Raw genomic sequence first — 55,950 nt, 5'->3', positions numbered from 1 at the left:
AAGATCGTCGTTCCACCACGCAATGGGGGACATGCCCAGTTTGGCTTTCAAGTTTTAGCTCCGGTCTCTTGTTCACCCTCCCCCTTGTGGGGAGGGTCGCTGCGAAGCAGCGGGGTGGGGGGTGCGGCGCCAGACCCCCACCCGGACCTGCGGTCCGACCTCCTCACAAGGGGGAGGTAGGGGGCAGCGCTGACTTAGCATCAATCGCCGATTGTCTGCATCTGCCGCTTTTCGTCATAGGCTTTGCGCGCTGCGTTGACCTGCGGCCGTGCGGAGACTTCCGGCACCGCGACATCCCACCAATGGCCGCCGGCATCGGTGGAAATCAGCGGGTCGGTGTCGATGACCAACACGGTGGTGCGGTCGTTGGTTTTCGACTTTTGCAGCGCGGTCTCCAGGCCGGTGATCGACGGCACCTTCTCGGCAATAGCGCCCATGCTCGCCGCATGCGCGGCGAAGTCGATGTCGGGCAGGATCTCGTGGCGCGCGTCCTTCAGGAGGTTGTTGAAGTTGGCGCCGCCGGTGGCCATCTGCAGCCGGTTGATGCAGCCATAACCCCTGTTGTCGAGCACCACGATGGTCAGCTTCAGGCCAAGCATCACCGACGTGGCGATTTCGGAATTCATCATGAGGTAGGAGCCGTCCCCGACCATGACGACGACCTCCTGGTCGGGCTTGGCCATCTTGGCGCCGAGCCCGCCGGCAATCTCGTAGCCCATGGTCGAGAAGCCATATTCGCCATGGTACGAGCCGGGCGCGCCTGCCTGCCAGAGCTTGTGCAACTCGCCCGGCAGGCCGCCCGACGCGTTCAGCAAGGTCACGCCGGACCCCAGCGCGCGCTGCACGGCGCCGATCACCTGCGCGTCCGACGGGAAGGCGGCGTTGGTCGACGCCGTCACCTTGGAGGCTTCGGCCTGCCAAGCCTTCTTGCCTTGGGTCGCATTGTCGGTCCATGTCGCCGGTGCTTTCCAGTTCCCCAGCGCAGCACCGAGTTCGGCGAGCCCTTCGGCCGCATCGGCGACCAGCGGCAGCGCGCGGTGCTTGCCGGCGTCGAAAGGCTGCACGTTGAGCCCGATGATGGTCTTGCCGGAGTTCTTGAACAGCGCCCACGAGCCGGTGGTGAAATCCTGCAGGCGGGTGCCGATGGCGAGCACGACATCGGCTTCTTCCGCCAGCCGGTTGGCCGCGGACGTGCCGGTGACGCCGACCGCCGCCATGTTGAGCGGATGTGTGTCGGGCAGCGAGGACTTGCCGCCTTGCGTCTCGCAGACCGGAATGCCGGCGCTCTCGGCGAATTTCGCCAGTTCGTCCGAAGCCTGCGCATACAGCACGCCGCCGCCGGCGATGATCAGCGGTTTTTTCGCACCCTTCAGCGCGGTGACCGCCGCCGCCAATTCATGCCGGTCCGGACGCGGCCGGCGCTGGTGCCAGACGCGCTCGGCGAAAAAGCTCTCGGGATAGTCATAGGCCTCGGCCTGCACGTCCTGGCAGAGCGACAGCGTCACCGGGCCGCATTCCGCCGGATCGGTCAGCACCTGCATGGTCCGCGCCAATGCCGGGATGATCTGCTCGGGACGGGTGATGCGGTCGAAATAGCGCGACACCGGACGGAAGCAGTCATTGACCGTCGCGGTGCCGTCGGAAAAGTCCTCGGCCTGCTGCAGCACCGGATCGGGGATGCGGTTGGCGAAGACATCGCCCGGCAAAAACAGGACGGGCAACCTGTTTACGTGGGCGAGCGCCGCCGCCGTCACCATGTTGAGCGCACCGGGGCCGATCGAAGAGGTCGCGGCCATGAAGCGGCGGCGGAAATTGGCCTTGCCATAGGCGATCGCCGCATGCGCCATCGCCTGCTCATTGTGGGCGCGGAAGGTCGGCAATTCGTCGCGCAGCTGGTACAGCGCCTCGCCGATGCCGGCGACATTGCCGTGACCGAAGATCGCCCACACACCGCCGAAGATGGGCACTCGTCTGCCGTCGATCTCGGTCATCTGCTTGCTCAGAAAGCGGGTCAGCGCCTGCGCCATCGTCAGGCGGATTGTCTTGCTCATGGTGTTTTCCTCCGCAGTCCTCTTGCCGCGCCTTTATGCTGCTTTACGGCCACGCGCGGCAAGCCACGCTTCGGTCAACTGTTCGAAGCGCGCGGCCATGTCGGCGATAGCCTCGTCATCCGTCATCTTGCCTGCCAGCCATTGTTCGGCGGCGTGGACGAAGATGGTGCGGCCGACGGCAAAGCCCTTGACGATCGGCGCCTTGGCGGTGGCGGCAAAGGCCGCTTCCAGTTCGTCCTGCGGCGCTTCGAGACCCAGCAGCACGACGCCACGACACCAGGGATCGTGCTTCAGGATCACCGCTTCGATCTTGGCCCAGGCGCCGGCCGACGCCTGCGGCTCGAGCTTCCACCAGTCCGGCTTGATGCCAAGCGCATAGAGTTCTTCCAGGGCGCGCGGGATGGTCGTTTCGTCGAGCTTGCCGTGCTTGCCGGCGATGATCTCGGCCAGAAGCTCCCGGCCGACCTTCCGCGCGGCTTCGAACAGCGAGCGCAGCTTCTGCTGCTGCTCTTCCTTGAGCGCTGCCGGATCGTCGGGGTGATAGAAGCACAGGCATTTGATGCAGTGGTCGACCGGCCATTCCACCAGTTGCGAGCCGATGTCCTGCGAGAACTCGAAGCGCAGCGGCCGCGAGCCCGGCAGTTCGACGGGACGGCCGAGCCAGGCAAAGGGGTGGCGGGCGAATTCGAACATCGCTTCGCGGCCATGCTTCTCGTCGATCAGCATGCCATAGCCGTCGCGGCCGGCGGCGACTTTCGCCGCAGCCTTGACCGCCAGCACCTTGAAGTCGCGGATGCGCGCCGGATCGGCGCCGGTCTTTGCCGCGACGTCCTCAAGCTGCACACGGTGGTCGCAGGCGAGCGCCATCATCGAGGGGATATCGCGGCGGCGGGTCGTCGCCCAATGGATGTGGTTGATCGCCTCGTCCTTGCGCAACGCTAAGTGCTTGCTGCCGTTCTTGAGGAAGAACTGCAATTCCTCGAAGGTCGGATATTCCGGCGCGCAGAGCAGCCGCGATACGGCGAAAGCGCCGCAGGCATTGGCCCAGGTCGCCGCCGTTGCCAGGTTTTCGCCACCGAGCCAGCCGCGCAGGAAACCGGACATGAAGGCATCGCCGGCGCCCAGCACATTATAGATCTCGATCGGAAAGCCCTTGCCGACGATACCGTCTTCCAGATCGTCGCTGACCGGCCCGTCATAGACGATGCAGCCCATGGCGCCGCGCTTCAGTACGATGGTTGCCTTGGACAGCGCGCGGATCGTCTTCAGCGCGCTCAGGCAATCGTCGGCGCCCGAGGCGATCATGATCTCTTCCTCGGTGCCGACGATGAGGTCGCAATCGGGCAGCACCGTCTTCAGCTGGGCCGAGACGCGGTCGGATTTGACATAGCGCTCAAAACCCTCGGCATGGCCTGCGAGTCCCCAGAGGTTGGGGCGGTAGTCGATGTCGAACACCACCTTGCCGCCCCTGGCCTTGATGATGCGGATCGCCTTGCGCTGGGCGGCGTCGCTGTTGGGTCGGGAAAAATGCGTGCCGGTGACGACGATGGAACGGGCCGAGGCAATGAAAGCCTCGTCGATATCTTCTTCGGCGAGCGCCATGTCGGCGCAGTCGCTGCGATAAAAGATCATCGGCGAGACCCCTTCGCTCTCGACCGAAAGCAGCACCAGAGCCGTCAGCCGTTCCTTGTCGGTCTTCAGCCCGTCGACATTGACGCCTTCGCGCCGCAGCTGCTCGCGGATGAAGCGGCCCATCTGCTCGTCGCCGACACGGGTGAGCAGCGCCGAGCGCAGGCCTAGTCTCGCCGTGCCAACCGAGATGTTGGCCGGGCAGCCGCCGACCGATTTGGCAAAGGAGGTGATGTCCTCCAGCCGCGAGCCGATCTGCTGGCCGTAAAGGTCGACGGAAGCGCGACCGATGGTGATTACATCGAGCGTCGCCTGTTTGGCGTCCACGGCTTCGCTCATTGGAACCTCCCGTCGGTCTTGTTGTCTTGAGCAACGTAGTTGGGGGACACGCGCGAGCGGCAGCGTGGCGCCGGGAATATGAAATAATAATTCCAATCCATAGTCAATATGGAATGAGCATTCCTTCCGGGAATTCGAGCGCCCGGCGCCGGCCTAGGCTTTGCGCTTCTTGCCCGTGCTGCGCCGCTTCTCGCCGACGCCGACGGTGAGCGCCATGGCCAGCGCCATGGTGGCCGACAGCGAGCGGAAGCCGGCAAAATCGGCCTCGGCAACCTCGAACCAGACCTTGGCGAACTGCGCTAGTGGCGAAAACGAACTGTCGGTGATGGCGATGATCGGCACGCCCTGTTCGGAAATGGTGCGGGCCTCCTCGATGGTGGCCGGCGCATAGGGCGAGAAACTGATGGCAATGACGGCGTCCGCCGGGGTGGCGAAGGCGACCATCTCGGCATTGAGGCCGGCGGCGGATTCGATCAGCTGGTTGCGGATCTTCAGCTTGCCCAAGGCATAGGCAATGTAGCTCGCCACCGGGTAGGAGCGGCGCTTGGCCAGGACATAGATGGTCTCGGCCTTGGCCAGCAGCGAGATCGCGTCTTCCAGATGCGCCTCGTCCAGCGTTCGCGAAATATCGTTGAGCGAAGTGCTGGCGGCGGCGACGAAGCCGTCGAAGATGGCTCGGTGTCCAGCACCCGCATCGGCCTTGGCGCGCAGCGCCTGCAGGCGTTCGTCATAAGAGGAATTGCGCTCGCGCAGCCGCTCGCGAAACACCTGCTGCAGGCTGGTGAAGCCGTCAAAGCCTAGTTGCTGGGCAAAGCGGATCAAGGTGGACGGCTGCACGCCCGCCGAAGCGGCGATGCTGGCGGCGGTGCCGAAGGCGATGTCATCGGGATTGTCGAGCGCATAGGCGGCGATCTGGGCGATGCGCTTGGGCAAGGTTTCACGGCGATCGAGGATCGTGGCGCGCAGCGTCTCGAAGTCGCGAGGTACCCGTTCGTCCATCGTCGCCCCGTCCAAGCTCACTTAAAGCGCGTCGCGGTGAAACGGATTCGTGCGATGCGCTTTAAGTCTTTGTTTTGATGCATGCCGTTGTCCCAGAACCGCGGCACACTTCTGGGCGACATGCATTAGAGCATGATGCCGAAAAGTGTGCAGCGGTTTTCGGACGACATCATGCTCTCTTTAACTCAAGTGACGTCCTCTCTGCCCCATCATAGCGAGCCTGCGCAAGAAGGCCATAAAAAATGAGGCAGACATTCCATTCGGAGAAGAAATGGACTAATTCATCCATCGATCGCTTCAGGTATTGGGAGAAAGAAATGGTCGGCGTTGGTCTTATCGGCACGGGTTTCATGGGCAAATGCCACGCCATTGCGTGGAGCGCCGTCGGTGCCGTCTTTCCCGATGTCGCCAAGCCGAAGCTGGTCCATCTCGGCGAGGTCAACGAGGAGCTGGCCAAGCGCAAGGCCGGTGAGTTCGGCTTCGCCAAGGCGTCGGGCGACTGGCGTGCCGTCGTCAACGACCCCGAGGTCGATATCGTCTCGCTGACCACGCCCAATCAGTTCCATCCGGAGATGGCCATCGCTATTCTCGAAGCCGGCAAGCATCTGTGGTGCGAGAAGCCGATGGCGCCGAGCTTTGCCGAAGCAGCGGCGATGGCGGCCGCGGCGAAGAAGTCCGGCAAGGTCGCAGCGCTTGGCTACAACTACATACAGAGCCCGGCCATCCGCCACATCGGCGCGCTGCTCGAGGAAAAGATCATCGGCGAGGTCAACCATCTGCGCATCGAGATGGACGAGGACTTCATGGCCGATCCGGAAGCGCTGTTCTTCTGGAAGCATGAGGCCGCATCCGGCTATGGCGCGCTCGACGATTTCGCCGTGCATCCGCTGTCGCTGGTGTCGACGCTGTTCGGCCGCGTCGCAAAAGTCATCTGCGACATGGCCAAACCCTATGTCGACCGCAAGCTGGCCAGCGGCGGCCGCCGTGCGGTGGAGACCTACGACATCGCCAGCGTTTTGATGCATCTGGAAAACGGCATTGCCGGCACGCTGCTGGTCAACCGCTCGGCCTGGGGCCGCAAGGGCCGCATCGCCATACAGATTTTCGGCTCCAAGGGATCGATCCTGTTCGACCAGGAGCGGATGAACGAAATCCAGCTCTACGTCACCGCCGATCGCCCGACCGAACAGGGCTACCGCACCATATTGGTGGCGCCGCACCACAAGCCTTACGACGCCTTCCTCCCGGCGCCGGGCCATGGGCTAGGTTTCAACGACCTCAAGATCATCGAGTGCCACGAATTGCTGACGCGGCTTGCCGGCAAGCCGGCACGGGTCATCGAATTTGCCGAAGGGCTGGAGATCGAGCGCACCGTGCACGCGATGGCGAGGTCGTTCGAGGAAAAGCGCTGGGTGGATGTGCGGTAAGATCCGCTTCAGCCGCCAGCGACAGCGTTCGCCTCCCAGCCACTGACCCAGACCTGCCGCAGGCGATCGCCTTCGCCCTTGAAGCGCAGCCCGGTCGCCCGGCAATCCGCGATGCGGTCGCTGCGGAAATTGCGGATGGCCTGGCGCAATTCGCACCAGGCGACGATGTTGGCGGTTTCTGAATAGTAGATCAGCGCGATCGGACGGATCAGCCGCTCGGAGGCGCGGCCGATTTCGTCGCGATAGGACAGGTCGAGCTTTTCCTCGTCGCGGATGGCGCGGCGCACAAGCGCCAGATCGATGGTGCCGATTGCCGGTGCTGCGAACCCCCAGACATGCAGCGCGTTGGCGTCGAACGCCTGGCGCAACGGCGGCGGCACGGCGCTGGCGATCTTGGCGCTGACGCGCTTGGCCGCCTGCTTGAGTTCGCTGTCTCCCGTGCGCTCCAGCAGGGCGAGCGACAGGACGATCGCTTCCATCTCCTCGATCGAAAACATCAGCGGCGGCAGGTCGAAGCCGGGCCGCAATATGTAGCCGATACCGCGCCCGCCTTCGATCGGCACGCGCATTGCCTGCAGTGCGGCGATGTCGCGATAGATCGAACGCATCGTGACTTCCAGCTGCCCGGCGATCATGGCTGCCGTCACCGGCTGCCGCGCCAGCCGCAGGATCTGGATAATCTCGAACAGCCGCGACGCCTTGCGCATTTCCTCTCCCTGATGAACGCTACTGACACATCCCCGTCAGTTGGGGTGATTTATTGGACTGCCTATCGGGTTGAAAATCAACGAATTCCTCAACGGCACCCCAGCAGGAAGCGACAGGCAACTGACATGAGCTACGCGGAAAATCTCTGGCTGTTCTTTATCCTGCTGTCCGGCATCATCATCGTACCCGGGATGGACATGCTGTTCGTGCTTGCCAATGCGCTCACCGGCGGCCGCGACCGGGGCCTCGCCGCCACCGCCGGCATCATGGTCGGCGGCATCGTGCACACGCTGAACGGCGCCATCGGCGTCGGCCTGCTGATGCATTTCGTACCGATCCTGTACAAGCCGCTGCTGATAGCAGGCGCCGCCTACATGGCCTTCATCGGTATTTCGCTGATGCGCAGTTCCATCACCGTCGGCCATGACGGGCTCGTCGGCAGCCGCACGGCCTGGAAGGCCTTTCGCCAGGGACTGGTGACCTGCCTGATCAACCCGAAGGCCTATCTCTTCATATTTGCCGTCTATCCGCAGTTCCTGAAGCCGGATTACGGCCCGATCTGGATGCAGGCGACGGTCATGGGCCTGCTGACGGTGGCGACTCAGGCCGCGATCTATGGCGGGCTCGCCATCACCGCCGGCCGCAGCCGCAATCTGCTGGTGGCCAACCCGCGGGCGACCGCTTTTGCGGGCCGCGCGGCCGGACTGCTGCTGTTTGCGGTCTCGGTGTTCACGGCTTGGGAGGGGCTGAGGATGGCGTGATCCCGATCAAGCGATGACGCCGCGTTTCTTCGTCTCGGCGCTGCGCTTGCGGATCACTATCCCGGTCTTTGTCGTCGAGGGCGGCAGCAACCGCGTCCCCGAGATCGACGACGTCATGACCGTCCCACGTTCGCGCCCAAGACGACGAGAAGCTCGTCCAGTTGCTCGAACGTCTCGCCCATCGCATCCGCCGCCCCGGTACCGGCCGCGTCGAGAGCCTCCTTCGAGGGATAGAGTTCGTGCATGACCAGCAGCGTCTTGCCACCCTTTTCCTCGAAGGTCAGCGTGGTGACGGGTCCACCGTCACCACCTTCCTCATTGGTCCAGACGAGGCGTGAGTGCGGTGTCACTTCGATATACCTGCCGAAGAATTCGTGAAGGTCCGAGGCGTCGTGGCCGAACACCAGGCGGTACGTGCCTCCTGTACGAGCATCCATCTCGCAGGAACGCAGGAACATGCCCATCGACTTCGGCACCCACCACTGCTTGAACAGCTCGGGCTTGGTCCACGCCTCGAACACGATGCGCGCCGGACCGTTGACTGTTCGCGTGACGACCAGCTCGCGCTCGGACTTCCGTTCGACCGTCGTGCGGTTGTTCGTGGGCTCACTCTCGGTTCTTTGGCGCATCGGCTTTCTCCTTCCGTTTCAATTCCTCGACAACCTTGTCCAACTCGTTGAAGCGTGCGTCCCAGAGCAGGCGGTGCCGCTCGATCCAGGCCGCCTCTTCCTCCAGTCCGCGCAGGCCGAGCTTGCAGGTCCGCACGCGGCCAACCTTCTGCGTGGTGACGAGCCCCGCCTGCTCCAGGACGCCGACGTGCTTCTTCATGCCCGTGAGGGTCATGTGGAACTTTCCGGCAAGCTCGGTGATCGAAGCATCTGCGCGTCCGAGCTGCTCCAGAACGCCACGCCGGGTGGCGTCCGAGAGCGCGGCGAACGAGGAGTCCAAGTCGGCATACTGAACCATATGGTTCAGTATCTAGCAGACCGGTGGCCGGGGTGCAAGGGGAGCCGCAGCGTCCTTCCCGCGCATCGCCTCGTATCAGGCGGCGCCCGGCCGGTTCTCCATCATGGCGCGGCGGGCTGAGCGGCGCCATTCTACGGCGCCGGCGAGGCCGTGCAGCACCGTCTCGGTGGTCGCCCAGTCGATGCAGCCATCTGTGATGCTCTGGCCATAGACGAGCGGCTTGCCGGGCACGACATCCTGACGGCCGGCAACGAGATTGCTCTCGATCATGAGGCCGATGATGCGTTCGTCGCCCGCCGCGACCTGACCGGCGACATCCGCCGCCACCTTGGGCTGGTTCTCCGGCTTCTTGGCCGAGTTGGCGTGGCTGACGTCGATCATCAGCCGGGGTGCAACGCCGATGCGGGCGAGTTCGGCCGAGGCTGCCTCGACGCTCGCCGCATCGTAATTCGGCTGAACGCCGCCGCGCAGGATGACGTGGCAGTCCTCATTGCCGGTAGTAGTCGCAATGCCGCTGCGTCCGCCCTTGGTCACCGCCATGAAATGATGCGGCTGGGCGGCGGATTTCACCGCCTCGGCGGCGATCCTGAGATTGCCGTCGGTGCCGTTCTTGAAGCCGACCGGGCAGGACAGGCCGGAAGCCAGTTCGCGGTGGATCTGGCTCTCGGTGGTGCGCGCGCCGATGGCGCCCCAGGCGACGAGATCGGCAATGTATTGCGGCGTCGTCATGTCGAGAAATTCGGTGGCCGAGGGCAGGCCGAGATTGTTGACCGCCGACAGCACGTTGCGCGCCATCCGCAGCCCCTTGTCGATGTTGAAGCTGCCGTCGAGATCGGGATCGTTGATAAGGCCCTTCCAGCCGACGGTCGTGCGCGGCTTTTCGAAATAGACCCGCATGACGATCTCCAACCGGTCGGACAGGGTCTCGCGCAGCGCCACTAGCCGGCTGGCATAGTCAACGGCCGCGACCGGGTCGTGGATCGAACACGGGCCGACGATGACAAGCAGCCGGTCGTCGGTGCCGTTCAAGATGGCATGGGTGGCGTTGCGTGATGCGCTCACGGTGCGCGTTGCCGTCAGCGTGCGCGGGATCTCCCGCATCACCTCGTCCGGCGTACTCAATTCTCGGATTTCCTTGACCCGAAGATCGTCTGTGGTGGTCAACACGGCTTTCTGCTCCTGTTTTTAGGAGACCTGCCGGCTGATACAAAAAAGCCGCCAGGTCTGGCGGCTGTTCGGACTTGTTGCTGCAATCTTCAGATCGAGCGCAATCCTCCCGCCGCCAGCGAGCTGCTAAAGTACCAATACGAGGCGGTCAGGTTGATCATCAGGCGTCATATAGTCGATGCCGAGGCGCTTGTCACGTGGGGTATGCGGAGAAAATTCGGGATGGGCCGAATCCTCGCGATTTCGTCATCCCTGGGCGGAGCAGGAGCGAAGCTCCGTCGCGGAGACCCTGGGATCCATTCCGTGACCTGGGCCGTGGAGTGCGGCGGAGCAGAATTCTGGACCGTAGCAGCGCTCTGAAGTCGCGGCATGGATCCTCGGGTCTGCGCTGCGTCGCTACGCTCCTTGCTCCGCCCGTGGATGACGAAGTGCCGGCGGTTTCGCCAATCGCCAACACGTATAACGCGGAGCGGCTCATGCCGTCCAGGGATCGAAGAGTTCGGTAGTGTCTCAGTTTGAAATTCAGTCCGCGCCGTCCGGCGTAATCAGTGAAATTGTTTTGGTTTCAACGGTCACAGTTTTGATGATCTCAGAGACCACGATTGCCTTGGTGATTTTAGCCGTTTTGGGCCTCTCCATAACGGTGCTATGGGTGGCCGCAGCGTGAAGTCTTGACCAGAAGAACCTCTCGTAAGGTTCATATTTTTTGAACTCTGCAGGGTCTAACCGGTAATTCCACAACCGACCTGTGATCGCTGCTATCCAATCGGCAGCCTGAATATTTTGATTGAGATAGCTTTCAACCTGAAAGGGAGGACTTGCAAGCCAACGGGTTGGGTCAGAACCAAACATGGTTTTTGTCGCAGCTTCCAGAAGCTCTTTTCTGGCCGAATGTTCATCAACGACGACCACAAAATTTTGTTTTAAGGCCGCGCAGTAAGAGTCTATCTGCCTCAGGGCGTGAGACAGAATCGTTTTGTAGAGGCCGTTCGCGTTTAGATCGTTCCGGTCGCGAATTTTCTCGCGGCCATAATAAAAAATTTTGCCTTGATTGGTCCTTACCTGGTTGATGATACGAAAGGCTGTTTTCCGAATTTCTGGATATTTTTCAATCGATCTGGCGGTGAAGAGATTGGTACCCTTCTTTTCCCATTCGTAAGCGTGCTTCCCAGACGCGGCGATATCGCCGCCCAAAAGGTGAGCTTTCTGTTTGAGGAAATATGTTGCGAATGATCGAACAGATTGTTCTGGGAGCAAAATTCCAGCTAGCCCAAAAACGGGACTGGTATTGTAATTGGGATGGTCGCATCCGTAAAATGGACCGACATGACCAAATTCATCGAGATACGCAAAAATCATCTAAATACGCAGAAGCCCACGCTGTTCAAGCGTGGGCCCCGGATTGAGCGCGGTTTTTTGGACCGCATCTCCGTTACAGAAAATAGCTGACGTGCCTTTTGGTTGCAAGATAACGTGATAAAAAAGGTTAAAAATTTTATTCATTGGAGTTTCCAAGGGAAATTTTGTTTGAAAATCAATCGTCCGTTTGTGATTGCGTTTGCTTCCGGTATGGCCCCCGAGGCCCCGGTTTGGGTGCAATTGCGTCCATCATGCGGCAAAGATCATCCATTGACCAGAGTGTTTTCGACACGCCAGCGGCCATTGCCGGCGTCATTTTCAGCGTCTTGTGCATCTTAATGAAGTTGTACCAAACCGTGTAGATCGCGACCATGTGGACATGGTTTTCGAACTTCTTGGAGAACGCATTGGTAAGGCGCGTGAAGCGGCGGTTTGCCATGCGCATGGTGAGGTTGGCGCGCTCGATATGCGACGTGCTGACATGCATCGGATCGGGATTGCCTTCAATCCGCGTCTTGGTCGCGCCGGTGCAAACGGCGGGGCTGTAGCGGCGCTCTGGCGAGGTCTTCTTGCCTTCCGGCTCGCCGTACTGCTTGATGAGCATCGCATAGTCGATATCCGCTCCAAAGGCTTCCTCGACCGCATTGAGATAGGCGCGGTGGCCGTCCGTCGTAAGCTGGACGCGGTTGGCAAGACGGTCCTTCACGTCATCCATGAAGGCCAGCGCATATTCGCCATCGCGACCGCCGACCAGCCAGGAAATGATAAGCTTGCTGTCGCTATCCAAGGCAGTCCACGTCCACACGTCGCCAGCGCCGTCAACCGGCTGCTTCATGGTCGAAACGTTCTTGGCCTTCGCACCGACGAACGACCAGATCTCATCGCATTGAACGCGCTTGGAAGCCACGTTGCGCACTTCGCTGTCATGGAGATCGGCGCAGAACTTGCCGGCATCGACAAGCAGCTTGGAAACGGTGTTGATCGACACGTCAGCAACGCGGGAGATTGACCGCATGCTCGACCCCTCGCAAAGCATGGAGAGGATTTGGACGCGGGTTTTGAGAGGCAGCTTGTTCATGCCTCTAATATGTGAACTTTTATGCTTAGTGTCAAGCATTAGCATTGGTTTTAATGGATTCGCGTTTGCGGTCTTTCTCCAGTACGTTTTGCCCAAATCATTTCCTTGCGGGCGGGTTTCGATTAAACTATATGTTAATTGATGAGGCGATAAAAGCAGCTAAGTTGGCCGGGAAACTCATACCGGCAAAACCGATTGCAAGTTGGTCTGGGGAGCCCCGAGCGTTTCTAATGTGCAAACCCCTCCACGACGTGATCCAAGCCGGGCGCTCCAGCCCTGATGAAAAAGAGCGCCAAAGATGGGCTAAGCTCGAAGCTGCTTTCTCGTTCTTTATAGAGGGCGGATACGTCACCGACGATCTGGTTAAGCAACTCTTGCCGCCTAAATACGAACATTGGGAATTGAGAAGCAGAAAGCCGCGCCCCTCGCTGCGAGTGTTCGGGCGCTTCGCCCTTCCGGACGTTTTTGTCGGCACGCATGTTGAAAGGCGAGACCAGTTGGGCGGGATGTGGTCGTCGCAGTTCGAGCACAACAAACTTGTTTGCGAGGAACATTGGGAGGATGCAGGGCTGCCGTCGCCCTTCACTGACCCGCCAGAATTTCGCTACGAAAGGTACATCACTTCGAACGCCAAGAGAAAAATCCAGGTGGCACCATGACCTATGTCTACGATGCGGCGCTTTTTTCGGAGCGCAATAAAAACCGCGTCTATGAAATTGTTATCAAGGCTCTTGAAAGGGCTGGTAAGGAACGTGGCCTTACCCGCAAAGAAATTGCGGAGCGCATCGGAAGAAAGCCGTCACAAATTAGCAAGTGGCTTTCTGGCCCCTCTAATTGGACGCTAGATACCATAAGTGACCTCTTGTACGCTGCGGAAGCCGAAATGGATTATAACGTTGTTTTTAATTCTAATCGAGTGAAATCAAACGTCTATCACTTGGCCTCTACGCCAACCACAGAAATCATCTCCATCGACGCGAAGGCGCAATCATCAGCTTCGTCGGCAGTTGCTTCAATTGCCGAGATTAAAGTTAAGCGCGTCTCAAATGGCTAAATTTAAGGTAGGGAACGTTGTCCTTTGTGAGCACGCTGTGCTCGGCGCAAATAACAAGCATACTCTGGTAAATGTTTATGCCGGAGATATTATAGTCGCCTCTCTCCCTGCAACTCTTAGTTTCGGCCTATACATCGAATTTCTATCCGGTAATAACCCAGAAAAAATCAACATAGAAGTGTCCCTTGCTCGCGATCCCGCATTAATAGCTGAGACCATTATCCCCAACAGTGGAACAGGTATTATATTAATACCAGTATTCCCATTGAAAATTGAAAAGGATCTAAACCTCGAGGTTTTCGCAATAGCAGAAGGCTTCAAAAGGCAACTGATCCTGAAAAAACGTATCTATCAAGGGGCGATACCGACCTAGCGTTTCCAGCGGCTCTCAGCTGCCTTCCTAGCGATCTCGGCGCGCCGCTCTGGCGTCATGTTGGCGGCGCGCTTCCTGCCGCCCTTTGCACCAAGCGCCTTTGCAGCAGGGTCTTTCCCGTCGTCAATCACGGTCTCGTCTTCATCGCCGATGGCAATGCGCATCACGCGGACGGCGTTGCCGATTACGTCGGCGGGGCGCTTCTGGCCTTTAGGTCCGGTGGGCATAGTGATCCTCTTAGGGGGCGAAGTAGCCGTCCTTTTCGATAGCATCGAGAATTTTGTCGTTGGGAAATCCTACGTGCTCAGGACCGCCACGACTGATTTCAACCGTGCTCTGCCGCGTCCAATCTTTAGCTGTTCCGGGCAAGTTTCCGCCGTCAACGTCGGTCGAGAGCGCGACACGCTTGCTAGTCTTGTGGAAGAATTTGTACAAAGTCACGTTGGGCCTCCCATGCTTTCCGCTAAGCATATAGGCGCTTTCGCCTATGCGGGCAAACCGGGATAGGCGCTTTCGCATATTTCAAATTTCAAACTGAGACACTACCAAGAGTTCAAGCCCAAAGCCTTCGAAATCTTTCGTATTGCACGTTGCCAAGGTGAGCTCGTGCGCAATCGCAGTGGCTGCGATCAGGCCGTCCATCGACGACAGACCACGACCGCGGCGCTTGGCAAGACCCATCAGGTCGCCCCAGGCCAAGGCAACTGCATCGTCCACCGGCAAAACCCGCTGTTCGAAGCGCTGGGGCAGGTCCCGGGCGAGCCATTCGGCCAGCGCCTCGCGTTTACGGCCCTCATCCATCGGAGAGACGCCGCGCCGGATCTCGGCGATCGACACTACGCTGATGAAGGAGCGGTCCTCATCAAGCTCGTCCAGCCAGCCCAGGACACTTGCGTCAGGCGCTGGCCTCGTCACCTCGGACAGGACATTCGTGTCGAGCAGCAGTCTCACAGCGGCAGGTCACGCGGTTCGTCGCGCTGACGTTCAAGCTCGAGATCGGCGCCGCGCAGCGGCGAGCCCAGCAGGAACTCGGCAAGCGTACCCTTGCGTGCGATCTTGCGCTGCCATTCCTCGGCCGAGACGACAACCACGCTTGGTTTGCCGTTCTTGGTGATCGTCTGCGGCGAGGACTGTGCGCGCTCGATGACCTCGGAGAGCCGGGCTTTTGCCCCGGCAACCGTCCAGTTGGTGTCTTTGGATGACGTTAGCATCGCATGCTCGTGACTAGCCTGACTATCATGACTATGTGGGAATGGCGATGTTGCTGCAACAGGGTTTGAGGCTACTCCGGCGAGGTCCCCGCGACGTTCTGGTCGTAGTCAACCAGCGAGCCGGTCATGACACCGGATTGCGGGCTGGCCATGTAGCTGATCAGCCGCGCCAGTTGGTCGGGCTTCACCAGTTGGCCCATGGGCTGGCCGGCCTCTGCCTTTGCCAGCCAGTCGTCGGAGGCACCGTGCCATTTCTTCTGCACGATGTCCTCGCCCTCGGTGTCCATCCAGCCCGGCAGCACGGCGTTGCAGCGGATGCGGTTGAAACGATAGGCGTTGGCGACGTTCTTGGTCAGCGTCGCCAGCGCACCCTTGCTCGAGGAATAGGGCGCCAGGAAGGACTGGCCGCAATGCGCCGACATAGACAGCACGTTGACGATCGAGCCCGGCGCCTTCTGGTCCAGGAGATGGGCCACCACGCCCTGCATCAGGAAGAACGGGCCGCGCACGTTGGTCTGGAAAATCTGGTCGAAGGTCTCCTCGGAGGTTTCGACCAGCGACCCGCGCGCGGAGGTGGCTGCGGCGTTGACCAGCGCGTTGATGGTCCCGAAATGCGAGACGGCGGTGGCGACGGCACGCTTGCAGTCGGCCACCTTCGAAACGTCGGCGCTGATGAAGATCGCGTCGACGCCGGCGTTGTTGAAGTGGGCGACCGCCTTGTCGCCCTTCTCCTGCGAACGGCCGATGAGCGCCAGCGCCTTGCAGCCCTCGTCGGCCAGCGCTTCGGCGACGGCAAAGCCGATGCCTTGCGCGCCGCCGGTGACGATAGCGCGCGTGTTCGAATTGCGATCGGCGGATGTGCTCATCGCTCTGCTCCTGTGCCTTGGTTCCGGTTCTTACTTGTCGAGACGGACGGTCTTGCCTGATGTCGCCGACTTCAGCGCGGCATCGGCCAGCTTCAGCGCCACGAGGCCGTCGGCGCCGCTCGGCGATGCCTTCTTGCCCGAGGTTGCAGCAGTGATGAAAGCGGCAATCTCGATGGAGTAGGCGTCGAGATAGCGGGTCATGAAGAAGTCGTGCAGCGGCGGGCGCGTATAGCCCTTCTCATTGGCGACCTCGATCGACACAGGCCGCTGGTTTTCGGCGGCGACCATGCCCTTGGAGCCATGCACCTCGATGCGCTGGTCGTAGCCATAGGTGGCGCGGCGCGAATTGGAGATGACGGCCTGCTTGCCGGACGCGGTTTCGAGGATGACGCTGACCGAATCGAAATCGCCGGCCTCACCGATCTTCTTGTCGACCAGAACCGAGGCATGGGCGCTGACCGCGACCACCTCTTCGCCGAGCAGGAAGCGCGCCATGTCGAAGTCGTGGATGGTCATGTCGCGAAAGATGCCGCCGGAGCGCTTGATATAGTCGATCGGCGGCGCACCGGGATCGCGCGAGGTGATGGTGACCATCTCGACCTTGCCGATCGCGCCGTCGTCGATCGCCTTGCGCACGGCGGCGAAATGCGGATCGAAGCGGCGGTTGAAACCGACCATCAGCGTCGCCTTGGCCTTGTCGACCACGGCCAGGCATTTCTCGACACGCTTGACGTCGAGGTCGATCGGCTTCTCGCAGAAGATCGCCTTGCCGGCCTTGGCGAAACGCTCGATCAGATCGGCATGGGTGTCGGTCGGCGTGCAGATGACCACGGCGTCGACGTCCTTGGCCTTCTCGATCGCGTCGATGGTGCGCACTTCGGCGCCATAGGCGGTTGCCAACTCGGTCGCGGCCTTTTCAAAAGCGTCGGCAACGGCCACCAGTCTGGCCTGCGGGTTGGAGCCGACGGCGCGGGCATGGACCTTGCCGATGCGGCCGGCACCGAGGAGGGCGAAACGAACAGTCATGGGGTATTTCCTCTAGGGGGATGGGTTCGAGAGAGTTGTGTCTCCACCTTCCTTTTGAGAAAGGTGGCAAGATAATTTTTCGAGCACGCCAGAAAACAGGATGACCATCCTGTTCAGGCCGCGAGTTCCGCCTCCCCGGTCTTGGCGCCGGTGATGTAGGAGACGATGTCGTTGCCGTCGGTGTTTTCCTTGCGCAGGTTGGCGACGATGCGGCCGCGCCGGAAGACGACGATGCGGTCGCACAGGTCGAACACCTGGCGCATGTTGTGGCTGATCAGGATCAGCGGCTCGCCATTGTCCTTCAGCGTGCGGATGATGTTCTCGACCTGCGCGGTCTCCTGCACGCCAAGGGCTGCCGTCGGCTCGTCCATGATGATCAGCTTGGAGGCGAAGGTCGCGGTCCGGGCGATCGCAACGCACTGGCGCTGGCCGCCCGACATGTGGCGAATGGTGTTGGACAAATTGGGGATTTTCACTGCCGTGCGGATCAGCGCCGCCTCGGTCGCCTTGCGCATGTATTTGCGGTCGAGGATCGAGAACGGCCCGAGATTGAAAAGCACCTTTTCGCGGCCGAGGAACAGGTTCGACGGCACGTCGAGATCGTCGGCCAGCGCCAGGTTCTGGAACACGGTCTCGATGCCCGCCGTGCGCGCTTCGATCGGCCCGGCAAAATTCACTTCCCTGCCGTCGAACCAGATCTGGCCGCTGGTGCGCTGCTCGACGGCGGTGATCTGGCGCACGAAGGTGGATTTGCCGGCGCCATTGTCGCCCATGATGGCGACATGCTCGCCCTTGCGCAGCTCGAAATTCGCGCCTTCCAGCGCGTGCACGCCGCCATAGCGTTTGGTCAGGTTTTCGGTCTTCAGGACGATGTCTGTCGTGGAGATATCTGGCATGGTCAAGCCCTCAATGCCCGCATGCGCTGGCGCCATTGGTCGAGAACGACCGCGCCGACGATGATCACGCCCTTGACCATCTCCTGATAGTAGGCGTCGAGGCGCAGGAAGGTGAAGCCGGAAATGATGACGCCGAAGATCAGCGAGCCGATCACGGTGCCGACGATCGAGCCGCGGCCGCCCGACAAAGAGACGCCGCCGATGACCGCCATGGCGATGGCGTCGAGCTCGTACATGACGCCCATGCCGGACTGTGCCGTCAGGTTCTTGGAGGAGAGCACGATGGCGGCCAGCGCGGCTAGGATGCCGGCAATGACGTAGACGAGGATCTTGTGGTTGGCGATCTTGATGCCCGACATGCGCGCGGCATCCTCGTTGGAGCCGATGGCATAGCAATGCTTGCCGTAGCGTGTGTAGGTCATGATCAGCTGGAACAGCACCGCCAGCGACAGGAAGATGATGACCGGCATCAGGCCCTTGCCGATACCAGCGAAACTTTCGGTCGGAAACGAGATCGGCTGACCCTTGGACCACCATTTGGCAATGCCGCGCGCGGTCACCATCATGCCGAGCGTGGCAATGAACGGCGGAATGCGCGTGTATGCAATCAAGGAGCCGTTGACGAGACCGGCGAGCAGACCGCAGCCGATGGCGACTAGTACCGGCACGACGACCGGCAGGTCGGTCCAGCCTTGCGCCAGGAACATCGCCTTGGGGTTGGGATTGCCGTTGACCGTCGCCACCTGGGCAAAACTCATGGCGATCATGGCGGTGGCGCCGACGATCGAGCCCGAGGACAAGTCGATGCCGCCGCAAATGATCACCTGCGTGACGCCGATGGCGATGATGCCGACGATCGACACCTGCAGGATGATGATCTGCAGGCGGGCCTCATTGAAGATGCCGGCGACGTTGTCGCGCGTGTTGAACAGGAAGCTGTCGCCAAGAAAGATGCGGCCGATCATTTCGAAGATGACGACCAGAATGACCAGCGCCAGGAAGACGTTGAATTCGGCCGGCCATGTCCGCCTCTTCGCGTCATAGCTGACCCCGCCGACGCCATGAGATGTCTGTGACATGTCTGTCCTCCGTGAGGCGGCATTTGCCCTCCCGCACGTAAGGGCGGTGAGGGAAACAGGAGCGGCGCGATTGATGCGCCGCTCCGTTAGTCGAACGAGTTGCCGGCTCAGTTCTTCTTCAGGAACTTGTCGATGTTGGCCGGCGTAACGAGCTGGAAGGGCACGTAGACCTTGTGCTCGACCTTCTCGCCCTTGGCGAGCTTCAGTGCCGCGTCGAGCGCGCCGGCGCCCTGGCCGGCCGCATCCTGGAACACGGTGGCATCGAGGTCGCCGGCCTGCATGGCAGCAAGCGCGTCCTGCGTGGCGTCGACCCCACCGACGACAACCGTCTTCATGTCGATGTTGGCGGCCTTCATCGCCTGGATGGCGCCGATGGCGCTTTCGTCATTGTTGGCGATGACGCCGTCGAACGGCTTGCCGGTCGACAGCCAGTTGGTCATCAGGTTCTGGGCTTCGTCACGGTTCCAGTTCGAAGTCTGCTTGTCGATGATCTTGATGAAGCTGCACTCCGGCGTGGCGATCACCTCTTCGATGTCCTTGGTGCGCTGCACGGCGGCCTGGTTGGAAAGCTCGCCCATGATGACATAGACATTGGCTTCCTTCTTGCCGGCCTCGGTGAACAGGCGGCAGACTTCCTTGGTCTCGAGCGTGCCGGAATCGGCCTCGTTCGACGCGACGAAGGCCTGGTTGTCCGGCAGCGTGTCGACATTGACCGGCTGGCGGTTGACATAGACCAACGGGATCTTGGCGGCGGCTGCGGCGTCCGACATCGCCTGCGTGGCCGAGGTGTCGACCGGGTTGACGATGATGGCGTCGAGGCCCGAGGCGGCGAAGTTCTTGATCTGGTCGAGCTGCTTGGCGACGTCGTTCTGCGCGTCCTCGACCTGCAGTTCCACGCCGCTCATGCCCTTGGCCTGCTCGATCATGCCGTTGCGCAGCACGGTGAGGAAGTTGTCGTCGAACTTGGCCATCGACACGCCGACCTTGGCGGCAAAAGCGGACGAACTCATCAGCGCCGCAAAGGCGACGCCCAAAATCAGTTTCTTCATTGTGTTTCTCCTCCACATTGGTGTCCGGCTGCACCGATCTACCCGGAATCCCCGATAGCCCGAGGAATCGCTCCCTGATGCCTTCCTGTTCCGTATGGCGTTTTGTCCAAGGGATGGAACGCCAGGCTCCCAGTTTGAAACAGATGTTCCGGAACGAAAGAACCAAAATACCAATCTGATGAAATATTTATTCCATTTTTTCGCGAGACGTCAAGAGCGATTCCTAAGTCGGAAAGCGGATTTTCGGTCGCCGCGCCGCAATTTCACGCCGAATCAAGGCCGACAGCGGCCCAGGCCGAGTCTGAAGGCGGAATCTGATAGATTCTATCATCGCCGGAGAGCCCACGCCGAACGGGTCGGCGCGGCAACGCGTTAGATATTTTCCGGCAGATAGATGTCGAAGGGCAGAAAGGTCTGGCCCGGCGCGTTGGCGGCGCCGGCCTCGATGGAATGCGCCATCAGGTCGACAAGCTCGCGGCACAAGGCGGCGAGCGGCGTCGAGATCACCATTGTCAGGATGTTGTCGGCGAGTGCGGCGCGCGATTCGGCGTTGATCTCGTTGCAGACGACCACCGGCATGTTTGCGGGCTTCGCTGCGCGCAGCGCCGAGACCGCGCCTTCCATGCCGCCGCCGGCGACATAGCAGCCGGCAAGATCCGGATACCGCACCAGGAGATCGATCATCGCATCGTGGGTGACCTGGTTGGCTTCCAGATTGACCAGCGTTTCCATCACCGTGAAGTCCGGCGCATGTTCGCGGAAGAAGGAGCGAAATCCGATCTCGCGCAGTTCATGGCCGTGGAAGCGATGACTGCCGACGAAAAGGGCGACCTTGCCGGGGTTCTTTGCCGCCCTGGCGATCATCCAGGCCGCGGTGCGACCGACCTTGCGATTGTCGAGGCCGACATATCCCTCACGGATGCCAGCGGCAAAGTCGGACAGCAGCGAGAAGACAGGTTGCCCCCTCGCTTTCAGCGACTCCACGACCGCCGTCAGCGTCGGATGGTCCGGACCGACAACGGCGATTGCTCTGGATTTCGCTGCCAGCTTGCGCATCTGGGCGGCGATCTCGTCGGCGGCTAGCGAGCTGGCGAAATCGATGGTGGCGACGCCGCGGAAGCGCTGCGATTGCGAGACCGCCATTTCTAGCTCCCTCGCGAAATCGCCGTAAAAAACATCATTGCCCCGCAGCAGCAGAAAGCCGAGGCGGTATTCCGGCAATTCCTGGCGCATGCGCCGCTTGATCAGCCCGGCGGCGTGGTAGCCGATGCCGGTCGCCGCCTCATAGACGCGGCGCGCGGTTTCCTCGCGCACCGGCAGCCGGTTGTTCAGCACCCTGTCGACAGTGGCGACGCTAACGCCGGAGATGCGCGCCAGATCGGTGATGGTTGGCCGTTTTGCCATGACTGTCCCGCATGAGTGCCTGCAACTGCTTACATCGTTCTGATGGAAAATGATAGAAACTATCTTTGTGATATTGAGACTATCACCGCATGGCGCTATTTTGCGCTCGGACACAGGCGCCTGTATTGGACATATCCGTCCTGACGGATGCTGTGGCCGACGGAGGCAGCCCCTATGGAAGCGACACTATCCACACCACCGTCCCGGCGCGACTACAGCCTGATGGGCCGCGATTCCAAGCTCGCCGTCGAGACCGGGCTGGCGGCGGCCGAGTGGTATCACACCGATATTCCGCGCAAGCAGATGAAGGAGCTGATGCAGCGCTCCGACGGGCCGGCGATCCGCGACACCGCGATCTGGCTGGCCGCGCTGATCCTGAGTGCCGCCGGCGGCGCCTGGTTCTGGGGCAGCTGGTGGTGCGTGCCGTTCTTCTTCGTCTATGGCGTGCTCTACGGCTCCTCCACCGACTCACGCTGGCACGAATGCGGCCACGGCACCGCCTTCCGCACGCAGTGGATGAACGACGCGGTTTACCAGATCGCCTGCTTCATGATCATGCGCAATCCGGTGACCTGGCGCTGGAGCCACACCCGCCACCACACCGACACCATCATCGTCGGCCGCGACCCGGAAATCTCGGTGATGCGCCCGCCGGACCTGTTGCGCGTCGCGCTTGCTTTCGTCGGCGTGATCGACGCCTGGAAGGCGATGTCGGACATGCTGCGCAACGCCGCCGGCAATATCAGCGCGGCGGAAAAGACTTTTATCCCCGAACAGGAGCAGCCTAAAGCCATTCGCATCGCCCGAATCTGGACGGCGATCTATGCCGTCACCATCGCGATCGCACTGTATTTCGGTTCATGGCTGCCGCTGATGCTGGTCGGGCTGCCCCGGCTCTACGGCGCCTGGCACCATGTCATGGTCGGCCTGCTGCAGCATGGCGGGCTGGCGGAAAATGTCGTCGACCATCGGCTGAACAGCCGCACCGTCTACATGAACCCGGTCAGCCGCTTCATCTACTGGAACATGAACTATCACGTCGAACACCACATGTTCCCGATGGTGCCCTATCATGCGCTGCCCAAACTGCATGCGCTGATCAAGCACGATCTGCCGGCGCCGACGCCGTCGATCCTGGCCGGCTACCGCGAGATGATCCCGGCCTTTTTGCGCCAGCTGCGCAACGAGGACTATTTCCTCAAGCGCGAATTGCCGCCGACGGCGCGGCCGTACCGCGAAGAATTCCACAACGACGTCGTCGCCGCCGCGGCGGAATGATCGCGCGATTAAGCTTTTGTTTTGACGCAACTCCGAACGGAAAACCGCAACGCACTTTTCCTGGAATTGCTTTTGGGAGGAACACATGAGCGACTGGATCGAAGCCTGCGCCGCCGGCGACATCGACGAAGAAGATGTGATGCGCTTCGATCATGGCGGCCGCACCTTCGCCATTTATCGCAGCCCCGATGACGACTACTTCGCCACCGATGGCCTGTGCACGCACGAAAAGGTGCATCTGGCCGACGGGCTGGTGATGGATGACATCATCGAGTGCCCCAAGCACAATGGCCGCTTCAATTACAAGACGGGGGCGGCACGCGGCGCGCCGGTTTGCGTCAATCTCGCCACGTATCCGGTAAAGGTCGAGGCCGGCAAAGTGCTGATCCAGATCGGGTAGGACCATGCAGGCGGGAATGGTCATCATTGGCGCCGGCGAGTGCGGCGGGCGGGCAGCCCTTGCTCTGCGCGAGCTGGGCTATGACGGGCCGGTGACGCTGGTGGGTGACGAACCCCATCTGCCCTATGAGCGGCCGCCCCTGTCCAAGGACGCAATGACGAGCGACGCGGCCGAGATCAAGACGATCGCCAGCGACGAAATTCTGGCCGAGAAGTCGATCCGGCATATCCATTCCGTTCAAGCGGTGGCGATCGACCGCCCGGCGCATATGGTGCGGCTGTCGGACGGTTCGGCCCTGCCCTACGACAAGCTGTTGCTGGCGACCGGCTCGACACCGCGCAAGCTGCCGATGCCGGGATTGGGGTCGCGCTGCGTCTACCTCCGCACCTTTGCCGACGCGCTGGCCATTCGCGCCCACCTCAGCCCGGCAAACCGCATCGCCATCATTGGTGGTGGCTTTATCGGCCTGGAGCTCGCCGCTTCGGCGCGCAAGCTCGGGGCCAGCGTCACGGTCATTGAGGCGCAGCCGCGCATCCTCATGCGCGGGGTGCCGGCGGAGATCGCTGAAATCATCCATCAGGCGCATGAGGCCGAAGGCGTGACCGTGCTCACCGGTCAGGGCATCGCTGATATCGCCGACGACGGCGCTGAGGTGCACATCATGCTCGCCGATGGGCAGGACATCGTCGCCGATCTCGCCGTCATCGGCATCGGCGCCGTGCCGGTGACCGGGCTTGCCGCGGAAGCGGGCCTGACCGTCGATAACGGCATCGCCGTCAATGGCGAACTCCAAACAATCGATCCCGACATCTTCGCCGCCGGCGATTGCTGCTCGTTTCCGCTCGCTGTCTATGCTGGCCGGCGGGTGCGGCTGGAAGCCTGGCGCAATGCGCAGGAACAGGGTGCGCTGGCCGCGAAGAACATGCTGGGCGCCCGCGAAGCGCATGCCGCGGTGCCATGGTTCTGGTCGGATCAGTATGGTTTGTCGCTGCAGATCGCCGGCCTTTCGGACGAGGGCAAAAGCACGGTCCGCCGCGATCTCGGCGACGGTGCTTTTATTCTGTTTCATCTGGCCGAGGATGGCAGGCTGGTGGCGGCGAGCGGCCTCGGTACGGGCAATGCCGTGGCGCGCGACATCAGGCTGGCCGAGATGCTGATCGCGAAACGGGCACAGCCGGCGCCGGAGGCGTTGGGGTCGCAGGCGGTCAAATTGAAGTCGCTGCTGGCGGCGTGAACCCACCCTCCCCTTGTGGGGGTCCGAAGGACGGGCGAGACCCGTGGCTCGCCTCGGCAAGTCGCTGCGAAGCAGCGAGGTGGGGGGCGGCGCAGACCCCCACCCGGACCTTCGGTCCGACCTCCCCACAAGGGGGAGGTAGGGGCCTTGAGCTTCAAACCACCTAAAACAGCGCCTTCAGCTCGTCCAGCTTGTCGTTGACCAGCCAGCCGTAATAATTCTCCTCGGGCAGTTTGACCGCCTCACCCGCCGCGCGGCGCTTGTCGTTCTCGGCCTTCAGCGCATAGGCGCGCTGCTCGGGATTGCCGACATTGTAGAGCGTGGCGGTCAGCCCCGGATTGCCTGAGATGTCGAAGCCGGCAATGTTTTTGTAGGCGTCGATCGACTTCCTGATCGTCGCTGCGACGTAGGGCAATGTCAGATCCGGATCCATGATGGTCTTGTAAACCCCATTGGGATCGGCGACATCGAGCTCGGGCAGCCCCGACACCTTGTGCACGAGATCGCTCATCTGCAGCGCGGTCAGCGGGTTGAGCTGGCCGAGGCCAAAGGTCTGGCCGGCATAGTAGGGCTGGAAGAAGGTGGCGCCGAAGCGGTCGTTGGGAAAGCTGGTGCCGCCGACGGTCTTGCCGCGGAAGGAGCGGTTCCACACCTGCTCGCGGCATTCCCACAGGTCGTAGCTGTCCGACATTGTGCACTTCTTGAATTCCGGCCGCTGCACGAAATCGGTGATGTCCTCGCCGTCATAGGCGAAGGACAGCTTGCTGGAGAGGTAGGAGATCGCCTTGACGTAGTAGGTCTGCAGCCGGTCGTAGGCATCGACATTGTAGGTGTGCTCGCCGACGATGGCACCGACGATGTGCAAGGGGTTGATGCCGTAAGCGGCAGCCGCCTTCCTGATCTTGGCTCGCAATTCGGCGTCGTTCTGCAACAGAGCGTAGACCTTGCGGTATTTGGCCTGGAAGGTGGTGTTGGTGGCCTGGGTGCGGCGGCTGGAGGCGCCCGGTATGTCAGGCTGCACGACATTGCGGTTGCCCGCCGGCACCAATGTCGCCGCGTCAGCCGCGAACAGCGTCGCCGCCAGCGTCAAGCCGAGAATGACAAGGATCAGTTTTTTCATGCGCCGCCGCCCAAGCAATTCCAGGAAAGTGTGAAACGGCTTTCCGTCCGGAATTGCGTCTAGAGAATTGCCGCGCAAACTAGGGAGTGCTCCCGGTCGAGTCGAGAGCGCCCCTGCAGCCGGCAAGACGAAAGGTGGTCCGATGATACCATCCGGCCACACATCAACCTGTTAGCCGGATTGTTGCCTAAGCATCGGCCCAAAGATCGAAACCGATTTTTGGAAAGTCCGATGCGTCGATTCAATACTGTTAGAGCGACCTTTGCGCGTCCAAAGGACGCGCGGCGCTCTAATACCGGCGCCGGATGAACCGGCGCCCTCGTTTAAAGGATGAATCGCGACAAATCTGTGTTTCGCGAGAGGTCGCCGACATGCTTTTCCACATAAGCGGCATCGATGGCGACGCTGGTGCCGTTGCGGTCCGGCGCGTCGTAGGAGATCTCGTCCAGCACGCGCTCCATCACCGTCTGCAGGCGTCTCGCGCCGATGTTCTCGACACTGGCGTTGAGGTCGACAGCGATGCCGGCCAGCGAATCGATGGCATCGTCGGTGAAGGTGAGGTCGACGCCTTCGGTCTTCATCAGTGCGATATACTGCTTGATCAGGCTCGCCTCGGTCTCGGTGAGGATGCGAATGAAATCGTCCTTCTCCAGCGCCCGCAACTCGACACGGATCGGCAGGCGGCCCTGCAATTCCGGCAACAGGTCGGACGGCTTGGAGACATGGAAGGCGCCCGAGGCGATGAACAGTATGTGGTCGGTCTTCAACGGTCCGTATTTGGTGGCCACCGTCGTGCCTTCGATCAGCGGCAGCAGGTCGCGCTGCACGCCTTCGCGCGAGACGCCGGCGCCCATGCCGCCTTCGCGCGAGGCGATCTTGTCGATCTCGTCGAGGAAGACGATGCCGTCATTTTCGGTCGCGTCGAGCGCCCGGCGCACCACCTCGTCCTGGTCGAGCAGCTTGTCGGACTCGTCGTTTACCAGCAGCGCGTAGGACTCCTTGACCGTCGTCTTGCGCGCCTTGGTCTTCTTGCCACCCATCGCCTTCGACAGCATGTCGTTGATGTTGAGCACGCCGATATTAGCGCCCGGCATGCCGGGGATCTCGAAGCCGGGCATGCCGCCGGTGCCGGTGTCGGCAACCTCGATCTCGATCTCCCTGTCGTCGAGCTCGCCGTCGCGCAGCTTCTTGCGGAAACTATCGCGGGTCGCCGGGCTAGCCGTCTTGCCGACCAGGGCTTCCAGCACGCGCTCCTCGGCGTTGAGATGGGCGCGGGCCTTGACGTCCTCGCGCATCTTCTCGCGCACCAGGCCGATGGCGATCTCGACCAGATCGCGGATGATCTGCTCGACATCGCGGCCGACATAGCCGACTTCGGTGAACTTGGTGGCCTCGACCTTGACGAAAGGCGCACCGGCGAGTCGCGCCAGGCGGCGCGAGATCTCGGTCTTGCCGACGCCGGTCGGGCCGATCATCAGGATGTTCTTCGGCATCACCTCTTCGCGCATCTGGCCTTCCAGCTGCTGGCGGCGCCAGCGGTTGCGCAAGGCAATGGCCACGGCGCGCTTGGCGTCCTTCTGGCCGATGATGAAGCGGTCGAGTTCCGAAACGATTTCACGGGGAGAGAAGGTGGTCATATCACTGAATTCCACTTTGCCACTGCTTGATGGACTCGAACGGATGCAGCAGCATGATCACGTTGAGCGTCAGATTGTCCCGGATGAGGTAGCCGACACCCAGTTCGAAGATGAGGGCGAGGCCGACGACCACCCATATAGGTAGCTTTCTGGCCATCACAAACCCCAGCACCATGGCCAGCGTGTCGGACACCGAATTGATGATCGAGTCGCCATAGTAATCCAGCGAAATGGTGCCGGCGCGGTAGCGCTCGATGATGAACGGGCTGTTTTCCAGGAGTTCCCAGCCGCCCTCGATGACAACGGCGAAAGCCAGGCGCAGACCGATTGGCGAGCGCGGGAAGAGGACCCAGGCCAAGGCGTAGAACAGGAAGCCGTGGATGATGTGCGAGAACGTGTACCAGTCGGAAATATGCTGGGAATTCTCCGAACTGTTCACCACACCGTGCCAGAGTTTGACGTAACCGCAGGTGCAGATCGGCGTGCGGCCCATGCCGTAAAGCGCGCCGGCCTGGAAGATGAGCAGAGCGAGCACGAGCAGAAGCCCCATGCGCCAGCTGTCTTCATAGGCCGAGTAATTTTTGGCAGTGCCCGGTGTCGCCATCAACTCATTCCCCTTCTTCCGCGTCGCTCTCTTTGGCATCGACAGACATCAGCACGACGTCCCCATATCTAGAGTGTCTGCGATCGATAGCCCTGAAGCCCGCCTTTTCATAGGCGCGGATGGCGCGGCCATTGTCGGGATGCGGATCGATGATGACGCGCGGCGCGCCTTCCTCGAACAGTTGCTCAACGAATTGCCTGACGATAGCCGAGCCATGACCTTTGCCGACCAGGTCCGGCACGCCGATCGACAGGTCAATGCCGAGCGTGCCGAACGGCTGGTCGGCATAGGGATGGCCGTCTTCCAGATGCGGATCGTAGCTCTGCAGATAGGCGATCGGCCTGCCGTCGAGCTCGACGATCAGCGGCTCTACAGAAATAGAGTCGATGTGCTCCCGGATTTCGGCGATTTCCGTCTCCGGATCGTCCCACCATTCGGCGACATGCGACTCGGCCAGCCAGCCGGCGATCATGGGCAGGTCTTTTTCGGCAACCGGTCGAAAATCATAGAGCACCGGCGGGTTAGCCGGCATCGAGCGTTTCGACAACAAAGTTGTTGTTGGTGTAGACGCAAATGTCGGAGGCGATCTGCATCGCCTTGCGGGCGATCTCCTCGGCATCCTTGTCGCTGTCCATCAGCGCGCGGGCAGCGGCCAGCGCATAGTTGCCGCCGGAACCGATGGCCATGACGCCGAATTCGGGCTCCAGTACGTCGCCGGTGCCGGTGAGCGCCAGCGAAACCGACTTGTCGGCCACCAGCATCATCGCTTCCAGCCGGCGCAGGTAACGGTCGGTGCGCCAGTCCTTGGCGAGCTCGACGCAGGCGCGCGTCAACTGGTCGGGATATTGTTCGAGCTTGGCTTCGAGCCGCTCCAGAAGGGTGAAAGCGTCCGCTGTGGCGCCGGCGAAACCGGCAATGACATTGCCGCCTTTGCCGATGCGGCGCACCTTTTTGGCGTTGCCTTTCATGATGGTCTGGCCAAGGCTGACCTGGCCGTCGCCGGCGATCACCACCTTGTTGCCCTTGCGCACCGTCACGATGGTCGTGGCGTGCATACTCAGTTCATTGGACATTTTTAGCTCCGATTCGCGCGATCCCGATAAGGCGATTGGCGCGCGGTACGAGTGATTTCGATCGGCCATATGTATGCATGGGGCGGGTGATTGCAAACGGCGTACGCCATGGCCGGTGGCTGTCCGCATCGCAACTGGCAATCGCCGGATCATGCTGCTAGAAGGCTTTCGTTTTCAAGCAAATGACAGCTTGGAACCCCGTCTTGAGTTTCGAACCCCTCAGCCAAGGACAAGGTCATGGCGTCCCGTTCCGCCGAAGTCAGCCGCAAGACCAAGGAAACCGAGATCAGCGTCTCGGTCCATGTCGACGGCACCGGAAAATCCGACATGTCGAGCGGCGTCGGCTTCTTCGACCACATGCTGGACCAGCTGTCGCGCCACTCGCTGATCGACATCACGGTGAAGGCCAAGGGCGACCTGCACATTGACGACCACCACACGGTCGAGGACACCGGCATTGCGATCGGCCAGGCGCTGGCCAAGGCGCTGGGCGAGCGGCGCGGCATCATGCGCTACGCCTCTGTCGACCTTGCCATGGACGAGACGCTGACGCGGGCCGCGATCGACGTGTCGGGCCGTCCGTTCCTGGTCTGGAATGTCGCCTTCTCGTCGCCCAAGATCGGCACGTTCGACACCGAACTGGTGCGTGAATTCTTCCAGGCGCTGGCGCAGAATGCCGGCATCACGCTGCATGTCACCAACCATTACGGCGCCAACAATCACCATATTGCCGAGACCTGCTTCAAGGCGGTGGCGCGCGCGCTGCGTTTCGCACTGGAGCGCGACCCGCGCCAGCCGGAAGCGGTTCCCTCCACCAAGGGATCTCTGAAAGGGTAGGCTGATGGCCATCTATGTCGTGATGGAACCGCCAGGCCGCACCGAGGCGGCCGACGCAACCATTTTTGTCCGCGACGGTTTTTCCTGGCTGGCTTTCCTGGTGGCGCCGCTGTGGCTCGCCTGGCACCGGCTTTGGATCGAGGCCGCGCTCGCCTTCGTCGCCTTGGGGCTGATCTCGGTGCTCGGCCAATGGCTGGGACTGGACTGGGCCGGCTCCGGACTGTCTTTACTGGTCTCGCTCTATATCGGGCTGGAAGGCCAAGGGCTGCGGACCGCAGCACTGCGCCGCCGCGGCTGGCATGAATGGGGCGTCATCGAAGCCGACAATCCTGATGATGCCGACATTCGCCAGACACTGGACGCCGAGGCGCTTGCCGATGAGCCGGCGCCGCTGCGGCGCATCGTGCCGGACGCCAGCCTTGCCCGACCGGCTCAGATCGGGCTGACGCTGGGCCTGAGCCATACGCCGGGAAAAGCCTGAGATGCGGGTTGCCATCATCGATTACGGGTCGGGCAATCTGCGCTCGGCCACCAAGGCCTTCGAGCGCGCCGCGCATGAAGCCGGCATTGCCGCTGCCATCGAGCTGACCGCCGATGCCGAGCGTGTGCGCAGCGCCGACCGCATCGTTTTGCCCGGCGTCGGCGCCTATGCCGATTGCGCGGCGGGCCTGCGCGGCGTCGCCGGCATGTGGGAAGCGGTGGAAGAGGTAGCGATCGCCAAGGCGCGGCCGTTCCTCGGCATCTGCGTCGGCATGCAGCTGATGTCGGAGCGCGGCCTGGAAAAGACCGTGACCAAGGGCTTCGGCTGGATTGCCGGCGACGTCAAGGAGATCACGCCCGCCGATCCGGCACTGAAGATCCCGCAAATCGGCTGGAACACCATCGACCTGGAGCGCAAGCACCCGCTGTTTTCGGGTATTGCGACCGGGCCTAAGGGTCTGCACGCCTATTTCGTTCATTCCTACCATCTCTTCGCGACAAGGCCGGACGAAGTGCTGGCCGTCGCCGATTATGGCGGCCCGGTAACGGCGGCGGTCGCGCGCGGTAACCTTGCCGGCACGCAATTCCATCCGGAAAAGAGCCAGGCGCTCGGCCTGGCACTGATCACCAACTTCCTGCGCTGGAGGCCTTGAGATGAGCAAGAAGGGCTACTGGATGGCGATGGTCGATGTGACCGATCCGGAAAACTATCCGAAATACATCGCCGCCAACAAAGCGGCGTTCGACAAATACGGCGCGAAATTCCTGACGCGAGGCGGTCAGTCGTCAAGCCCGGAAGGGCCATCCGGCAATCGCCATGTGATCGTCGAGTTCGAAAGCTACGAGGTCGCGCTGGCTTGCTTCCATTCCCCCGAATACCAGGCAGCGCTGAAATTCCGGCGCGCTTATTCGACCTCGCATTTCGCCATTGTGGAAGGGGTCTGAACGGTGATCCTGTTTCCGGCCATCGACCTCAAGGACGGCAAGTGCGTGCGGCTGAAGCACGGCGATATGGCGACCGCGACCATCTACAATGACGACCCTGCGGCCCAGGCCAAGGCCTTCGAAGAGCAAGGGTTTGAATGGCTGCATGTCGTCGACCTCAACGGCGCCTTCAAGGGCCAGAGCGTCAACAGCGCGGCGGTCGGCGCCATCCTCAAGGCGACGAAAAACCCGGTGCAGCTCGGCGGCGGCATCCGCACGCTGGCGCAGATCGAGGACTGGCTCGACCGCGGGCTGGCCCGCGTCATCCTCGGGACGGTGGCGGTGCGCGATCCCGACCTGGTCCGGGAAGCCTGCAAGGAATTTCCTGGAAAGATCGCCGTGGGCATCGACGCCAAGGGCGGCAAGGTGGCGGTCGAAGGCTGGGCCGAGGCCTCCAGCCTCGGCGTCATCGAACTGGCGCAGAAATTCGAAGGCGCCGGCGTTGCCGCCATCATCTACACCGATATCGACCGCGACGGCGTTCTGACCGGCATCAACTGGGATGCCACGATCGATCTCGCCGACGCGGTGTCGATCCCGGTCATCGCCTCGGGCGGGCTGGCTTCGATCGCCGACATCGTGCGCATGACCATGCCCGACGCGAAGAAACTGGAAGGCGCCATCTCCGGTCGCGCGCTCTATGACGGGCGCATCGACCCGGCCGAGGCGCTGGCGGTGCTGCAGGGCAAGGCGATGGAGACCCGGCCGTGAAAATCTCCATCATCCTGGCCTCTTATGACAGCGGCCACTATCACGGCGGTATGGGCCGAGGCCCGGATGCACTCATCGCCGGCGGGCTTGTCGACGCGCTGACGCTCTCCGGGCATGACGTCGTCGTCACCGATATCGGCAGGGTTGGCGACGAACAGCAGCGCGAGATCGCCACCGGCTTTGCCGTGTGCGGTGCCGTCTCCGGCGAGGTCCGCATCGCCATAGACCGCGGCCGGTTTCCCATCGTGCTGGCCGGCAATTGCCTGACATCGGCCGGTGCGGTTGCCGGCGAGGATGCCGATGCGATCATCTGGGCCGACCAGCATGGCGATCTCAACACGCCGGAGACGTCCATCTTCGGCTTTCTCGACGGCATGGCGCTGGCCACGGTTCTCGGCCTGTGCTGGAAGCCGATGGCCTCGGCCATCCCCGGCTTCAGGCCGATCGATCCGGCGCGCTGCGTGCTGGTCAACGCGCGCGATCTCGATCCGGCCGAAACGGAGCTGTTGAAGACGTTGCCGGTCATCCGCACCGAATGCCCGGACTGGGCAACGGCGAGCGGCAGGCTGAAGGCGCCGGATGCGAAGCGGGTGCACCTGCATCTCGATCTCGACGTGCACGACCCCGGGGCGCTGCAGGCCAACCGCTACACCACGCCCGGCGGCCCGGAGCCGAAACAGCTGCGCCAGGCTGTCTGCGGCATGGCCGGCCTGCTGCCGATTTCCGGCATCACCATTTCCGCCTACGATCCGGCGTTCGATGCGCAGGCCGAGGTTCCGCCGCTGGTCGGCGAACTGCTCAGCGAGTTGCTGGCGACGATGGAGAAGGGCTGATGCTGAAGGCCCGAGTCATCCCTTGCCTCGACGTCAAGAACGGCCGCGTCGTCAAGGGGGTCAATTTCGTCGACCTCATCGATGCCGGTGATCCGGTCGAGGCGGCCAAAGCCTATGACGCGGCCGGCGCAGACGAGCTTTGCTTTCTTGATATCACCGCGTCGTCCGACAACCGTGAAACCATCTTCGACGTCGTCGCCCGCACCGCCGAACAATGCTTCATGCCGCTGACCGTCGGCGGCGGCGTGCGCCAGGTGGCCGATATTCGCAAACTGTTGCTGGCCGGCGCCGACAAGGTGTCGATCAACACTGCGGCGGTGAAGAACCCCGATTTCGTCGCGGAAGCCGCCGACAAGTTCGGCAACCAGTGCATTGTCGTCGCCATCGACGCCAAGAAGGTGTCGGCACCCAATGAAGCCGACCGCTGGGAGATCTTCACCCATGGCGGCCGTGAAAAGACCGGCATCGATGCGGTCGAGTTTGCGCGAAAAATGGTCGATCGCGGCGCCGGCGAGATTCTTTTGACCTCGATGGACCGTGACGGCACCAAGGCCGGTTACGACATTGCGCTGACCCGCGCGATAGCGGATGCGGTGCGCGCGCCGGTCATCGCGTCGGGCGGCGTCGGCACGCTCGACCATCTGGTCGAGGGCATTCGCGACGGCCACGCCGGCGCCGTGCTCGCGGCCTCGATCTTCCATTTCGGCACTTACACGATTGCGGAAGCCAAGGCGCATATGGCCGAGGCCGGGCTACCGATGCGGCTGGACTACCCGGTTCAATCCACTCCACAAAGGCTGTAGGCTGCGCCATGGCTGAATTTTCGCTGTCCGATCTGGAAACGATCATTGGCGAACGCGCCCGTTCCGGCGACCCGGACTCGTGGACGGCAAAACTGTTCGCCAAAGGCATCGACAAGGCGGCGCAGAAGCTTGGTGAAGAGGCAGTCGAGACCGTCATTGCCGCCGTCAAGGGCGACGAGAAAGCCCTCGTTTCCGAAAGTGCCGATCTCATATATCATTGGCTCGTCGTGCTTGGGATCGCCGGCGTTTCGCTGGGCGAGGTGCTGAAGGAGCTTGAGGGCCGCACCGGCCGTTCGGGCGTCACTGAAAAGGCATCCCGGCCGAAAGGCTGACCGCTAGAGCCGGATGATTTCGGGCCGAGGCCTGAAATCTGAACCCGTCTCTAAATTGATAGAGGGAGCATGATGTCGCCCGAAAACCGCTTCACACTTTTCGGCATCATGCTCTAGAGCGCAGGAAACTCGATGGACCAGCTCGCTCCGACCGAGAAATATTCCCCCTATCGTTTCTTCTCGGCCGAGCAATGGTCGAACTTCCGCGCCGACACGCCGATGACGCTGGGCGAAGACGAGATCAACCGTCTGCGCTCACTGAACGATCCGGTCGACCTGGAAGAAGTCAAGCGCATCTATCTGTCGCTCTCGCGGCTGCTTTCGGCGCATGTCGAGGCCAGCCAGTTGCTGTTTCGCCAGCGCCAGGCCTTCTTCAACGCGCTGGATGTGGTCAAGACACCGTTCATCATCGGCATTGCCGGTTCGGTTGCGGTCGGCAAATCGACCACGGCGCGCGTGCTGAAGGAGCTTCTGGCGCGCTGGCCGTCGAGCCCCAAGGTCGATCTCATCACTACCGACGGGTTCCTGCTGCCCAACAAGGTGTTGCGACGCGACAATCTGATGGAGCGCAAGGGCTTTCCCGACAGCTACGATGTCGGTGCGCTGCTGCGTTTCCTCTCGGGCATCAAGTCGGCCCAGCGCAATGTCCGCGCGCCCGTCTATTCGCATTTGACCTATGACGTCATTCCCGGCGAGTTCGTCACCATCGACCGGCCAGACATTCTGATCTTCGAAGGCATCAACGTTCTGCAACCCGGCAAATTGCCGAAGGACGGCAAGATAGTGCCGTTCCTGTCGGATTTCTTCGATTTCGCCATTTATATCGACGCCGACGAAAAGCTGATCCACCAATGGTACATCGCCCGCTTCATGCGCCTGCGCGAGACGGCCTTCCGCAATCCGGACTCCTTCTTCCACCGCTATTCGCAGCTTTCGGAAGACGCCGCGCGCGCCATTGCGGAAGGCTTGTGGGCCAACATCAACCTGAAAAACCTGCGCGAGAACATCGTGCCGACACGGGCGCGGGCCGACCTCATCCTGCGCAAGGGCGCCAATCATCTGGTCGAGGAAGTGGCGCTCAGGAAACTGTGACGGCCGCCTCCGGGCGGCTGCCGCCAGCCGCCGATTGCCGGGCCGGGCCTGGCATCAGGATTTCGCCGTCGGGTACCAGCTTGCGGACGGCCGCACATAGGGCGATCGTGAGCGCGACCGCCGCATAACCATCGATCGCATAGTGCCAACCAAGATAGACCGAACTCGCGACTATGAAGGCGACATACAGAAATGCGATGGCGCCCAACCGCTGGTCGTACTCCCAGGTATATACCGCATTCAGGGTGATCAAGGCGACATGAACGCTTGGAAATGCCGATATTCCCGACGCGAGTCCAGTCACACCCTCGGTCTGGAGCGTCCACAGATACTGCTGGTACACGGCGGCGGAACTCGCCGACGGGCTTTGCGCAAGAAACGAAAGCTGTTCACCGAAGCGTGGCACATCGCCGGTGACATAGCCGTAGAACGCCGGTCCGGCCGACATGAACAGCCCGGCCAGGATGTTTCCGACGACTACCCACACCACCATGAAGGACAGCACATAGCGTCTCTTCAGATGCGTGGTGCGTGGTGACGTGACCATGAAAAACAGCATGCTGTAGCAAATGATGAACCACAGCATGTCGTAGTTCCATCCGACGGATTCCCGTACCCAGTCATGCTTGCCGATAACGTAGAGCCATCGCCACGGATCAGTGCCGAAATGCAGATAGGCATCGATATCTGCCAAGGCGCGATCATAGGGGAAACCTTTCCACAGGACGGACATGCCGTTCTTGACCGAGGTGAAGGTGCTTTGGAAAATCATGATGCCCATCAACAGACATATGCCGGAAAAGAGAACCGCCATCCGCTCGGCTGAGAACATCTTGCCCGCAGCAAATTTCCGCCGACGCTCAAATCGATGCAAAAGCCAGCCGGTTTCCAGGAGAAGCGATACCGCCGGCAGCACGAAACCGAAAACCATAAGCCATATCGGCACGTAGGTCTGGTATGCGGTGCGATGGAGCGCGCCGACCCAAGCCAGAAACCCCAGCCCCGTTGCAGTGTAGATGCCAATGAACAGGTAGAGCGATGCATCCGAGCGGGCGATCGAAACCGTGCGCCATGCGGCATTTCGAATGTAGCGCCAAATCACTTCGGATTCGATTTCGAGCATGGTATCCACACCGGGAATGATGACGTTTCGGCGCAGACTAGCGGCCGAAACCTTAAATTCCGTTAGGGATTTTTCATTCGCAAGGTCAGTGGTTCAGTAAGTGCAAGAATGCACTCTCACCTCTTCAAGGCAAGGTCACCCGCCGCAGCGTCAGATTGATCCTGCCGCCATTTTTCAGCAGCGCCGATGTCGACGGGTAGATGCGGTCGACGCCATGGAAGCAGAGCCGGCATTCGCCGCCGAGCACGACGACGTCGCCGCTTTTCAGGCGGAACGATTTGGTGCCGCCGTCGCGTGTGGCCCCCCTGCCCGTCACTTGGCCGACCCGGAACAGGCAATCGTCGCCAAGCGACACCGAGACCACTGGGGCCGAGAAATCGGCTTCGTCGCGATCCTGGTGCAGACCCATTTTGGCGTCCTGCGTATAGAAATTGACCAGGCAGGCCTCCGGCGGATTCGGATAGGCGGCGACCTCCCGCCACAATTGCAGCAGCGCGTCCGGGATCGGCGGCCATGGCTCTCCGGTGAGTGGGTGCGTTGGCTGGTAGCGATAGCCCAACTCCTTGTCAGTGACCCAGCCGAGCGTGCCGCAATTGGTCATGCGCACGCTCATCTCCTTGCCGGTCCGCGGCATCGCCGGCACGTACAGCGGCGCCCGCTGTACAATGGTCCTCACCTCTTCGACCAGCGCTTCCTGCGCCGCGCGGGACAGATAACCAGGCATGTGGCGGACGCCTTTGGGCAGAACGAGCATGACTTCGCCTCCGGTTGATACTGAAACCATGCCACCGCCAATCAGAAACAGCGACCCGAAAGCCACCGTTGTCGGTCTCCCTTTCTGTGGCAATGGTGAAACCTTGCGGCTGCGGCTCCGAAGGGGAGGCCGCTTTATGCACGCAGTCGGCACGGTCCTTAGTCGTTCTCTACCCGGCCGCGCAGCTTTTTGATCGTGCCGCGCCCTGCCTTGCTTTGCAGCCGCCGCTCCACCGAGCCTTTCGACGGCCTGGTCTTCTTGCGCGGCGGCGGCGGCGGTTCCGCGGCCTTGGCGACCAGCGCCGTCAGCCTTGCCCGGGCATCGGCCCGGTTCTGCTCCTGGGTGCGGAAGCGGCCGGCCTCGATGACGATGACGCCGTCCTTGGTGGCGCGCTGGCCGGCGAGCTTGATCGTGCGCGCGCGCACGCGTTCGGACAGGCCAGCCGCATTGGCGGCGTCGAAGCGCAATTGGACGGCGGTCGCCACCTTGTTGACGTTCTGGCCGCCGGGACCCGACGAGCGGATGAAATCCTCGTGCAGGTCGCCCGGATGGATTACTGCTTCGTCTGATATGATGATGTCGTCGATAGGCATGCCGCAGTCATGGCGCGGCGGACCAAAAAAGAAAAGGCCCGATCGAGACCGCGCCTTGCAAGGATGGTTCGGTGAAGACGCCTCGACTATTCCGCAGCTTCCTGCAGGCGGGGTGCTGCGCCGAGCACGACGGCATCGACATGGCTCTCGAATTTCTCGAAGTTGACGGCGAACATGCCGACCAATCGCGCTGCCTGCCGGTCATAGGCTGCCTTGTCGCCCCAGGTCGAACGCGGGTCGAGAATGGCGCTGTCGACGCCAGGCACAGCAACCGGCACCTCGAAGCCGAAATTGGCGTCGGTGCGGAAACCGGACGCCTTCAACGAACCGTCAAGCGCTGCGGCCAGCAAGGCGCGCGTCGCCTTGATCGGCATGCGCTTGCCGGTGCCGTAGGCGCCGCCGGTCCAGCCGGTGTTGACCAGCCAGCAATCGGCGCCGTGGCGGGCGATCAGCTCGCGCAGCAGATTGCCGTATTCCTTGGGGTGGCGCGGCATGAACGGGGCGCCGAAGCAGGTCGAGAAGGTCGCTTCCGGCTCGGTAACGCCCTTCTCGGTGCCGGCCACCTTGGCGGTGTAGCCGGAGAGGAAGTGATACATCGCCTGCGCCGGGGTCAGCCGTGCGATCGGCGGCATGATGCCGAAGGCATCGGCGGTCAGCATGATGATGTTTTTCGGATGGCTGGCGCGTCCGCTCTTCGAAGCATTGGGGATGAAGTCGAGCGGATAGGCGCAGCGCGTGTTTTCGGTGAGCCGGCCGTCGTTGAAGTCCGGCACGCGGTCGGCGTCGAGCACGACATTTTCCAGCACCGTGCCGAAGCGCTGCGTGGTGGCGAAAATCTCCGGCTCGGCCTCGGCCGACAGCCGGATCGTCTTGGCGTAGCAGCCGCCTTCGAAGTTGAAGATGCCGTGCGGTCCCCAGCCGTGCTCGTCGTCGCCGATGAGCGTACGTGACGGATCGGCCGACAGCGTCGTCTTGCCCGTCCCGGAAAGCCCGAAGAAGATCGCTGCGTCGCCGCCCGGGCCCTCATTGGCCGAGCAGTGCATCGGCATGACGCCCTTTTCCGGCAGCAGATAGTTGAGCATGGTGAACACCGACTTCTTCATCTCGCCGGCATAGGAAGTGCCGCCGATCAGCACGATCTTGCGGGCGAGATCGACCGCAATCACCGTATCGGTGCGGCTGCCGTGACGGGCCGGATCGGCGCGGAAGGACGGCAGGTCGATGATCGTCATCTCCGGCACGAAATCCTCGAGCTCGGCGGCCTGCGGGCGGATCAAAAGATTGCGGATGAACAGCGAGTGCCAGGCGAATTCGGTGATGACCCGCGTCGGCAGCTTCAGCTCGGCATCGGCGCCGCCGACGAGGTCCTGCACATAGAGATCGCTATTCGCGGCGTGGACAAGGAAATCGGCGAGCAGCATTTCGAACTGGCCCGCCGAAATCGCCTTGTTGTTGTCCCACCAGACATGGGGCTCGGTGGCGCCATCGCGGACGACAAACTTGTCCTTGGGCGAGCGGCCGGTGTGCTGGCCGGTCTCGGCAAGCAGCGCGCCGCCGGCGGTCAACCGGGCCTCGCCACGACGGATCGCTGCCTCATAAAGGGCGGCCGCACCAAAATTATAATGCACCGTGCCGGTGGTTTTCAGGCCGATACGATCGATCGCGCAAGCAGAATTGCGTTTGCCGACTTCCGACATCAAGGGTCCCTTCTTCTGGAATCGCCGCACTTTGCCGTCGTATTTCCGGCAGGCCCGCGAAGTGGGCTAAGATGGTCAGAACCAGAAAACCCAAATGATATCAAATCATTAATCGATTTAAAAAAATTGAAAGTTGTTTAAATCGTTTATATATGCAAAAAATTACAGTGGTTACCCAAAGGATTGGCCAGGGTCAGGCGTCCAATCTGCATAGAGGTGCGGGATGGGTCACCGGCAACCCTTCCGTGACAGCGGACGGAGCCTGTGCCACATTTTGTACCTAATTTGTCCTGCAAAAGCCCCTTCTCTAAGACAGAAGGGACAGCTCATGAGGGAGCCGCTTGAAATGGCAACAATCGCGCTTGTCGATGACGACCGCAACATTCTGACATCGGTGTCGATCGCCCTCGAGTCCGAGGGGTATCGCGTCGAGACCTACACGGATGGTGCGTCGGCGCTGGAAGGCCTGGCGGCGCGGCCGCCGAATCTCGCCATCCTCGACATCAAGATGCCGCGCATGGACGGCATGGAGCTGTTGCGCCGGATGCGGCAGAAGTCCGACCTGCCGGTGATCTTCCTGACCTCGAAGGACGATGAGATCGATGAGCTTTTCGGCCTCAAGATGGGCGCCGACGATTTCATCCGCAAACCGTTCTCGCAGCGCCTGCTGGTCGAGCGGGTGCGCGCCGTGCTGCGCCGCGCCAGCGCCCGCGAAGCTGCGGCAAAGGCGCCCAGCCAGCAGGCCCGTTCGCTGGAACGCGGCCAGCTGGTCATGGACCAGGAACGCCATACCTGCACCTGGAAGGGCGAGCCGGTGACGCTGACGGTCACCGAATTTCTCATCCTGCACTCGTTGGCGCAGCGCCCAGGCGTGGTAAAAAGCCGTGATGCGCTGATGGATTCCGCCTATGATGAGCAGGTCTATGTCGACGACCGCACCATCGATAGCCACATCAAGCGGCTGCGCAAGAAGTTCAAGGCCGTCGATGACGACTTCGAAATGATCGAAACCCTTTACGGAGTCGGATACCGGTTCCGCGAAGCTTGAGTTGATGCATGTCGCCCAAAAGTGGTCGCGGTTTTTGGGACGACGACATGCATAAAACCAAAGACTAGGCGGGAGCTGCTATTCGATGGCAGTGGATGTACAGCGGAGCAGACGAACGAGCGCTGTCAGGCGGTCGCGGATTCTGCCCGCATTCCTGTCGAGGTTGACGGTGCCGATGCGCCGCTTCCTCGGCCACCACATCTTTTCCAGCCTGACCCGGCGCATCCTGTTCCTCAACCTGGCCGGCCTCGCCGTGCTGGTCACCGGCATCCTCTATCTCAACACCTTCCGCGACGGGCTGATCGACGCCCGCGTCGAAAGCCTGATGACGCAGGGCGAGATCATCGCCGGCGCCATTGCCGCGTCGGCGACGGTCGAGACCGATTCGATCAGCATCGATCCGGAAAAACTGCTCGAACTGCAGGCCGGTGAAAGCCTGGGGCCGGGCTCCGACCAGCTCGACAATCTGGATTTCCCGATCAATCCCGAGCGCGTCGCGCCGGTGCTGCGGCGGCTGATTTCGCCGACGCGCACCCGGGCCCGCATCTATGACCGCGACGCCAATCTGCTGCTCGATTCGCGCCATCTCTATTCGCGCGGCCAAATCCTGCGCTACGACCTGCCGCCGGTCGAGGACGAGCAGCCGGATATGCTGGAGCGCGTGCAGAAATTCGTCTTCGACTTCTTCCGCAACAAGGACCTGCCCGTCTACCATGAGCAGCCGGGCGGCAACGGTGCGGCCTTCCCGGAAGTGGTCAAGGCGCTGACCGGCAGTCCATCGACGATCGTGCGGGTGAGCGAACAGGGCGAGCAGATCGTTTCGGTGGCGGTGCCGATCCAGCGCTTCCGTGCCGTTCTCGGCGTGCTGATGCTGTCGACGGAAGGCGGCGACATCGACAAGATCGTCGCCGCCGAACGCAAGGCTATTTTGCGCGTGTTCGGCATCGCCGCCCTGGTCACCGCCATCCTGTCGATGCTGCTCGCATCCACCATCGCCAATCCGCTGCGCCGGCTATCGGCGGCGGCAGTGCGGGTGCGGCGCGGCGTCAAGAGCCGCGAGGAGATCCCCGACTTTTCCGACCGCCAGGACGAGATCGGCAATTTGTCGGTCGCGGTGCGCGATATGACCAATGCGCTCTATGCCCGCATCGAGGCGATCGAAAGCTTCGCCGCCGATGTCTCGCACGAACTGAAGAACCCGCTGACGTCGCTGCGCAGCGCGGTGGAGACCTTGCCGCTGGCCAAGAACGACAATTCACGCGGCAGGCTGATGGAGATCATCCAGCACGATGTCCGGCGTCTCGACCGGCTGATCACCGACATTTCCGATGCCTCGCGCCTAGACGCCGAACTGGCGCGTGAGGATGCCGCCACGGTCGATTTGAAGAAATTCATCACCGATCTCGTCGCCGTGTCGCGCGAAGCGACGCGCAACAAAAAGGCTGTCGAGATCGAATTCAAGGCCGCCAAGCTGCCGCAAGGCGTCAAAGGCTATTTCGTCACCGGCCATGATCTGAGGATCGGCCAGGTCATCACCAATCTGATCGAGAATGCCCGCTCCTTCGTGCCGGAGGACCACGGCCATATCGCCATTTCCCTGGCACGCTCCGGCAAGGTCAACATCGTCACCGTCGACGACAACGGCCCCGGAATCCGCGCCGACGCCATCGACCGCATCTTCGAGCGCTTCTACACCGACCGCCCGGCCGGCGAGGCGTTCGGCCAGAATTCGGGGCTTGGCCTGTCGATATCCAGGCAGATCGTCGAAGCCCATGGCGGCACGCTGACCGCCGAGAACATCCCCGGCACCAAGCCCGGCGACATCAAGGGCGCGCGCTTCGTCGTTACGCTGCCGGCCGAAGGCTGATCGCGGCTGCGCATGCCCGATCCCACCGCGGAACCCGAGAACATCCATGCCACCGCAGTCCTGATTGGCGAGCGGGGCGTCCTGATCACCGGGCCGTCCGGCTCGGGCAAGACAACGCTGGCGCTGGCGCTCATCGACCATTTCAGCCGGCTCGGGCTGTTTGCGCGGCTGATCGGCGACGACCAGCTGTTTGTCGCGGCGCGTTTCGGGCGGCTGGTCTGCCATGCGCCCGCCAGCATTGCCGGCCTCACAGAGGTGCCCGGGCTTGGTCCGAAGCCGCTTTTGTTCCAACCTGTGGGGGTCATCGACCTGGCAATCCGGATGGTTTCCGCAGACGCGATCGCGCGTTTCCAGGAAGAGTCGAGCGCGACCATTGCCGACTGTGTGGTGCCGCGCATCGACCTCGTTCAGCGCAACGTCACTGCGGCTTTGCCGGCGGTAATGGCGCGGCTGGCGATTGCGCCTTTCGTATGATCCGCCGCCGGTTTTTTGCTGCAATGCGTCAAATTGGCCATGGCCGACGCAATTTTGGGCTTGTCAACGCGCCGCGCGTCGACAAGATAGCGCTCCCGCCGCCTGGGATGGCCGGCGAGCATAAAAAGCGCCTGTGAAGCGGCGATGACGGGAGCCACCATAGAATGATCGGACTCGTGCTTGTAACGCACGGTCAACTGGCCGCCGAGTTCCGCCATGCCGTGGAACATGTCGTGGGGCCACAAGACAATTTCGAAACCGTGGCAATCGGCGCCGACGACGATATGGAGCAGCGTCGGCGCGATATCGTCGACGCCGTCGGCCGCGTCGACACCGGGACCGGCGTCATCGTTCTGACCGATATGTTCGGCGGCACGCCTTCCAACCTCGCCATTTCGGTGATGGAATCCGGTCGCACCGAGGTCATCGCCGGCATGAACCTGCCGATGCTGATCAAGCTGTCGTCGATCCGCAAGGGCGACAACATGGCGACCGCGCTCGACGAGGCGCAGGCCGCGGGGCGCAAATACATCAACGTCGCAAGTCAGCTGCTGAGCAGCAAATGAACGCGCTGTCGCCCGGTGAGATCGTGCGCGAGTTCCCGATCGTCAACCAGCGCGGCCTGCATGCGCGCGCCTCGGCGAAGTTCGTCCAGGTCGCCAGCGGCTTCGACGCCACCGTCCATGTCGAGAAGGATGGTCTCAAGGTCGGCGGCACCTCGATCATGGGGCTGATGATGCTGGCGGCGAGCCCCGGTTATTCGATCCGCGTCACAGCCAGCGGCGCTGAAGCCGCAGCGGCGATGGACGCGCTGGAGCAGCTGGTCGCCTCGCGCTTCGGCGAAGAGTGCTGAAGCTCTTTTTTGTTTGAGCATGATCTTGTCCGAAACCGGCTTCCACTTTTCGGGATCATGCTCCGCAAACACATGCGCGCATAAAGATTTCTTTATATCCCATTGTCGTCTTGGCGGCGATCTGCTAGTCAGGCCGGCATTCCGCGCCCTTCGACGCGCCGTGTGGCGCAGGCGCATTCTGAAGACAAATCGCACCGGAGCACTGCCATGACAGGTAGCAAGGACTATGTGGTTGCCGACATCTCGCTTGCCGGCTGGGGCCGCAAGGAACTCGATATCGCCGAAACCGAAATGCCGGGCCTGATGGCCTGCCGCGAAGAATTCGGCGACAAGAAGCCGTTGAAAGGTGCGCGCATCACCGGCTCGCTGCACATGACCATCCAGACGGCGGTGCTGATCGAGACGCTGAAGGCGCTTGGCGCCGATATCCGCTGGGCCTCGTGCAACATCTTCTCGACCCAGGACCATGCGGCCGCGGCCATCGCCGAGGCCGGTATCCCGGTGTTCGCCGTCAAGGGCGAGTCGCTCGAGAAGTACTGGGACTATACCGACAGGATCTTCCAGTGGGCCGATGGCGGCCTCTCCAACATGATCCTCGATGATGGCGGCGACGCCACCATGTACATACTGATCGGCGCCCGCGCCGAAGCCGGCGAGGACGTGCTGTCCAACCCGCAGAGCGAGGAAGAGGAATACTTCTACGCCCAGGTCAAGAAGCGCCTGAAGGCCTCGCCCGGCTTCTTCACCAAGCAGAAGGAAGCCATTCGCGGCGTCACCGAAGAGACGACCACGGGTGTCAACCGGCTATACCAGCTGCAGAAGAAGGGTCTGCTGCCGTTCCCGGCGATCAACGTCAACGACTCGGTCACCAAGTCGAAGTTCGACAACAAATATGGCTGCAAGGAATCGCTGGTCGACGGCATCCGCCGCGGCACCGACACCATGATGGCCGGCAAGGTTGCGGTCGTCTGCGGCTATGGCGACGTCGGCAAGGGCTCGTCGGCTTCGCTCAAGGGCGCCGGCGCCCGCGTCAAGGTCACGGAAGTCGATCCGATCTGCGCGCTGCAGGCGGCGATGGACGGCTTTGAAGTCGTCACGCTGGAAGATGCCGCACCAACCGCCGACATCGTCATCACCACCACCGGCAACAAGGATGTCGTCACCCTCGACCACATGCGCTCGATGAAGGACATGGTGATCGTCGGCAATATCGGCCACTTCGACAATGAGATCCAGGTCGCGTCGCTGCGCAACCTGCAATGGACCAACGTCAAGCCGCAGGTCGACATGATAACCTTCCCGGACGGCAAGCGGATGATCCTGCTGTCCGAGGGGCGCCTGCTCAACCTCGGCAACGCGACCGGTCATCCGAGCTTCGTGATGTCGGCCTCGTTCACCAATCAGGTGCTGGCGCAGATCGAACTCTACACCAAGCCCGGCCAGTACCAGAACCAGGTCTATGTGCTGCCCAAGCACCTCGACGAGAAGGTGGCGCGTCTGCATCTCGACAAGCTCGGAGCCCGCCTGACCGAACTGTCCGGCGAACAGGCCGCCTATATCGGCGTGACCCCGCAGGGTCCGTTCAAGCCGGAACACTACCGCTATTAACAGAAGCGGCATTTATCACTAGATATTGAAGCCGGGCGATTGACTTTTCGCCCGGCTTCTTTTTTGCGCGGATGATTCTTCACGCCGATTCCAGCACGCGCTATTGTGCTGATTCGTGGGCCGGGGACGAGGGCCGGCGTACGCATCGAGAGCATGATTCGAACCGAAGGACCGCGTCAGCGAAAAGTGGGAAGCGGTTTTCGGAAAAGATCATGCTCTTCAAGAGAGAGTTAGGTCAGAAGGGCGTTTCTACCAAACGTGATCCTGATCTGGGCGGTCTTGCATTCAGGCGGCGAAGAGGACCAAGACATGCCGGGGGAAAACCCGCCTCGCGCGGGATCGGCCGTTTCCGGCGGCCATGACGATTCCGATAGCACTGGCTCCGTCACGACAGGCGGTGGCCTGAAGAGGCGCGTCGGCGCCCGCACCGCCGGCTTTCTTGCCACCTCAGCTCTTGCCGGCCATCTCACCTCGTTTGCAGCCCATGCCGAGCCGGCCATTGCGCAGAAGGCCGGACTGTCGGTCAGCGCGGTCGAAGTCATCCAGCTCGCCATGTTCGTCGGCGTCATGGGCGCGGCACTGGTCTCGGCCATCTTCCTGATCCGCGAAAGAGCCCGCACCTCGGCGCAGAATGTCGAACTCAGAGCCCGCATTGCCGACATCAATGCGGCGCTGCAGCGCTCCGAGGCGCTGCTCAATCTGCGTGACCAGCGCGTCATCGTCTGGGCGTCCGAGAACAAGAAGCCGGAGCTGATCGGCACGCTGCCGCTGGAAAGCGGTGCGCCGGACGACCGTGCAGCCTTCCTCGCCTTCGGTCGCTGGCTGATGCCGCGCTCGGCGGCGGCGCTCGAAAATGCCGTCGCTGGTCTGCGCGAGAAAGCGAAACCCTTTGATCTCGTGATCGAATCGCAGGCCGGGGCGCCGCTTGAAGTGCATGGCCGCAAGAGCGCCGCGCATGTGCTGGTGCGCTTCGTCTCGCTGTCGGAGACGCAGCGAAGCCAGGCCAGGCTGAAGATCGAGAACCAGCGGCTGGCCGCCGACTACGAGACCATGATCGGCCTGCTCGACGCCTTGCCGATGCCGGCCTGGCTGCGCGCCACCGACGGGCGGCTGAAATGGGTCAACCGTGCCTATGCCGGAGCGGTCGAGGCACCGAACGCCGAGACCGCCGTGCGCGAAGCCAAGGAATTCCTCGGCGCCCAGGCGCGCGAACAGATCGCCGCGCAGCACAAATCGCGCCCAATCTTCGAACAAACGCTGTCGACAGTGATCGAGGGCGACCGCCGCGTGTTCGCCGTCACCGACTTCGCCGGTGCCGACGGCTCGGCCGGCCTTGCCTGCGACACCAGCGCCACCGAAACCATTCGCGGCGAATATGAGCGCACGGTGCGCAGCCATGCCGACACGCTCGACCAGCTCAACACGGCGGTGGCGATCTTCGATGCCAACGAGAAGTTGCGCTTCTTCAACCAGGCGTTCCAGAAACTGTGGGGGCTGGACCTGGGCTTCCTGCACAGCGCGCCCGACAATGCGCTGCTGCTCGACCGGCTGCGCAGCGAAGGCAAGATCGCCGAGCAGCCGGAATGGCGGCGTTGGAAAGAAGGCCTGCTTGGCGCCTACCGCGCGGTGGAATCGCAAGAGCATTGGTGGCATTTGCCCGACGGCAAGACCATCCGCGTGGTCGCCAACCCCCAGCCGAAGGGCGGCGTGACCTGGGTGTTTGAGAACCTGACCGAGAAGATGGACCTCGAAAGCCGCTACCAGACGGCGGTGCGGGTCCAGGGCGAAACGCTCGACAATCTGGCCGAAGGCGTCGCCGTGTTCGGTCCCGACGGGCGGCTGCGCCTGTCGAACCCGGCCTTTGTCGCGCTGTGGGGACTGAGCCAGGATGTGATCAAGCCCAACGTCCATGTCTCGGCGATCCGCGATCTCAGCGACCAGCGCGCCGTCGACAGCCCGTGGGGCGGGTTCGTCGCCGCCATCACCGGTTTCGACGACGAGCGCCGCGACCGCCATGGCCAGACCGAACTGAAGAACGGCACAGTGCTCAGCTACGCCGTCATCCCGCTGCCCAACGGCCAGGTGATGATGACCTTTGTGGACGTCACCGACAGCGTCAATGTCGAGCGCGCGCTGAAGGACAAGAACGAAGCGCTGCAGAAATCCGACCAGCTGAAGAACGAGTTCGTGCAGCATGTCTCCTACGAGCTGCGCTCGCCGCTGACCAACATCATCGGCTTCACCGAGCTTCTGTCGCTGCCGGCGACCGGGCCGCTCAGCCCAAAGCAGCGCGAATATGTCGAGCATGTCGGCTCGTCATCCTCGGTGCTGCTCACCATCGTCAACGACATACTCGACCTCGCCACCGTCGACGCCGGCATCATGCAGCTCGACATTTCGGAAGTAAGCGTCGAGCGCACCATCGAGGCCGCGGCCGAACTGGTCGCCGACCGGCTGCAAGAGCATTCGATCAAGCTCCGGATCGACGCCGCTTCGGCGCCGAAGAGTTTTCACGGCGACGAGACCCGGGTTCGCCAGATCCTCTACAATCTGCTCAGCAACGCCGCCAATTACGCGCCGGAGGCGAGCACTATCACGCTTGCCTGCCGGCATTTGGAGCAAGGTGTGGAATTCTCCGTCCATGACAACGGCCCCGGCATGCCGCCGGACCTGCTCGATTCGGTGTTCCGCCGCTTCGAGCCGCGCACCAATGGCGGGCGCCGGCGCGGTGCGGGCTTAGGCCTGTCGATCGTCAAGAGCTTTGTCGAGCTGCACGGCGGCAGCGTGCGCATCGAGACCGGCAAGGACAAGGGCACCACCGTCATCTGCACCTTCCCCGATGCACCGTCGGGCATCCGCGCCGCGGCCGAGTAGCGCGCTCGATGACTGTTGTTGTGCTGGAGCGTTTTCTCGCCGACGAGGCTGCGACCGCAAGGCTCGGCGAAGACCTGGCCATGGCGCTGCGGCCGGGCGACGTGCTGGCGCTCAAGGGCGATCTCGGCGCCGGCAAGTCGACGCTGGCGCGGGCCCTGATCAGGGCGCTGGCCGACGATGCCGGCCTCGATGTGCCGAGCCCTACCTTCACCTTGGTGCAAAGCTACGACACGCGCATCCCCGTGCACCATTTCGATCTCTATCGCCTCTCCTCGGCCGGCGAGATGGACGAGCTGGGTTTCGACGAGGCGCTGCTGCAGGGCGCTGCCCTTGTCGAGTGGCCGGAACGGGCGGAGGCCGCTCTTCCGAGAACGTCGATCTGGATCGAACTCGTCCATCAGGACGAAGGACGATTGGCGAAACTATCGGGCCAAGGCGTTGCCTTCGAACGCGTGGCGCGATCGCTGGCGATGCGCGATTTCCTCAAAACGGCCGGTTGGGGCGACGCCGCGCGGCGCCATTTCGTCGGCGACGCCTCGGCGCGCTCTTACGAGATTGTTTCGCTCGCCGGCCTTGCGCCGCGCGTGCTGATGAATTCGCCAAGGCTGGTGCTGGGGCCGCCGGTGCGCGACGGCAAGCCCTATGCCGTGATCGCCCACACCGCGCAGTCGGTCACCGCTTTCGTCGCCATCGACAAGGCGCTGCTGTCGCAAGGTGTCAGTGTCCCAAAAATCCATGCCGAGGATCTCGAACGGGGCTTTCTGCTGCTGGAGCATCTGGGCTCGGAAGGTTTTCTCGACGGCAATGATGAGCCGGTGGCCGAGCGCTACGCGGCAGCGGCCGAATTGCTGGCGATGATGCATGGGAAGACCTGGCCGCAGCGCATGGAGGCCGTGCCGGGCGTCTTCCACGAGGTGCCGCCGTTCGATCGCGACGCCATGCTGATCGAAGCCGATCTCTTGGTCGATTGGTATGTGCCGATGGTGACCGGCAGCCCGGCAAGCGAGGCTTTACGCGCCGGCTATCACAGGGAATGGAACGCGGTTCTCGATCGGCTGGACACACAGGAATACACGCTGATGCTGCGCGACTTCCATTCGCCCAACATCATCTGGCGCGGTGACCGCAAAGGCCACGACCGGCTGGGCATCGTCGATGTCCAGGACGCGCTGATGGGTCCGGCGGCCTATGACGTTGCGTCGCTGGCCATGGATGCCCGCGTCACCGTTTCGCCCGATATCGAGCAGCGGACCGTGGACGCCTATGTCGCTGCGCGCCACGCCGCCGGCGGCTTCGATGAGGACGCCTTCCGCGCGGCCTATGCGATCATGGCGGCGCAGCGCAATTCGAAGATCCTCGGCATTTTCGTGCGGCTCGAAAAGCGCGACGGCAAGCCCTATTATCTCCGACACCTGCCGCGCATCCGCGATTATCTCAGGCGGGCGCTGGCGCACCCGGCGCTGGCTCAGTTGAAGGAGTTTTACATGGCACATGGCCTGCTGGAGGAACGGCTCCCGTGACCTTGACCACAGCGATGGTGCTGGCGGCTGGTCTTGGCAAGCGCATGCGGCCGATCACCGACACCATGCCGAAGCCGCTGGTGCGGATCGCCGGCAGGACCTTGCTCGATTGGGGGCTGGACAGTCTCGAAGCGGCCGGCGTCGAGAAAGCCATCGTCAACGTGCACTATCTGCCGGACCAGATCGTCGCCCATATCGCCCACAGGCGGGCGCCAAAGATCGTCATTTCCGACGAGCGCGACGCGCTGCTGAATTCGGCGGGTGGCATCGTCAAGGCATTGCCGCTGCTGGGTGCCGAACCCTTCTACATCATCAACGCCGATACGTTCTGGATCGACAGCGGCCAGCCCAGCCTCGAGCGCCTTGCCCTTGCATGGGACGGCGCGAAAATGGATATTCTGCTGATGCTTACCGATCTCGACTCGGCCACCGGACACGGTGTCGGCACGGATTTCCTGATGGCGCCGGATGGCGGCATGCGGCGCTCGAAAGGCGATCCGGCCGGGTTGATCTATGCCGGAGCGGCAATCGTCAATCCCGCCATCTTCAGGGATGCGCCGGCCGGGGCGCATTCGCTCAACACCTATTTCGACAAGGCAATCGCCTCTGGCCGTCTGTTCGGCATGCAGATGCGCGGAAGCTGGATCACCGTCGGCACTCCCGACGCCATTCCGCAGGCGGAAGCGGCGGTCGCCGACGCTCTCGCGAAGGTGGTATGAGCGGCGCGCGCCGCGTTCTTTCGATCCCGCCCGGAGCGCCATTCCTGCCGACTCTGGCCGAGGCCTTGCTGGCCGGACGGCTGGTGCCCGGCTTCCGGTTCGACGGCGATCCGCTGGCGCTGGCTGATGTCACCATCTATGTGCCGACACGGCGCGCGGCCCGTGCGCTGCGCGGCGCTTTTGTCGACGCGCTTTCGGGACCGGGAGGGAGCCGCCGTTCGGCGATCCTGCCGGTCATCCGCCCGCTCGGAGAGTTCGACGAGGACGAAGCCGCCTTCGACGCCGGCACGCCGACCGAGCTTGAAATGGCGCCGCCGATCGCAGCCATCGAACGCCTGCTGCTGCTGGCGCCGCTGGTGCGGGCCTGGAAGCGCACCTTGCCGGCGCATGTCCTTGATATGTTCAACGAAGAGATCGTCGTGCCGGCCTCCGCCGCCGATGCGATCTGGCTGGCGCGTGACCTCGCCCGGCTGATGGACGAGATCGAAACCGAAGGCACGGACTGGACCAGGCTTGCCGATCTGGTCACCGGCAATCTTGCCGGATGGTGGCTTGTGACGCTCGATTTCCTCCGTATCGTCACCGAGGCCTGGCCGAAATTGCTGGAGGAGCGCGACCGCTCCAACCCGGCCGCGCACCGCAATGCGCTGATCCGGCGCGAGGCGAAGCGGCTGGAACGCAACCCGCCCAAAGGCCCGGTGATCGCCGCCGGCTCGACGGGCTCTATTCCCGCCACGGCCGAACTGCTTGCCACGGTCGCCAGCCTGCCCAACGGCGCCGTGGTGCTGCCCGGGCTCGATGGGATGCTGGACGAACCGTCTTTTGCCGCGATTGGGGCGCCCGGTGCGCGGCCGGCACTGCTTGGCCACCCGCAATACGGCATGGCCAAGCTGATCGGCAAGATTGGCGTGCTGCGTGGCGATGTCGAGGAAGTGGTCTCCGCCGAGCCCGCACTGGCGCTCCGCGCGGCCCTTGTCGGCGAGGCGCTGCGGCCGGCCGAGACCACGGAATTATGGGCCGAGACCCGCATATGCTTCAACGCCGTAGACATCGCCGAGGCCTTCGCCGACGTGACGCTGGTCGAAGCCGCCAGCGAACGCGACGAGGCGGCGGCGATCGCCATCGCGCTGAAAACCGCCGTGGAACAGCCGGGACTAAGGGCAGCGCTCGTTACCGGCGACCGCGGGCTGGCGCGGCGCGTCTCGGCCGAGCTGTTGCGCTTCGGCGTGATCGCCGACGATTCCGGCGGCACGCCGCTCGCCAACACGCCTGCCGCCAGCCTGCTGCGGCTCACACTTCAAGCGGTATTCCGGCCCGGCGATCCCGTCGGCCTTTTGTCGCTGCTCAAGCATCCGCTGCTCGGGCTCGGACTTGAGCGCACCGGCGTGCGCCATGCCGCCGAGCTCATCGAACTCGTGGCGCTGCGCGGCGGCACCGGACGCCCCGACATCGCCTCTTTGCCAGCACTGTTCGAGGAGCGTCTGACCGGGCTGAGCGGGGACAAGCGCCAGCCCTTCTGGTTTTCGCGCCTGAGCGTGCGCGGCATCGACGATGCCCGTGATATGCTGAGCCGGCTTGTGACGGCACTGGCGCCGCTGACCGCCTTTCGCGGTGAAGAGAACGCCGATCTCGTCGCGTTGACCAGAGCGAGCGTCGCCGCGCTGGAAAATCTCGGCCGCACGGCGGAGGGCAGCCTGGCTGAATTTTATGCCGGCGACGCCGGCGAGAAACTCGCCGAGCTGCTGCGCGGTGTGGTCGCCGCCTCTGCCTCGTTCGACTTCCCGGCCGACGAATGGCCTGATGTGATGGACGCGCTGATAGCACCGGAAACGGTCAAGCCCGGGCAAGGCACAGACCGCAACATTGCCATATGGGGCGCGCTGGAGGCACGGCTGCAGAACGTCGACACGCTGGTCATTGGCGCGCTGAATGAAGGCGTGTGGCCACGCAAGCCGGAAAGCGACCGCTTCATGTCGCGGCTGATGAAGACCGGCATCGACCTCGAGCCGCCCGAACGGCGCATCGGCCTTGCCGCCCACGATTTCCAGATGGCGATGGGGGCGAAAAAGGTGGTGCTGACGCGCTCCGCCCGAGCCGGCGACGCACCGGCGGTGCCGTCGCGCTGGTTGCAGCGCATCCTCACCTTCATCGGCAAGGATCCGGCCGCCGCACTGCGCGGGCGCGGCGACGAATTGCTTGCCTGGGCGCGCGCGCTCGATGCCGGCGAGCGGCAGCATTTCGCGCCGCGACCGCAGCCGAAACCGCCGCTGAGCATGCGGCCCACCCACTTCTCGGTGACCGAGATCGAGACGCTGCGCCGCGACCCCTATGCGGTCTACGCCAGGCGTATTCTGAGCCTTCTGCCGCTCGAACCGGTGATCCGCGACCCCGGTGCCGCCGAGCGCGGCACGCTGTTTCATGACATCCTGCATCTGTTCTCGACAGAGGTGGCGGATCCCCGCGCGCCCGAAGCTCTGGAACGCCTCATCGCTGCCGGCCGGACCTGCTTTGCCGAGATCGCCCTGCCCGCCGATGTCGAGGCTGTGTGGTGGCCGCGCTTCGAAAAGCTTGCCGCCAACATCATCGAATGGGAGCGCGGCCGCGCTCCCGCCGTCGCTCGGCGGCATGCCGAGGAGCGCGCCGAAAAGACCGCTGTCGGCCGCACCGGCGTGACGCTGTCCGGCTATGCCGACCGCGTCGACCTTTTGGCCGGTGGCATGGCCGACATTCTCGACTACAAGACCGGCTCGTCCCCGTCCAAGGCGCAGGCCCACACGCTGCTGGCGCCACAGCTGGCGCTCGAAGGGGCGCTGCTCCGGCGCGGCGCCTTCAAGGGGCTTGGCGCGCGCGAGCCCTCGCAGCTTGCATTCGTGCGGCTGAAGCCGAATGGCGAAGTTTTCGAGGAATCCATCCTTGACTACAACCGCCAGCCCCGGACCGCCGAAGACCTCGCCGAGGAGGCCTGGGCGCGGCTGGAAAAGCTGCTGGTCCATTATGCCGATCCGACGACCGGCTACCTGTCGCGGGCGCTGCCGTTTCGCGAGGGCGAGAGCGATGGCGATTACGACCATCTGGCACGCGTGCTCGAATGGTCGGCAGGCGGCGACAGCGATGACGAGGCGGGGGAGGCATGAAAAAAGCCTATCCCATCCCTAGCGAAACCGCCGCCAACCAGGCGCGCGCCTCCGACCCGAAGAACTCGGCCTGGGTGTCCGCCAATGCCGGATCGGGCAAGACGCATGTGCTGGCCCAGCGCGTCATCCGGCTGCTGCTCAACGGCACCGATCCGTCGAAGATCCTGTGCCTGACCTATACGCGGGCGGCCGCCGCCAACATGTCGAACCGCGTGTTCTCGACGCTGTCGGAATGGACGGCGCTCGGCGATGCCGAGCGTGCCACAAAGATTGCGGCGGTGGACGGCCGCCGCCCCGCCCGCGACACGATGCGGCGGGCGCGCCGGCTGTTTGCCGAAGCGCTGGAAACGCCGGGCGGGCTGAAGATCCAGACCATCCACGCGTTCTGCGAATCGGTGCTGCACCAGTTCCCGCTGGAGGCCAACATCCCGGCGCATTTCGAAATGCTCGATCCGCAGATGGAGGCCTCGCTGTTTGCTGGCGCCCGCCGCGACATGATTTCGGGCACGTCAGCCGGAGACACCGGACTGGCCGAGGCCTTTGCCACCGTGCTGGAGCGCGGCGGCGAACACGGACTCGATGCGCTGCTCGCCGAAATCGTGCGCAAGCGCGACGGCTTACGCGGCTTCATCGATGCGGTCCGGCGCGACGGCGGCGGCTTTCAGGCCCTGTTCGACGAATTCCATTTTCGCCCCGGGCAGAGCGCCGAAGACATAGCGGCATCGGTATGGCCGCTGCCGGGTTTCCTGCCGGACTTCTTTGCAGTGTTCGCCAGTGCCGCCGAGGCCGCCGACGCCCGCACCGTGCTCAACAATCTCTTGCCCTATGCCCGCTTGGCCTTTGCCGAGACGGACCCGACCCGCCGGCTGCAGATGCTCGGCAAAGCCTTTCTCAAGGCCGATGGCGACCCCTATGATCCCTCAAAGTTGTTCAAGAAGGCGCTGCTCGGCCGGCTGCCCGACCTTCCCGAGCGCTATCTGGCGGCCGTCAAGTCGATAACAGACGTCTCCGACCGGCTGGCGCTGTTCCGGATGCTGGAAGGCACGGTCGCGGCGTTGACCATAGCCGACTGGCTGATCGTGCGGTACGAGCGCCTGAAGCGCAGCCGCGGCTTTCTCGATTTCAACGACCTCATCACCCGCACCGTCAACCTTCTGGCGCGGCCCGATGCCGGCCCCTGGGTGCAGTACAAGCTCGACCAGGGTATCGACCACATCCTGCTGGACGAGGCGCAGGACACCAGCCCCGACCAATGGGAGGTGGTGAAGCGGCTGGCGGAGGAGTTCTTTGCCGGCCACGGCCAGCGCGGCACGACCAATCGCACGGTGTTCGCCGTCGGCGACGAAAAGCAGTCGATCTATTCCTTTCAGGGTGCCGCGCCGGATTCCTTCGCCGACAGCCGGCTCTTGTTTTCCGGACGCGTGAACGCCGCCAATGCTTCGTTTGCCGACCTGAAACTGACCTGGTCGTTCCGGTCGACCGACGACGTGCTTGCCGCCGTCGACCGCGTCTTTGCCGATCCGGGCGTGCGGCGCGGCATCAGCCATGACCCCGATCCGCTCGACCACAAGGCGATCCGCAACGACGCGCCTGGCTATGTCGAGGTCTGGCCGTCGCTCGGCGCTGACGCCGTCGAGGAGCCCGACGACTGGACGTTGCCGGTCAATCATGCCAGCGCGCCGGCTGTGCGGGTGGCCGAGCACGTGGCTGCGACCATCCAGACCTGGCTCAAGGACCGCGAGATCATCGAGGGCAAGGGACGCAGGCTGAGGGCCGGCGACATTCTTGTGCTGGTGCGCAAGCGCGACCGCTTCGTCCATGCGCTGTCGCGCGCGCTGAAGGACCGCGATATTCCCGTCGCCGGCGCCGACCGGCTGAGCCTGCCCGGCCACATCGCGGTCAAGGACCTGATCGCACTCGGCCATTTCCTCATCCAGCCGCAGGATGACCTGTCGCTCGCCGCCGTGCTGCGCAGCCCGGTCTTCGACGTGTCGGAGGAGACGCTTTTTACGCTTGGCGCCGGACGGCCAGCCGGAACATCGCTGATCGCCTCACTACGCCAGCATGCCGTCCACAATACCGCGCTGACCGATGTCGTTGCCCGGCTCGACGGCTGGGCCAACGAGGCGGCGTTCCGGCCGGTGTTCGAATTCTACGCCGGGGTGCTGGCGCGCGACGGCCTGCGCAAGAAGATGATCGCCCGGCTTGGACCGGAAGCCGGCGACATCCTCGACGAATTCCTGAGTTTCTGCCTGGCCGAGGAACGCACCGGACTGCCGGGGCTGGAGGCCTTTCTGGCGACGCTGGAGAACACCGGTCCGGAGATCAAGCGCGAGATGGACCAGTTGCGCGACGAGGTCCGCGTGATGACCGTGCACGCCGCTAAGGGCCTGGAAGCGCCTGTTGTCTTCCTGGTCGATGGCGGGTCGGCGCCGTTCAGCGACCAGCATCTGCCGCGGCTGATGCCGTTCGACGCTTCGGGCCGCAATTTCGACGGCAAGGGCTATCTCTGGCGCTCGGCCGCCGATGTCGCCAACGGCTTCTCCAAGGCAGCCTCGGCCAGGGCGCGGGAGCTTGCCGACGACGAATACCGGCGGCTGCTCTATGTCGGCATGACGCGCGCCGAGGACCGGCTAATCGTCTGCGGCTATCACGGCAAGCGTCAGCCCAGCACCGGCACCTGGCATTCGATCGTCAGCCGCGCGCTGCTTGCCGCGCCGGAAAGCACGGAGCGCCGCCATCCCGCCAGCGGCGCGCCGGTGCACCGCTTCGTCATGTCCCCGCTGCCGGCGGTGGCGCCCGGCGGCGGCGCCGGGGCGCCCGGGC

The 55,950-nt window shown here is 62.8% G+C and carries 57 protein-coding genes (1 of these 57 only partly in view); 28 read left to right on the top strand and 29 right to left on the bottom strand.

Annotated elements, in window-relative coordinates:
* From iolE to NKI88_RS18355, 4 genes are all read right to left on the bottom strand, one after another.
* Window positions 1–51 carry the beginning of a myo-inosose-2 dehydratase gene (gene iolE, locus NKI88_RS18370; protein WP_027049098.1) on the bottom strand. Its footprint begins 867 nt before the window's first position, so only the first 51 of its 918 coding nucleotides appear in the window; the start codon lies at window positions 49–51; its stop codon lies beyond the left edge, outside the window.
* A gap of 149 nt (window positions 52–200) precedes the next feature.
* A complete protein-coding gene (gene iolD / locus NKI88_RS18365; RefSeq protein WP_286455401.1) occupies window positions 201–2,051 on the bottom strand; it encodes a 3D-(3,5/4)-trihydroxycyclohexane-1,2-dione acylhydrolase (decyclizing) in 1,851 nt (616 codons plus the stop codon).
* A 33-nt stretch (window positions 2,052–2,084) separates the two neighbouring features.
* Window positions 2,085–4,019: a bifunctional 5-dehydro-2-deoxygluconokinase/5-dehydro-2-deoxyphosphogluconate aldolase gene (locus NKI88_RS18360; protein ID WP_352656484.1), complete on the bottom strand. Its 1,935-nt coding sequence runs from the start codon at window positions 4,017–4,019 to the stop codon at window positions 2,085–2,087.
* A gap of 153 nt (window positions 4,020–4,172) precedes the next feature.
* Window positions 4,173–5,018 (bottom strand): MurR/RpiR family transcriptional regulator, encoded by an 846-nt coding sequence (locus tag NKI88_RS18355; RefSeq protein ID WP_023823976.1) that lies wholly within the window; start codon window positions 5,016–5,018, stop codon window positions 4,173–4,175.
* 317 nt (window positions 5,019–5,335) lie between these two features.
* Here NKI88_RS18355 and NKI88_RS18350 point away from each other — a divergent pair, with 317 nt between their 5' ends.
* Window positions 5,336–6,445: a Gfo/Idh/MocA family protein gene (locus tag NKI88_RS18350; RefSeq protein WP_023748282.1), complete on the top strand. Its 1,110-nt coding sequence runs from the start codon at window positions 5,336–5,338 to the stop codon at window positions 6,443–6,445.
* Between the two features lie 8 nt (window positions 6,446–6,453).
* Here the strand turns inward: NKI88_RS18350 and NKI88_RS18345 are convergent, their stop codons facing one another.
* Complete coding sequence (locus NKI88_RS18345; protein ID WP_023672341.1) at window positions 6,454–7,152, bottom strand: helix-turn-helix transcriptional regulator; 699 nt, start codon at window positions 7,150–7,152, stop codon at window positions 6,454–6,456.
* A 126-nt stretch (window positions 7,153–7,278) separates the two neighbouring features.
* Here NKI88_RS18345 and NKI88_RS18340 point away from each other — a divergent pair, with 126 nt between their 5' ends.
* Window positions 7,279–7,914: a LysE family translocator gene (locus NKI88_RS18340; protein WP_023732715.1), complete on the top strand. Its 636-nt coding sequence runs from the start codon at window positions 7,279–7,281 to the stop codon at window positions 7,912–7,914.
* Window positions 7,915–8,027: 113 nt separating this feature from the next.
* On the opposite strand, the gene NKI88_RS18335 is transcribed toward NKI88_RS18340, so the two are convergent.
* The 5 genes from NKI88_RS18335 to NKI88_RS18315 form a co-directional block, all read right to left on the bottom strand.
* Window positions 8,028–8,543, bottom strand: a complete 516-nt coding sequence (locus tag NKI88_RS18335) for an SRPBCC domain-containing protein (RefSeq protein WP_023732716.1) — start codon at window positions 8,541–8,543, stop codon at window positions 8,028–8,030.
* A complete protein-coding gene (locus tag NKI88_RS18330; protein ID WP_023687408.1) occupies window positions 8,521–8,880 on the bottom strand; it encodes an ArsR/SmtB family transcription factor in 360 nt (119 codons plus the stop codon). Before NKI88_RS18330 ends, NKI88_RS18335 begins: the two co-directional genes overlap by 23 nt.
* 75 nt (window positions 8,881–8,955) lie before the next feature.
* Window positions 8,956–10,047 (bottom strand): 3-deoxy-7-phosphoheptulonate synthase, encoded by a 1,092-nt coding sequence (locus NKI88_RS18325; RefSeq protein WP_023732717.1) that lies wholly within the window; start codon window positions 10,045–10,047, stop codon window positions 8,956–8,958.
* 522 nt (window positions 10,048–10,569) lie between these two features.
* A complete protein-coding gene (locus NKI88_RS18320; protein WP_352656480.1) occupies window positions 10,570–11,406 on the bottom strand; it encodes a DUF3800 domain-containing protein in 837 nt (278 codons plus the stop codon).
* Window positions 11,407–11,581: 175 nt separating this feature from the next.
* Window positions 11,582–12,484 (bottom strand): IS1 family transposase, encoded by a 903-nt coding sequence (locus tag NKI88_RS18315; protein WP_352656478.1) that lies wholly within the window; start codon window positions 12,482–12,484, stop codon window positions 11,582–11,584.
* Between the two features lie 230 nt (window positions 12,485–12,714).
* Between NKI88_RS18315 and NKI88_RS18310 the strand changes: the two genes are divergently transcribed.
* From NKI88_RS18310 to NKI88_RS18300, 3 genes are read left to right on the top strand one after another with little or no spacing between them, the layout of a single operon-like run.
* Complete coding sequence (locus tag NKI88_RS18310) at window positions 12,715–13,143, top strand: hypothetical protein (RefSeq protein WP_352656476.1); 429 nt, start codon at window positions 12,715–12,717, stop codon at window positions 13,141–13,143.
* A complete protein-coding gene (locus NKI88_RS18305; protein ID WP_352656474.1) occupies window positions 13,140–13,538 on the top strand; it encodes a helix-turn-helix domain-containing protein in 399 nt (132 codons plus the stop codon). The genes NKI88_RS18310 and NKI88_RS18305 overlap by 4 nt, the downstream gene beginning before the upstream one ends.
* A complete protein-coding gene (locus NKI88_RS18300; RefSeq protein ID WP_352656472.1) occupies window positions 13,531–13,911 on the top strand; it encodes a hypothetical protein in 381 nt (126 codons plus the stop codon). The genes NKI88_RS18305 and NKI88_RS18300 overlap by 8 nt, the downstream gene beginning before the upstream one ends.
* On the opposite strand, the gene NKI88_RS18295 is transcribed toward NKI88_RS18300, so the two are convergent.
* The 10 genes from NKI88_RS18295 to NKI88_RS18250 all read right to left on the bottom strand — a co-directional run bounded on the left by NKI88_RS18295 (window position 13,908) and on the right by NKI88_RS18250 (window position 21,442).
* Entirely contained in the window at window positions 13,908–14,138 is a 231-nt protein-coding gene (locus NKI88_RS18295) for an RNA-binding protein (RefSeq protein WP_352656470.1), read from the bottom strand. The two genes, NKI88_RS18300 and NKI88_RS18295, sit on opposite strands and share 4 nt — an antisense overlap.
* Window positions 14,139–14,148: 10 nt before the next feature.
* A complete protein-coding gene (locus NKI88_RS18290; RefSeq protein WP_352656468.1) occupies window positions 14,149–14,352 on the bottom strand; it encodes a hypothetical protein in 204 nt (67 codons plus the stop codon).
* Window positions 14,353–14,433: 81 nt separating this feature from the next.
* Window positions 14,434–14,862 (bottom strand): type II toxin-antitoxin system VapC family toxin, encoded by a 429-nt coding sequence (locus NKI88_RS18285; RefSeq protein ID WP_352656466.1) that lies wholly within the window; start codon window positions 14,860–14,862, stop codon window positions 14,434–14,436.
* Window positions 14,859–15,122: a type II toxin-antitoxin system Phd/YefM family antitoxin gene (locus NKI88_RS18280; protein ID WP_023732719.1), complete on the bottom strand. Its 264-nt coding sequence runs from the start codon at window positions 15,120–15,122 to the stop codon at window positions 14,859–14,861. The genes NKI88_RS18285 and NKI88_RS18280 overlap by 4 nt, the downstream gene beginning before the upstream one ends.
* 71 nt (window positions 15,123–15,193) lie before the next feature.
* On the bottom strand, window positions 15,194–15,988 hold the full coding sequence (locus tag NKI88_RS18275; protein ID WP_023710444.1) for an SDR family oxidoreductase: 795 nt from the start codon (window positions 15,986–15,988) through the stop codon (window positions 15,194–15,196).
* Window positions 15,989–16,018: 30 nt separating this feature from the next.
* A complete protein-coding gene (gene iolG / locus NKI88_RS18270; protein ID WP_352656464.1) occupies window positions 16,019–17,014 on the bottom strand; it encodes an inositol 2-dehydrogenase in 996 nt (331 codons plus the stop codon).
* Window positions 17,015–17,127: 113 nt separating this feature from the next.
* Window positions 17,128–17,910 (bottom strand): ATP-binding cassette domain-containing protein, encoded by a 783-nt coding sequence (locus NKI88_RS18265; RefSeq protein ID WP_027049093.1) that lies wholly within the window; start codon window positions 17,908–17,910, stop codon window positions 17,128–17,130.
* Window positions 17,911–17,912: 2 nt separating this feature from the next.
* Window positions 17,913–18,989 (bottom strand): ABC transporter permease, encoded by a 1,077-nt coding sequence (locus tag NKI88_RS18260; RefSeq protein ID WP_352656462.1) that lies wholly within the window; start codon window positions 18,987–18,989, stop codon window positions 17,913–17,915.
* A gap of 107 nt (window positions 18,990–19,096) precedes the next feature.
* Window positions 19,097–20,038, bottom strand: coding sequence for a sugar ABC transporter substrate-binding protein (locus tag NKI88_RS18255; protein WP_352656460.1), 942 nt, complete (start codon window positions 20,036–20,038; stop codon window positions 19,097–19,099).
* 372 nt (window positions 20,039–20,410) lie between these two features.
* The gene (locus NKI88_RS18250; RefSeq protein WP_023684066.1) at window positions 20,411–21,442 is read right to left on the bottom strand and encodes a LacI family DNA-binding transcriptional regulator; all 1,032 of its coding nucleotides are present in this window, start codon (window positions 21,440–21,442) and stop codon (window positions 20,411–20,413) included.
* A gap of 174 nt (window positions 21,443–21,616) precedes the next feature.
* Between NKI88_RS18250 and NKI88_RS18245 the strand changes: the two genes are divergently transcribed.
* The 3 genes from NKI88_RS18245 to NKI88_RS18235 all read left to right on the top strand — a co-directional run bounded on the left by NKI88_RS18245 (window position 21,617) and on the right by NKI88_RS18235 (window position 24,354).
* Window positions 21,617–22,720 (top strand): fatty acid desaturase family protein, encoded by a 1,104-nt coding sequence (locus NKI88_RS18245; protein ID WP_352656458.1) that lies wholly within the window; start codon window positions 21,617–21,619, stop codon window positions 22,718–22,720.
* An 85-nt stretch (window positions 22,721–22,805) separates the two neighbouring features.
* Window positions 22,806–23,120 carry a MocE family 2Fe-2S type ferredoxin gene (locus NKI88_RS18240; RefSeq protein ID WP_023672328.1) on the top strand — a complete coding sequence of 105 codons (315 nt, stop codon included), beginning with the start codon at window positions 22,806–22,808 and terminating at the stop codon, window positions 23,118–23,120.
* Window positions 23,121–23,136: 16 nt separating this feature from the next.
* Window positions 23,137–24,354: an NAD(P)/FAD-dependent oxidoreductase gene (locus NKI88_RS18235; RefSeq protein WP_352656456.1), complete on the top strand. Its 1,218-nt coding sequence runs from the start codon at window positions 23,137–23,139 to the stop codon at window positions 24,352–24,354.
* 163 nt (window positions 24,355–24,517) lie between these two features.
* Here NKI88_RS18235 and NKI88_RS18230 read toward each other — a convergent pair whose 3' ends face one another.
* The 5 genes from NKI88_RS18230 to hslV all read right to left on the bottom strand — a co-directional run bounded on the left by NKI88_RS18230 (window position 24,518) and on the right by hslV (window position 28,788).
* Entirely contained in the window at window positions 24,518–25,474 is a 957-nt protein-coding gene (locus NKI88_RS18230) for a DUF1402 family protein (RefSeq protein ID WP_352656454.1), read from the bottom strand.
* 323 nt (window positions 25,475–25,797) lie between these two features.
* Window positions 25,798–27,111, bottom strand: a complete 1,314-nt coding sequence (gene hslU, locus NKI88_RS18225) for an ATP-dependent protease ATPase subunit HslU (RefSeq protein WP_352656452.1) — start codon at window positions 27,109–27,111, stop codon at window positions 25,798–25,800.
* A gap of 1 nt (window position 27,112) precedes the next feature.
* On the bottom strand, window positions 27,113–27,715 hold the full coding sequence (locus NKI88_RS18220; RefSeq protein WP_352656450.1) for a DUF2585 domain-containing protein: 603 nt from the start codon (window positions 27,713–27,715) through the stop codon (window positions 27,113–27,115).
* Window positions 27,716–27,719: 4 nt separating this feature from the next.
* On the bottom strand, window positions 27,720–28,247 hold the full coding sequence (locus NKI88_RS18215) for a GNAT family N-acetyltransferase (protein WP_352656448.1): 528 nt from the start codon (window positions 28,245–28,247) through the stop codon (window positions 27,720–27,722).
* Complete coding sequence (gene hslV, locus NKI88_RS18210) at window positions 28,237–28,788, bottom strand: ATP-dependent protease subunit HslV (protein ID WP_023672322.1); 552 nt, start codon at window positions 28,786–28,788, stop codon at window positions 28,237–28,239. Before hslV ends, NKI88_RS18215 begins: the two co-directional genes overlap by 11 nt.
* Window positions 28,789–29,025: 237 nt before the next feature.
* Between hslV and hisB the strand changes: the two genes are divergently transcribed.
* From hisB to coaA, 9 genes are all read left to right on the top strand, one after another.
* Window positions 29,026–29,625 carry an imidazoleglycerol-phosphate dehydratase HisB gene (gene hisB, locus NKI88_RS18205; RefSeq protein WP_023672321.1) on the top strand — a complete coding sequence of 200 codons (600 nt, stop codon included), beginning with the start codon at window positions 29,026–29,028 and terminating at the stop codon, window positions 29,623–29,625.
* Between the two features lie 4 nt (window positions 29,626–29,629).
* On the top strand, window positions 29,630–30,106 hold the full coding sequence (locus NKI88_RS18200; RefSeq protein ID WP_352656446.1) for a DUF2628 domain-containing protein: 477 nt from the start codon (window positions 29,630–29,632) through the stop codon (window positions 30,104–30,106).
* Window position 30,107: 1 nt separating this feature from the next.
* Window positions 30,108–30,758, top strand: a complete 651-nt coding sequence (hisH, locus tag NKI88_RS18195) for an imidazole glycerol phosphate synthase subunit HisH (RefSeq protein ID WP_352656444.1) — start codon at window positions 30,108–30,110, stop codon at window positions 30,756–30,758.
* Window position 30,759: 1 nt separating this feature from the next.
* Window positions 30,760–31,050 (top strand): DUF1330 domain-containing protein, encoded by a 291-nt coding sequence (locus NKI88_RS18190; protein ID WP_023672318.1) that lies wholly within the window; start codon window positions 30,760–30,762, stop codon window positions 31,048–31,050.
* 3 nt (window positions 31,051–31,053) lie between these two features.
* A complete protein-coding gene (hisA, locus tag NKI88_RS18185) occupies window positions 31,054–31,800 on the top strand; it encodes a 1-(5-phosphoribosyl)-5-[(5-phosphoribosylamino)methylideneamino]imidazole-4-carboxamide isomerase (RefSeq protein WP_023672317.1) in 747 nt (248 codons plus the stop codon).
* Window positions 31,797–32,633, top strand: coding sequence for an arginase family protein (locus tag NKI88_RS18180; protein ID WP_023681410.1), 837 nt, complete (start codon window positions 31,797–31,799; stop codon window positions 32,631–32,633). Before hisA ends, NKI88_RS18180 begins: the two co-directional genes overlap by 4 nt.
* Complete coding sequence (hisF, locus tag NKI88_RS18175; RefSeq protein ID WP_023695992.1) at window positions 32,630–33,436, top strand: imidazole glycerol phosphate synthase subunit HisF; 807 nt, start codon at window positions 32,630–32,632, stop codon at window positions 33,434–33,436. Before NKI88_RS18180 ends, hisF begins: the two co-directional genes overlap by 4 nt.
* Window positions 33,437–33,444: 8 nt before the next feature.
* Window positions 33,445–33,768, top strand: coding sequence for a phosphoribosyl-ATP diphosphatase (locus NKI88_RS18170; RefSeq protein ID WP_352653149.1), 324 nt, complete (start codon window positions 33,445–33,447; stop codon window positions 33,766–33,768).
* 132 nt (window positions 33,769–33,900) lie between these two features.
* Window positions 33,901–34,860, top strand: a complete 960-nt coding sequence (coaA, locus tag NKI88_RS18165) for a type I pantothenate kinase (protein ID WP_023672313.1) — start codon at window positions 33,901–33,903, stop codon at window positions 34,858–34,860.
* Here the strand turns inward: coaA and NKI88_RS18160 are convergent.
* The 4 genes from NKI88_RS18160 to NKI88_RS18145 form a co-directional block, all read right to left on the bottom strand.
* A complete protein-coding gene (locus NKI88_RS18160; RefSeq protein WP_023681407.1) occupies window positions 34,847–35,983 on the bottom strand; it encodes a phosphatase PAP2 family protein in 1,137 nt (378 codons plus the stop codon). The genes coaA and NKI88_RS18160 overlap by 14 nt on opposite strands.
* A 124-nt stretch (window positions 35,984–36,107) precedes the next feature.
* On the bottom strand, window positions 36,108–36,737 hold the full coding sequence (locus NKI88_RS18155; protein ID WP_352656441.1) for an alpha-ketoglutarate-dependent dioxygenase AlkB family protein: 630 nt from the start codon (window positions 36,735–36,737) through the stop codon (window positions 36,108–36,110).
* Window positions 36,738–36,895: 158 nt separating this feature from the next.
* On the bottom strand, window positions 36,896–37,330 hold the full coding sequence (gene arfB / locus NKI88_RS18150) for an alternative ribosome rescue aminoacyl-tRNA hydrolase ArfB (RefSeq protein ID WP_023672309.1): 435 nt from the start codon (window positions 37,328–37,330) through the stop codon (window positions 36,896–36,898).
* Between the two features lie 86 nt (window positions 37,331–37,416).
* Window positions 37,417–39,027, bottom strand: a complete 1,611-nt coding sequence (locus tag NKI88_RS18145; RefSeq protein WP_352656439.1) for a phosphoenolpyruvate carboxykinase — start codon at window positions 39,025–39,027, stop codon at window positions 37,417–37,419.
* Window positions 39,028–39,373: 346 nt separating this feature from the next.
* On the opposite strand from NKI88_RS18145, the gene NKI88_RS18140 reads away from it, so the two are divergent.
* The 11 genes from NKI88_RS18140 to addA all read left to right on the top strand — a co-directional run.
* The gene (locus NKI88_RS18140; protein ID WP_010912942.1) at window positions 39,374–40,075 is read left to right on the top strand and encodes a response regulator transcription factor; all 702 of its coding nucleotides are present in this window, start codon (window positions 39,374–39,376) and stop codon (window positions 40,073–40,075) included.
* 85 nt (window positions 40,076–40,160) lie between these two features.
* On the top strand, window positions 40,161–41,942 hold the full coding sequence (locus NKI88_RS18135) for a sensor histidine kinase (protein WP_023672307.1): 1,782 nt from the start codon (window positions 40,161–40,163) through the stop codon (window positions 41,940–41,942).
* Between the two features lie 12 nt (window positions 41,943–41,954).
* Window positions 41,955–42,416 (top strand): HPr kinase/phosphorylase, encoded by a 462-nt coding sequence (locus NKI88_RS18130; RefSeq protein ID WP_023832654.1) that lies wholly within the window; start codon window positions 41,955–41,957, stop codon window positions 42,414–42,416.
* 164 nt (window positions 42,417–42,580) lie between these two features.
* A complete protein-coding gene (locus NKI88_RS18125) occupies window positions 42,581–42,982 on the top strand; it encodes a PTS sugar transporter subunit IIA (protein ID WP_023672304.1) in 402 nt (133 codons plus the stop codon).
* The gene (locus NKI88_RS18120) at window positions 42,979–43,269 is read left to right on the top strand and encodes an HPr family phosphocarrier protein (RefSeq protein WP_023672303.1); all 291 of its coding nucleotides are present in this window, start codon (window positions 42,979–42,981) and stop codon (window positions 43,267–43,269) included. Before NKI88_RS18125 ends, NKI88_RS18120 begins: the two co-directional genes overlap by 4 nt.
* Window positions 43,270–43,476: 207 nt before the next feature.
* Entirely contained in the window at window positions 43,477–44,877 is a 1,401-nt protein-coding gene (gene ahcY, locus NKI88_RS18115; protein ID WP_023814508.1) for an adenosylhomocysteinase, read from the top strand.
* A 309-nt stretch (window positions 44,878–45,186) separates the two neighbouring features.
* Window positions 45,187–47,751, top strand: a complete 2,565-nt coding sequence (locus NKI88_RS18110) for a sensor histidine kinase (protein WP_352656437.1) — start codon at window positions 45,187–45,189, stop codon at window positions 47,749–47,751.
* Window positions 47,752–47,759: 8 nt separating this feature from the next.
* A complete protein-coding gene (tsaE, locus tag NKI88_RS18105) occupies window positions 47,760–49,271 on the top strand; it encodes a tRNA (adenosine(37)-N6)-threonylcarbamoyltransferase complex ATPase subunit type 1 TsaE (RefSeq protein WP_352656436.1) in 1,512 nt (503 codons plus the stop codon).
* 14 nt (window positions 49,272–49,285) lie between these two features.
* Window positions 49,286–49,990, top strand: a complete 705-nt coding sequence (locus NKI88_RS18100) for a nucleotidyltransferase family protein (protein ID WP_352656515.1) — start codon at window positions 49,286–49,288, stop codon at window positions 49,988–49,990.
* Window positions 49,987–53,124 (top strand): double-strand break repair protein AddB, encoded by a 3,138-nt coding sequence (gene addB / locus NKI88_RS18095; protein ID WP_352656434.1) that lies wholly within the window; start codon window positions 49,987–49,989, stop codon window positions 53,122–53,124. The genes NKI88_RS18100 and addB overlap by 4 nt, the downstream gene beginning before the upstream one ends.
* On the top strand, window positions 53,121–55,950 hold a 2,830-nt coding region (gene addA / locus NKI88_RS18090; RefSeq protein WP_352656432.1), incomplete at its 3' end, for a double-strand break repair helicase AddA. The genes addB and addA, both read left to right, overlap by 4 nt.

Source organism: Mesorhizobium sp. M0317 (genome assembly GCF_040321555.1).
Taxonomy (GTDB): Bacteria; Pseudomonadota; Alphaproteobacteria; order Rhizobiales; family Rhizobiaceae; genus Mesorhizobium.
This window is presented reverse-complemented; position numbering and strand designations above follow the sequence as displayed.

Bases quoted from the DNA above. Each gene is read 5' to 3' on its own strand.
- NKI88_RS18260 (WP_352656462.1), bottom strand. From the start codon at position 18,989: ATGTCACAGACATCTCATGGCGTCGGCGGGGTCAGCTATGACGCGAAG.
- NKI88_RS18145 (WP_352656439.1), bottom strand. From the start codon at position 39,027: ATGTCGGAAGTCGGCAAACGCAATTCTGCTTGCGCGATCGATCGTATC.
- NKI88_RS18120 (WP_023672303.1), top strand. From the start codon at position 42,979: ATGAACGCGCTGTCGCCCGGTGAGATCGTGCGCGAGTTCCCGATCGTC.
- NKI88_RS18295 (WP_352656470.1), bottom strand. From the start codon at position 14,138: ATGCCCACCGGACCTAAAGGCCAGAAGCGCCCCGCCGACGTAATCGGC.
- NKI88_RS18215 (WP_352656448.1), bottom strand. From the start codon at position 28,247: ATGCCGGCTAACCCGCCGGTGCTCTATGATTTTCGACCGGTTGCCGAA.
- NKI88_RS18235 (WP_352656456.1), top strand. From the start codon at position 23,137: ATGGTCATCATTGGCGCCGGCGAGTGCGGCGGGCGGGCAGCCCTTGCT.
- NKI88_RS18160 (WP_023681407.1), bottom strand. From the start codon at position 35,983: ATGCTCGAAATCGAATCCGAAGTGATTTGGCGCTACATTCGAAATGCC.
- NKI88_RS18245 (WP_352656458.1), top strand. From the start codon at position 21,617: ATGGAAGCGACACTATCCACACCACCGTCCCGGCGCGACTACAGCCTG.
- coaA (WP_023672313.1), top strand. From the start codon at position 33,901: ATGGACCAGCTCGCTCCGACCGAGAAATATTCCCCCTATCGTTTCTTC.
- NKI88_RS18355 (WP_023823976.1), bottom strand. From the start codon at position 5,018: ATGGACGAACGGGTACCTCGCGACTTCGAGACGCTGCGCGCCACGATC.
- NKI88_RS18190 (WP_023672318.1), top strand. From the start codon at position 30,760: ATGAGCAAGAAGGGCTACTGGATGGCGATGGTCGATGTGACCGATCCG.
- arfB (WP_023672309.1), bottom strand. From the start codon at position 37,330: ATGCCTATCGACGACATCATCATATCAGACGAAGCAGTAATCCATCCG.
- NKI88_RS18135 (WP_023672307.1), top strand. From the start codon at position 40,161: ATGGCAGTGGATGTACAGCGGAGCAGACGAACGAGCGCTGTCAGGCGG.
- NKI88_RS18350 (WP_023748282.1), top strand. From the start codon at position 5,336: ATGGTCGGCGTTGGTCTTATCGGCACGGGTTTCATGGGCAAATGCCAC.
- NKI88_RS18315 (WP_352656478.1), bottom strand. From the start codon at position 12,484: ATGAACAAGCTGCCTCTCAAAACCCGCGTCCAAATCCTCTCCATGCTT.
- ahcY (WP_023814508.1), top strand. From the start codon at position 43,477: ATGACAGGTAGCAAGGACTATGTGGTTGCCGACATCTCGCTTGCCGGC.
- NKI88_RS18330 (WP_023687408.1), bottom strand. From the start codon at position 8,880: ATGGTTCAGTATGCCGACTTGGACTCCTCGTTCGCCGCGCTCTCGGAC.
- iolD (WP_286455401.1), bottom strand. From the start codon at position 2,051: ATGAGCAAGACAATCCGCCTGACGATGGCGCAGGCGCTGACCCGCTTT.
- addB (WP_352656434.1), top strand. From the start codon at position 49,987: ATGAGCGGCGCGCGCCGCGTTCTTTCGATCCCGCCCGGAGCGCCATTC.
- NKI88_RS18345 (WP_023672341.1), bottom strand. From the start codon at position 7,152: ATGCGCAAGGCGTCGCGGCTGTTCGAGATTATCCAGATCCTGCGGCTG.
- NKI88_RS18280 (WP_023732719.1), bottom strand. From the start codon at position 15,122: ATGCTAACGTCATCCAAAGACACCAACTGGACGGTTGCCGGGGCAAAA.
- hslV (WP_023672322.1), bottom strand. From the start codon at position 28,788: ATGTCCAATGAACTGAGTATGCACGCCACGACCATCGTGACGGTGCGC.
- NKI88_RS18335 (WP_023732716.1), bottom strand. From the start codon at position 8,543: ATGCGCCAAAGAACCGAGAGTGAGCCCACGAACAACCGCACGACGGTC.
- hslU (WP_352656452.1), bottom strand. From the start codon at position 27,111: ATGACCACCTTCTCTCCCCGTGAAATCGTTTCGGAACTCGACCGCTTC.
- hisH (WP_352656444.1), top strand. From the start codon at position 30,108: ATGCGGGTTGCCATCATCGATTACGGGTCGGGCAATCTGCGCTCGGCC.
- NKI88_RS18240 (WP_023672328.1), top strand. From the start codon at position 22,806: ATGAGCGACTGGATCGAAGCCTGCGCCGCCGGCGACATCGACGAAGAA.
- NKI88_RS18305 (WP_352656474.1), top strand. From the start codon at position 13,140: ATGACCTATGTCTACGATGCGGCGCTTTTTTCGGAGCGCAATAAAAAC.
- NKI88_RS18275 (WP_023710444.1), bottom strand. From the start codon at position 15,988: ATGAGCACATCCGCCGATCGCAATTCGAACACGCGCGCTATCGTCACC.
- NKI88_RS18110 (WP_352656437.1), top strand. From the start codon at position 45,187: ATGCCGGGGGAAAACCCGCCTCGCGCGGGATCGGCCGTTTCCGGCGGC.
- NKI88_RS18265 (WP_027049093.1), bottom strand. From the start codon at position 17,910: ATGCCAGATATCTCCACGACAGACATCGTCCTGAAGACCGAAAACCTG.
- NKI88_RS18140 (WP_010912942.1), top strand. From the start codon at position 39,374: ATGGCAACAATCGCGCTTGTCGATGACGACCGCAACATTCTGACATCG.
- NKI88_RS18360 (WP_352656484.1), bottom strand. From the start codon at position 4,019: ATGAGCGAAGCCGTGGACGCCAAACAGGCGACGCTCGATGTAATCACC.
- NKI88_RS18200 (WP_352656446.1), top strand. From the start codon at position 29,630: ATGGCCATCTATGTCGTGATGGAACCGCCAGGCCGCACCGAGGCGGCC.
- hisB (WP_023672321.1), top strand. From the start codon at position 29,026: ATGGCGTCCCGTTCCGCCGAAGTCAGCCGCAAGACCAAGGAAACCGAG.
- NKI88_RS18155 (WP_352656441.1), bottom strand. From the start codon at position 36,737: ATGCTCGTTCTGCCCAAAGGCGTCCGCCACATGCCTGGTTATCTGTCC.
- iolG (WP_352656464.1), bottom strand. From the start codon at position 17,014: ATGACTGTTCGTTTCGCCCTCCTCGGTGCCGGCCGCATCGGCAAGGTC.
- NKI88_RS18300 (WP_352656472.1), top strand. From the start codon at position 13,531: ATGGCTAAATTTAAGGTAGGGAACGTTGTCCTTTGTGAGCACGCTGTG.
- NKI88_RS18310 (WP_352656476.1), top strand. From the start codon at position 12,715: ATGTGCAAACCCCTCCACGACGTGATCCAAGCCGGGCGCTCCAGCCCT.
- NKI88_RS18255 (WP_352656460.1), bottom strand. From the start codon at position 20,038: ATGAAGAAACTGATTTTGGGCGTCGCCTTTGCGGCGCTGATGAGTTCG.
- NKI88_RS18100 (WP_352656515.1), top strand. From the start codon at position 49,286: ATGGTGCTGGCGGCTGGTCTTGGCAAGCGCATGCGGCCGATCACCGAC.
- NKI88_RS18230 (WP_352656454.1), bottom strand. From the start codon at position 25,474: ATGAAAAAACTGATCCTTGTCATTCTCGGCTTGACGCTGGCGGCGACG.
- NKI88_RS18250 (WP_023684066.1), bottom strand. From the start codon at position 21,442: ATGGCAAAACGGCCAACCATCACCGATCTGGCGCGCATCTCCGGCGTT.
- NKI88_RS18220 (WP_352656450.1), bottom strand. From the start codon at position 27,715: ATGGCGACACCGGGCACTGCCAAAAATTACTCGGCCTATGAAGACAGC.
- NKI88_RS18320 (WP_352656480.1), bottom strand. From the start codon at position 11,406: ATGATTTTTGCGTATCTCGATGAATTTGGTCATGTCGGTCCATTTTAC.
- NKI88_RS18170 (WP_352653149.1), top strand. From the start codon at position 33,445: ATGGCTGAATTTTCGCTGTCCGATCTGGAAACGATCATTGGCGAACGC.
- NKI88_RS18340 (WP_023732715.1), top strand. From the start codon at position 7,279: ATGAGCTACGCGGAAAATCTCTGGCTGTTCTTTATCCTGCTGTCCGGC.
- NKI88_RS18130 (WP_023832654.1), top strand. From the start codon at position 41,955: ATGCCCGATCCCACCGCGGAACCCGAGAACATCCATGCCACCGCAGTC.
- tsaE (WP_352656436.1), top strand. From the start codon at position 47,760: ATGACTGTTGTTGTGCTGGAGCGTTTTCTCGCCGACGAGGCTGCGACC.
- NKI88_RS18125 (WP_023672304.1), top strand. From the start codon at position 42,581: ATGATCGGACTCGTGCTTGTAACGCACGGTCAACTGGCCGCCGAGTTC.